Below are 54609 nucleotides of genomic sequence, written 5' to 3' on the forward strand. Positions count from 1 at the left end.
GGCTGAGCAGACGGCAGAGATTGTGCCCTGTCTGGGCTGCAATGCCTGTAATGCGCGGACGCACCGGCCGCAGATTATCTGTCTCATGAACAGTGCGGTTGGAAGGGAATTAGACCAGGCCCAAGCTAAAAAGGCAGATGCTCACGCCCTTAAGGTTGGCGTGATCGGGTCCGGTATAGCCGGGCTTGAGGCTGCTAAAGCAGCGGCGCTTAAAGGGCATAAAGTAGTGCTCCTGGAAGCAAACGGAGAAGTGGGGGGCTTGCTCGGAGTCCTTAGGCCCAGAGTGCCAGGCCAACAGGAACTCGCTAAAGGGGTAGAGTACCGCCAGGAGCTGTTGGCGCGGCTGGGCGTTGAGGTTAAACTCAATGCTGATGTGACTAAAGAGCTGAAAAACGCTGAATTTGACGTGCTTTATGTGGCAGAACCCGGGGGAATTAAGCCCCGTTATCAAGTGTACGAAGGGCAATATGCGCTCGATATTTTACGCGCACAGGATTTGTCTGCTTCATCCTATACCGTAGTGGGAAGCGGAATCCTGGCTGCGGAAACCGCACTTTATTTAGCCGGACGTGGGAAAGAAGTAACATTCATATATGATCACCCGAATATGATTCAGGACGCTCATCCGACGATCCGTTATTATACGAGAGAGCGTCTGGTCAAAGCGGGTGTGGAAATGCTTCACGAGGCGGAAATAACGGCAGAACTTCTCAGTGCTTATGAAAATCTCGTTTTTGCCCATGATTTCGACGAAGAGGTGCTCCGGGAGCGTTATGAAGGGAAAGCTGCTAAGGTAGTCTATCTCGGAGACAGTTATGAAGCGAGCGCTTTGGCTGAACGGGTCTGGAAGGCAGCACTTGCTTAACTGGGACGGCAACTATTTGGAGGAAGGGTTGAGATTGAGTTGACAGACTGGATTGCAGACGAGGTAGAAGCGCTCTTTCCTCAACTGGTTTCATGGAGGCGTGAACTGCACCTTTACCCTGAAAGCGGCTGGACAGAATATAGAACTTCTGCTTTTATTGCTTCAAAGCTTAAAGAATGGGGCTGGAAAGTTTACTTGGGTCGGGAAGTAGTTGAGCCTTCAGCCCGTTATGGGGTTCCTGAATCTGAGTACTTGCACGAATGTGAACAGCGAGCCATAGCAGAAGGGGTAAACCCGGAGGAAATGGAACTGATGCAAGGTGGGTTCACTGGAGTCGTGGCCGAATGGGTGACAGGAAGGCCCGGCCCGGTGACTGCTTTGCGCTTTGACATTGACAGCAATGACATTGAGGAAGCGGAAGATACGAGCCACTTTCCTGCCAAGGAAGGTTTTCGTTCCTGCCATCCGGGCTTAATGCATGCTTGCGGGCATGATGCCCACTCAGCCATCGGGCTTGGCTTAGCCCGCCTGCTCTCTCAGTATGAGGATAATCTGGCTTTAGCCGGCACTATCAGGCTCTTATTCCAGCCAGCCGAGGAAGGCAGCCGCGGCGCCTTGGCCATGGTGGAAAAAGGGTGGCTTGAGGATGTGGATTGTTTCTTAGGCGGGCATATTGGCTTTGGTGCTGAGAACTTGGGAGAGATAGTCCTAAATGCCACGCATTTTTACGCCACGACTAAATGGGATGCTCTCTTGCGTGGGCAAGCGGCTCATGCCGGGCGCGAGCCGGAAAAAGGCAAGAATGCGCTCTTGGCGGCAGCTACTGCTGTGTTGAACCTGCATGCCATCACCCGTCACAGCGAGGGGATTTCCCGCCTCAATGTCGGTAGGCTGACGGCGGGCTCGGGACGCAATATCATTCCCGCAGAGGCCTGGCTCCAACTGGAAACGCGCGGGGAAACGGAAGAGGTAAACAGTTACCTTTCCCAGGAGGCGGAGAGAATTCTACGGGCCGCCACTCAAATGTATGATTTGGACCTGGAAATTAAGAAGATGGGGGAAGCGGTCAGTGCTGTGGGCTCCACGGTCTGGAACGGCCTGCTCAGGCAGGCTCTCACACACGGCAGCCGCATTGAATTAATTCGCGATTCCCTGGCTTTAGGCGCTTCTGAAGACGTAACCTTAATGATAAACAAAGTTCAGGAGCATGATGGCTTAGCAAGCTATTTCCTGTTTGGGACTTCTGTAAAATATGGACATCACCACCAGGGATTTGATTTTGATGAAAAGGTTTTGGCGATTGCCCTCGAAGGGCTGGCCCGGGTCGTTGGGGAGTTAAACCGCAGTGACAAGCGCAAGGAGGGCTAGATATCTAATATCGTTGCCCACCTTAATCTTAATTACTTGTGCAATGACTACGGTCTTGATACAATTAAAACAGGTGCATAAGAGATATAATTTTACGGTGCTCGCTTGGTGTCCGCAAACACTGGATGTTAAAGGAAAATTTTCGGGATAGAAAAGGCTTGGGGTAGTGAAAAAGATTTGGGGTGGTAATAGAAATGGGTAATACTGTTGCGGTCAAGCTCAACCTGACTCTGCAGAAGTATGCTCCGGCTGGGGAGGGGAGTGCCTTTGCGCTGGAACTGGACTTTCCCTGCGCCGTGGCGGATGTACTAAGTCGTTTGGGTATCCCGGAGCAGGAACCCGTGCTCGTTACCCTGAACGGTCGCCAGGTCTTAGCTGATGCTTCTGTGCAAGCTGGAGACAGTATCAAAATTTTTCCGCTCTTAGCAGGGGGGTAAAAGTTTTATTCACAAAAATGTGGCATGAGAACTTTTGGCAATTATTTGCTGGGGTTGGCATGATATAATGATCATAGTATTTGACAGATTAGTAGAGCTAATGTTAAAATACTAAAATGTGGTGGCTCTCTGCCGCAACCGCTCGCAACAGGCTTCAAACTGACTGAATTAAATTTTTTTGATTGAGTCGGCCTGGGGAGGCGAGTCTAGGATTTGGGAGGTGTTAGAATGTACGCAGTGATTGAAACGGGTGGCAAACAATACCGGGTGCAAGAGGGCGATGTGCTCAAGGTCGAAAAGCTCGAGGCCAATGTGGGGGATACGGTAACAATTGACCGTGTTCTTTTGGTAGCGCAAGACGGAGCAGTGAAGGTCGGAAGCCCTTTGGTAGACGGTGCTAAGGCCATGCTCAAAGTGGTAGAGCACGGTAAAGGGGAGAAGATTATTGTCTTCAAGTACAAACCGAAAAAGAACTACCGCCGTAAGCAAGGGCATCGCCAACCCTATACAAAAGTCCGTGTTGAAGCGCTCCAAGCGTAAACAGGATCAAGGTATCAGCCTGACTTTGTGGCTTGATGATCAAGACAGGGTGCATCAGTTTGAGCTTAGCGGGCATGCCGGATATGGCGTTTATGGCGAGGACATTGTCTGCGCCGCTGTCTCCGCTTTAAGTATAGCTGCCGTTAACGGGTTGGAGCATTTTTTGTCTCATCCTCCGCAGGTGGAGGAAAAGGACGGGTATTTAACCTGTCCCCTGCCTGAACTGAGTGAACTGGAACTGGATCAGGCCCAGTGGATTTTACAGACCATGAGTATGGCTGCCCAAGAAATTCAGCGAACTTACGGTGAACAACATTTAACGATAGAGCGGAGGAGGTGGACTCCATGCTAAAAATGAATCTGCAGCTTTTCGCCCATAAAAAAGGGGTGGGAAGTTCCCGCAACGGCCGTGACAGCCAGGCTCAACGATTAGGGGTTAAACGGGGAGACGGTCAGTTCGTCACTGCCGGCAACATCATCGTACGCCAGCGCGGCACCAAGTTTCATGCAGGCAAAAACTGCGGGCTTGGCAAAGATGACACCTTATTTGCCACGATTGACGGCTATGTTAAGTTTGAACGCAAAGACCGAAACCGCAAACAAGTGAGCATCTATGCTGAGCGCCCAGTAGCGCAAGCTCAATAAGACATCACCCCTGGGTTGATCCCAGGGGTTTTTACATAATTGGACTGTGAAAGGGAAATGGATATGCCTGAAGTGGATAAACTATTAATCGCAGAGCTATTAGAAGCTTACAGGCTGCAGCGCCACGATTTTCTCAATCACTGGCAGGTGGCTTCCGGCTATCTACAGATGAACCGTGGTGAAAAAGCTTTGCACTATATACGCTCTATTTTGCCGGGACTTGAAGCAGAACAAAAAGCAGGCCAGATTCCGGAAAAAGATGTTTCGGCCTGCGTCCTGCGGCTGATCGTACAGTTGCGTAAAGAAGGAATTCCTTTGCGGCTTGAACTGCCCCTCGGCTGGAAAGAACAGGAATTTTGGGACAAACACTGGCGGGAGGAATACCTTCAGGCATTCTTCGGGTACACTAGCGAATGTTTGGAGATAAGTCTGAGCCAACACTCACCGCTAAGCGCTGTCCTAATAATTGAAAGGGCTCCGAATGAAACAGAGAACATCAATGCGACCGGGTCCGGGCTTAATTTTAGGTTTGAGTTATGGGCTGAAGATGAGGGAACTAATCGAACTCACGCGTGGAATATATTCCACGCGAACATCGAACCACGATCTCGGGATAGGAGTAATAGTAATGTTTTATGATCAGGCTAAAGTCTATGTTAAAGGCGGTGACGGCGGTGACGGAGTGGTGGCTTTCCGCCGCGAGAAGTATGTGCCTGAGGGCGGACCGAGCGGCGGGGATGGCGGTCGGGGCGGGAGCATTATCCTGGTAGCTGATGAAGGCTTAAGAACCTTGGTGGATTTCCGCTACAAACGGCACTACAAGGCTGACCGCGGTAAGCATGGAGAAGGAAAGAACATGCATGGCAGAGGGGGGGAAGACCTCACTTTGCGCGTTCCTGCCGGGACTTTGATCAAAGATGCTGAGACGGGGGAAATTCTGGCCGATCTCACGGAAAACGGGCAGAAGGTGGTGGTTGCGCGTGGAGGGCGCGGCGGCCGAGGGAATGCCCGCTTCTTAAGCAACACCAACAAAGCCCCGACCTTGTCGGAAAACGGGGAGCCGGGAGAAGAACGCTGGCTGCTGTTTGAACTCAAGCTCTTGGCCGATGTAGGGTTGGTGGGCTTTCCGAATGTAGGGAAATCAACCTTGATCTCGCAGGTGTCGGCTGCCAAGCCCAAAATAGCCGATTATCACTTTACCACCCTGGTCCCGAATTTAGGAGTGGTGGATTTTGAAGACGGGGAAAGCTTCGTGATCGCAGACATTCCCGGGCTTATCGAAGGGGCGCATACAGGAGCCGGTCTTGGGCATGAATTTTTGCGTCATACCGAACGCACACGCCTGATCGTTCATGTCCTGGATATTTCCGGTTCTGAAAACCGCGATCCGCTTGAAGATTTCCGGATTATCCGGGAAGAATTGCGTCTGTACAGTACTTATCTCGCTGAACGCCCGATGCTCGTTGCTGCGAATAAGATGGACATACCTGGTGGCGAGGAAAACTTGGAGCGCCTGCGCTCACAGCTTAAAGATTCATACGAGATTTTCCCGGTCTCGGCAGCTACCGGGGAAGGGCTGCAACAGTTAATGTTCCGCGCTAAAGAGATTCTGCCTAATCTTCCTGTGCCGAAGATAGTAGAAAGTGACAGCCGGCACCGGGTGACCAAGGCAGAACCGCAGGAACGTTTCAGCCTTGGCAGGGAAGAAGGAGTTTACGTTCTCAGCGGCAAAGAGCTGGAGAAACACGTTGTTATGACCCATTTTGAAAGTGAAGAAGGCCTGTACCGCTTCCAGAACATCCTCAAGGCGATGGGAGTGGACGATGCTTTACGGGCAGAGGGAATCAGGGAAGGGGATTTAGTCCGGATCGGGGAGTTGGAGTTTCAGTGGCAGGATTGACATAACGGACGAAATCGAGGTGATCTTAGGGTGAAGCGCAAGGCCGCGTGGGGAGTGGCAGGAATGCTCGCCCTTGCCGCGCTCGTGTGGGGAATGTGGTATTTTTATGGCAAGCTTGAAGGCCCTGTACAAGTCAGAGTTGTAGTTGTTAAACCTGCTTCCCTGCAGGAGTCGGTACATACCACCGGGACAGTGAAACCGGAAAAGACGCAAGAGTTAAGGACTTTAAGTCCTGCCAGGGTCGTTAAAGTTGCGGTCAAAACAGGGGACGGTGTGCAGGCAGGGGCGACTGCAATCGAACTTGACCCTACTTTGGCTAATGCCCAGATAGCTCAGGCCCAAGCTGCTGTTGATGCAGCGAAAGCTAACCGCAATCTCGCTCAGGCTAATTTGGATGCGCTCAAGACCGGCAGCGGAGGCACGGGGGATTTTCAGGTTGCTGCTGTGCCCCAGCCCAGCGTAGCATCCGTTAAACAGGCTGAAACGGCTGTGGTCCAGGCGGATGCTGCCCTCAAACAGACTCAGGAAAGCTTAAAAGCAGCCCAGGCTCAGCGCTCTCAGCTTAGCTTAAAAACCGCTTTTGCCGGGACAGTGCTTGAAGTTAACGCCCAGGAGGGGAATTTGGCCCCCGTGCAAGCACCCCTGGCGGTAATAGCCGACCTTAGTCAACTAAATATTGAACTTAACCTTAATGAGGTGGATGCGGCTCGGGTTCAAAGCGGACAAAAGGCCCAAATCAGCGGCAGGCTGATCAACAAAAACCCTCTTCAAGGCACGGTCGCAGACATAGCGCCTCAGGCTGTGATTGCCCCTGGGCTTCAGACAAACCTTGCCCCCGCGGTCAAGGTTAAAGTTGTGCCTGATCAGGCACTTTCTGCACTTAAGCCGGGCTTTAGCGTCGATGTGGATATCTTGGTGGCAGCCAAAGAGGGGGTCTTGGTTATCCCTCAGGAGGCTCTGTTTCAAGAACAGAACAAGAGTTTTGTCTACCGGCTGGAGGCAGGGAAAGTCCGGAAGACAGAAGTAAGTCTGGGAATTGCGGATGATACGAACCAGGAAATTGTGAGCGGGCTTAAAGAGGGAGATGTAATTGTACTAAACCCGACTGACCATTTTTATGAAGGAATGCCGGCTCAGGCTCAAACGGGAAGTGAGGGTGGATGAACCTTGTTGAAGGATTAAGGGGGGCAGTGCGCAGTCTTAGGATAAATAAGATGAGGGCCGCCCTCACCATGCTTGGAATCGTGATTGGGATCGCTGCGGTTATCGCCGTGGTCAACATCGGCCTAGGCGGGAAAGCAGCGATTATGCAGGAAATGGAGAAAACCGGGGTCAATCTGTTTGTGCTCTATGTTAAGGGTGTGGGAGCGGGAGGACCAACGCAGAGCGATCGGTTCAACGCCAGGGATGTTGAGAGCCTGCGCCGTTCTTTACCTCAGCTAAAATATCTGGTACCGGCTAGTATAGAATACGCCCAATTGGACGTCAGCCAGAAAAGGCGTTCAGCGGTAGTTGTCGGCACCACACCGGAATTTGCGGATTTGCGGCGGCGGGAAGTTGCCAAAGGCAGGTTTGTTTCCGAGGAGGATGCTACAAGTGCAAGGCGGGTTGTAGTGATAGATCAAAATCTGGCGTCTGATTTGTTTGGGGCCGGTAATCCGCTGGGACAGCAGGTTATTATCCGTAATGTCCCTTGCCGTGTGATCGGGGTGCTTACGAAAGACAAATCTGTGTTTTCCCAGTTTGACGTTGGGCCCCAGAACAGTTTTGCCTACGTGCCCCGGGGTACGTGGACGGACATTTTTCAGACAGAGCGGATCGACCAGCTTGAGGGGGCCACCTATCACGAGGCAGATCTAGAAGGCACTATTGCTGGAGCCAAGCGGATCCTTAATGTGCGCCATGGGGCCACGGACAAGTATGATGCTTTTAATGTGCAGCAGCTGGTACAGGCTGCCAATAAGATTACCCGTATTTTAACCGCTATTATCGGGGTGGTGGCTGGGATCTCTCTTTTAGTAGGAGGGATCGGAATTATGAATATTATGCTGGTCTCGGTTAAAGAACGCACGCGTGAAATCGGGCTGCGCAAGGCTGTGGGAGCGCGGGAAAACGATATTTTAGTACAGTTCCTGCTGGAAGCGGTAGTCCTCTCCTTTATCGGAGGTTTAATTGGGATGGCCTTAGGCGTGGGGAGCGCGTTCTTGGCTTCCCGTATGCTGCAGTGGCCGCCTCTTTTATCCGGCTGGGCCATTGCGCTGGCTGTGACTTTTTCCATTGGGGTAGGACTGTTCTTCGGTTTTTATCCGGCGCGTCAGGCAGCAAAGCTGGAACCGATCGCGGCTTTAAGATATGAATAGCAGCAAGCTTCTGGGCACGAACATACTAAATATGCGTACTTCGAACACACGAACATTAAAGATTCATGTTAGAAATATCGGGGAAAGGAAGATGATATTTGCTTAGTGGCAAACATAAAAGCTATCTTCGTTCGATTGGCAATGAGCTGGAACCTATTCTCATCGTGGGCAAAAACGGCATCACTGACACGGTGCTTGGACAAGCGAGGGAAGCTTTGGAAGCACGGGAACTGATTAAGGGCCGGGTCTTACCCAACTGTGTAAGTGAGTGTGAGGATATTGCCGCGGAGCTGGCAGCGCAGCTAAAGGCTGAGGTTGTACAAGTGATCGGACGCAATTTCATTTTATATAAGCATCGTGATGGGGATAAACGGAAAGCGCAGATCATTCTGCCTGAGTGACATTGACCGGGGTCTTTGGTATACTTGAGCTATTATCATGGCTCAGTTGCAAGGTCTTCGTGTTCAACATGCTTTGTCGATGCCGCAGTATCCGGTATGGAGGTCTGGCATGAACGCAGAAAAAATGACAGCTGGTAAGGTAGATATTATCCGCGGACGTAGCTTAGGGATTATGGGCGGTGCCTTAATATACAACCGATACACTATACAAAGGGGCTTGCTGACAAACTTGCTTTAATGGCGCGAGTTGGAAACGAAAAATTAGTTTATTTTAACGAAAAACAAGAGGTATTTGAGACGAAATACATAAAAGTCGAAGGTCATAATAATAGGTTGCCCGACGGCAACCCTTGACAGAACTTTTTAGCTTTGTGGTTTAAAGGTTTTACAAATGGTGTCATCAGAAGTCTGAGCACTACTGACTTGGTTGTTAACCTCGATACCATCGGCCATGCAATGGTTTTCGCTACCCCAGTAATGGCAGGTATCAACTGTGCATTTCAAATTTGACATTTCCATAAAGATCACCTCAGGCATAATATTTCCAGAAGCACAAGGGTTTATGTAAATGGCAATCGTTCTTTGGGGTTCGTAAAAGATTTTTATAAGTATGCTTTTTTGTTTTTACATGAAGGTTCACAGGTTTCCAAGGAGCATTTTTTGCAGATATCGAGGGCTTTAAGCCCTTTTTCGATTATTTCTTTGGCCTTTTGAAGATCTGTTATTTTATCGTTAATTTTTTTCAATTGGTTTTCGAGCATAGAATAACTGGCATGAATTCTTTGGCTTTTAGTTTCTCGCGGTTGGGAACCTAAAATTAAAGTTTGAATTTCTTCCAACGGTAATCCAAGGTCTTTAAAACGTTTAATAAATAGTATCCGGTTTAAATCATTTTCAGAATAGAACCGAAAGCCACCTGCACTTAATTCAGTTGGGGTTATCAAACCAAGTTCTTCATAGTAGCGAATTGTGCGTACTGTTACCCCGGCCCTTTTTGCCAATTCCCCAATTTTTAATAAGTGCTTTTTTTCCTGGCTCATACCAATCATTCCCATTCGTGCTAATCTTGAATTTATTATAAAATATATTTTAGTATAGCACATCCTTCTCGAATTGATTAGAGTGACGAATAAATGAAATATATTTTGGGTTCGTTTATATTGACGTTAACGTAAGGATAAGGATATAATGAATTTAACGTTGCAATCAGAACGATTTGCACGTGTTGAGAGTACGTTTAAGAGATACGTAAGCCTTAGGTCAAATTTGTTTACTATTTGTTTGAAGTGAGAGGGAGGATTGCCTTGATTCTCGGGATTAGTGCAAGTGCAAGAAAAGATGGAATTACCAGTGCTGCAGTAAATGCAGTTCTTCAGGCGAGTGGGATGGAGTACGAATACGTTTCATTAACAGGTAAAAGAATCAACGGTTGTATCGGATGCACAGGTTGTGCGACAGATAATTTTTGCAAAGTTAAGGATGACTGGAACGAAATCGGGGAAAAGATGATAAAAGCTGAGGCTATTGTATTTGGAGCTCCCAATTACTATGGTACAATCAATGCCCTTGGTCACGCCTGTCTGGAACGGACCTTTTGTTTCCGGCACAGAGATGTATTTAGTTTAAAGGATAAGTTAGGTCTAGTTGTGAGCGTGGAATATAGCAGGGAGACTCAAAACTCCGTTCAGACATTTATTGCCAAGATGATGAAATCAAATAGGATGGAGATAGTTGGTTCGGTTGCCGCACGTGGCTATTCCCAGTGTTACACTTGTGGATATGGGGAAAGCTGTAGTATTGGCAATGTTGTTAAGGACCATGGATTTCTCGACGAGATTAAGAGTGAACATTGTCCTCCCCGTTTTGATGAACAAAAGGACGCAATCGATCAAGCTTATAGGGCAGGCAAACTATTAGGCTCCACACTTAAGAATAAAAAAGAGTAGGCTTGAACCTACTCTTTCCATGTATAAGGCAGTTTCCTAATTTCACCGGGGTTTTGAATATCAACTAAGGCATTCAGGGTAGCTTTAAGTTTTTCCAGATTAGACTTTAGGACAAAACCCTGTTCAAGCAACTCCCGTATACGCGTGATTGGAAAAACGCAGTTAATGTCCCGGTCTGCTTCTGAATGGTCGTAGTGTGTATGGCTAATACGATAATCTTCCAGAGGAGAATCCGCAGGAAGCACTCTGTAGCTTGGATCTCCTTCTTTGGCATTGACATCGAAAGGGTCTTGCTCAGCCAAATGTACCCCCGCCGTAGTTACTAAGGCCAACTGGCACTCGGCTAATGGTTTGTTTAAAGGTTTCCAGGGTATCTCAAGTTTTGAATTATCAACAATCATGGGTTTAACCATTTCTTCAATGGTTCTTTGCTTTAACAAATGATCACTCCAGTACTAAACGTTTTATGCTTGCCCTAGTTGTTCTCCTAATTCAGAACACTTATCCAATGAGTTATCAACCTCGTTAGCAATACATATAACAGCTTCCGCTGCTTTCTGCAGTTTAAAATAAGGCAATATGCTATCAAGATAGACTGCTACATCCTTTGGATCACGGGCACCATTAATTATCACGGCATATTTTTTTCCCGCGAACCGGTCTTTTCCCTCATAGATCCAGCACGATTCGAGAAAGGTTTTTACGGGCCCGGCCAGGCTGCCGAAAGGCTGACCGGATGCCAATACAATTGTGTCAGCAGCCAGCAGATCTTCGGGTTTTGCTTCATTGGCTTTCAATGTGGTACTCTGTCCTCCGGCTTTCTTAATCCCTTCCTCCTGAATTCTATGGAACGAGTATCCTTCCTCTTACATAAATCATACTATGGCATACGCTAAATATAAGGATGGAGGTGGTGCCTTGGATCTTAATAACGAAATCCAAGATGGTCTTAATAAAGCGTCGCATTTTGTGGTTGAAGGCGTGGAACAGATCTTGTCGGGAAATCTCGATGAAACTCACGGCGTATCTGCAAGCCCAGGGGCCACTGCACTTGCAGCTCTTGCTCTGCTTGCAGTCGGAAGAGGATTTGAGAACGCTCAACAGCGAGGAATACAATGGTTGAGGCAGAATCGTCAAGGTGGGTGGGGAAAGTTTCCCGGCGACAAACCGGATGAAGAGATAACGAAGATCGCCGGAATGGTTCTTAATGGGAGTCAAGGAGGGTGGAAAGCTAAGATTCAGCTTTTATCTCAGGCACGGCAATTTTCTTGTATGATTTTATCATTAGGAGAAAGGGCGGTTCCCGGCCTGGAGGGACCAACCCCCGAAGAGATCTTGCTTCCGACTGTTCTCGAAGACAGGGTTTTAGCTAAGTTGCCATTCTATGGCCGACCGGTTGTTGTTGCGGCATCACTTCTTGCCTCAGATTCTCAAGAGGGAATCAGGAAAGGGGTTCAATACCTTCTGGAAACACAGATGCCTGACGGTTCCTGGTCAGAGGATATTATTGCAACCAGTTTGGCTATTCTTGCGATCATGCGTAAGGGTGGCTATCCTGAACGAATGGAAAAAGCAGGGCGGTGGCTGGTTCAGAAGCAGTATCCAAGTGGCGGGTGGCCTGCATTTGACCAACTTAAAATATGGGCCATGGGTTGGGCTGTATGTATCTTCGGAGAAACAACTCAGAGGTTAACAGATATCCCCTGGCTAAATCAAGCGGTAAATTGGTTAAAGCGGGGGCAGAACACAGATGGTAGTTATGGAAGCACCCCTCCGTTTACGCATCCGGATCTAGACGATACGGCGGTTGCTTTGATCGGTTTGCATCAAATCGGGGAGGAGAATCATTTAGGAGTTAACCTCCTAAAGCAGTTACAAAATACCGACGGAAGCTGGGGAACATTTTCCAGTTTTCAAGGTACACCTCCCCAGATTTCTTCGGAGTTCCCGGTATATATTCCGAGTGTTGACGTAAGTATTCATGTTCTAGAGGCATTATGGCGACGTTCACGTTCACAAGATGAACGAATTTGGCGTGGGTTAAATTGGATTTTATCTCAGCAGGATGCTCAAGGTGCATTCCCAGCATCTTGGTTTGAAGGGCCAGTTTATAGTACAGCACAGGCACTAGAATTATTCAATAAGTGGAAGTTAAGTTGGGAACGATGGAATACCGCACGCCACATTCTAGGGGCAAGAAAAAAAGGTCTGGAATTTCTTATAAAAGTACAGAATGATGACGGGGGATGGGGTTCAGTTGTCGAGACCAGTTTGTCCCTTTCCGGGTTATTGCGATATGCGAGAGTTGTTCCAAGAGATGTCTTGGATAGAGGAATAAGAAATCTCCTTAGAGCCCAGAATAGCAATGGTTCATTCGATCCTTCTTACCGAGGAATCTACGCAAAGGGATGGAATTATGAAGAACCGCTAACAACAGCACTGACAGCCATTCGTGCATTACAAAGATATCGACAATTTTACAAGGCATCATTTCTTAGGTATTACGAGGGACACACCTCTTTCTAGTGGAATATATTGCCACCAAGGAGGTGTTAATTGATGTTATTTCGACCTGGTCATATCGGTGCCATGCCTGAAGTGGGAGGAGCTGATCCAGCAGGGGAGGGATTTTTGAATTCGTCTCGCCCAATACCGATGGGAATGCAAAAATTCTTAGCTAAAAAAGGAATCACTTCTTCAGATCAACTCTTCGATTTAATGAAATTTGCTCCTAGAATCCGCTTTAGAAGGTCTCGTTAATAAAAAAGGGAGGTGACCCAAAATTACTATTGAGTCACCTCCTGTGTTTTTTCAACTAACGTTTGGACATTTTTTCCCGAACTAGAGTTAGGCTTTACCATTATAAAACCTTTTTATACCTCGTTCCCTACTACTACTTATAGCGCCAGATCTTTTCCCTCAAAAACTTTAGTCGCTAAGGCCAACAGAATAGCAGCTCCGGAAGTTAATCCAATAATTGCCCCAAAAGGATTTTTCGTACCTTCTAAAACTTCTTGTGGTTTAAACAAATGAAAAAGGGATAAATACCGGGCCCAGGAGAGTTTATCTGTAAGACCTCCTATGACGTCCAGTGCGTAGAAAGCAAAGGTCAAACCATAAGCATAAGCCAAAGCTCGTTCTTCTTCGGCAAACCAAGCAGAAAACAAGAGACTGTAACCGCCAATCACTGAGAGAAAGGCAAATCCAAGTACACCTAATCGCAGGTATTGCCGGTGATTGAGCTCGATTCCAAACAGGAAGGCACCAGAAGAAAGACCTGCGAGCGTAGCTGCTATTAATATACTATTGGAGCTTACAAGCACTGCCGCTTGGGTGATTAGAATATCTGCTCTGGATACCGGAGTAGACAGGGGAAATGCTAAAGATCCATCATCCACCAACTCTGCTAATAAAGCATTCGCCATTTTGATGCCATAAATGGCCATTAGCGAAGTCCAAATCCGCGCAAAAAATTGAGCAGATATGAATGCTTCAAATGTATCTACCCGGGCTTGCGAGGAAACCCCAAAGACCGTTTTGACTGCAGAGGGGAAAGCTTCCGCGATCTCCGTCACCGCCGGGTTTTCAGCGATGACCGGATAAACCCCGGTTAAGAGCCATTCATAGAGAATTATTCCAGAAGAGAGTTTGAGTAACTTTTTACGATGTTGTTTAAACATTGCCCTAAAAAACGCGCGGTTCAGAAGCTTTCTGTAGCTTCGCAAACTTTTTGCAAAAAATTCTCACGAGTTTTGCAAAAACCGAATGCATAAAGCTTTGCATAATTACTTATAAAAAGTGCTACTAGAACGCGGAGAGAAGTTGAGCTTCTCCCCGCGTTTTTTAGTTATTTTTGTTGCCTATTCATCCTCTTGGGAGGCTTAAATTTTGTAGGATCCTTACCTGTTAGATAGCCCTCAAGGTAGTCCAACCTTTGGCTATCAATCCGCTTATTTTCTTCTTCGGCGCGCAGCTCGGCGAGATCCTTCGTGAATAAAGCTTTCATGGCTATACCCCTTTCAGCTTAATCAAAGCTAAAGCCAAAACCATCAACCATGATTGCGCCTAGGCTATCATTAGACGATATGGTTATTCTGACATCTAAAGCCCAGTCTACAGCAGTTTTGGCCGCATTAATGAATTGGTGATAATTCTTGGTTAAGTAAGAGTCTGTCACATCTTCCCAAGTCGGCGCAACGTCTAAACCGTTATTGCAAGCCTCAACCAAGATGTCCGCTGGCATTGTACCATCTGAGGCTATGGACTCAATCGCACTGAACACAATCCTTGCGGCTGCAGCCGTTGTGACGATCGGATTCATAAGCTTGAATTGAAGGATGTTGCCAGCTCTGATCTGGCGAGTAGAAGACCAGTTTCCTTGGCTTCCGGTGGTAGCGTCAACCGGTGCTATTCTCCAATAATAGGTTTGCCCTTCGACCAGATCTACCTGGCATGTATAGCGCACCATGCCGCCTTCGTAACTGCTATCGACTCCGGCAATAGTTAGAGGAGCGTAATTCCCGGAGGAGGTTTTTGCTTCCCACCCTGCCGCATCGACACCACTGTCATAAGTTGTGAGATTTTGCGTGAATGCAATATCGGTGGCGAGCTGTAGCTTAAACTTCTGGCCGTCGTTTTCCGGGTCATCCCCAATAATCGCCTCAAAGACCGGCCTCAAGGCGGCCCTGAACGTGTCGGGCGGGGACTGTGGATTGACTGGCCCAGGGGCAGCGTTAACCTTATTAAAGGTGTATGTCCTGACCGTCTGGGAGCCATTGTTATCCGTTGCCGTGATGGTAGCCGTATGAGATCCAAGAGCGAGAGCATTCCACGTTCCAATGTCAATGATTAACTCCAGATCAGTGTTCTGTACAGCTCCGTTTATGGTTCTTAAAGTTGTTGCATCAATTTTTTCGACGACATTGACCGTATTTCCTGCATCCGGGTCACTCACTTGATAGACTATACTGAACGGTGCCGACTTATCCCCGAGGTTAGAATCCGCGCCAGAAATCAGAGGAGCAGAATTCAGATTTGCAAAGCAGGCGCGGAAACCGATGCTGGCGCCGACAACGCCAGTCGTGCTGATGAAAAAGGCCAGGCCCGAGGCGGAGACGCTATAGTAGCCGCCACGGATGAACATAGGGGCGGTAGAGTACGGAAAGTCGGAGCTGGTCGCAACGCTATTCCAGTTAAGCCATCCAGAAGCCGGAGTGTTATCTCCATTGGTTGATGTTTCATTCAACATCATTCCGTCAGAAAGACCTGCAGCAGCCGCATAGTTCGCCGCCTGCGTGTCCCCTGAACCCATTGGCAACACATCCTTATACTTTGCGTCAGCGTTTTTTAAGGCTAAACAATAGGTGTCTAGGTTGGCATTCGCGTTATCAACATAAGAGGCGACATATTGGTATCCGCAACCGACCATATCAAAGACACCTGTTGTATTGCCGGTTGTCGAAGTTTCCCCAGTTGTATCCAGTGATCCAGCAGTATTAACGGTACCGGCTGTAGTGTAACCTGTGTGGTATCCGGTATCTCCGTTAATTTTCACTCTTCCTTGGCCGACTGCATAAGCCAGGATTGACACGGCACCATATTCAAGATTCTTCATCATGTGGGAGTCCACACTGGCCGCCGATGTCGCAAGGCTATTCTTGAGGTTCAAGCAATTAGTGAAGATGTCGTTTACTGTGATTGATCGCCAAGACACCTGGCCGGACTTGGATCCAGGGATGTTTCCATTTGTAGCATCCTGGTAAGCTTGGTACTTCATCGCCCAAAAGCCAGGAAGTTCTGTGGCGCCAAGTGTAAATCCTTTTTGCTTCTTATAACTGCCACCAATATCATCAGTGAGGCCATTGGAAAACTTGACGTGCATAGTCGGGTCAGTAAGAATGATATAGGTGAATCTCGGGATCCAAACCCACAGGTTTCCTTTGGTATCTTTGGCATTGGCCCATTGTTTTGGCGAAACTCCGTTCACGGTGTTTACAGGATCATAGTTATATGTCCACCCGGTTGATCCTTGTATGGAAGAGGGGGCATCCGCAAAGGTTTGTCCCGAGCTTAGGTTCTGTGGTAACCAACCAGGCGGTAAGATCGGAGCATTAGCAACTCCGGATGTCAGTCCCATGAATTTTCCTCCTTTGGGAATATTTTTGAGTGAAAAAAGGGAATAATTTTAAGAATAATTCTCGTACAAAATGCAAAAAGGTTTGTTGTAAAGGGCATCGGTCGCGAACTACTGGATGCCCTTTATCTATTTTGTTTTTACCTCATATGAGGAAGGAATAAGGCTCCTTTGGTCTGGTGGCACTGTATGCCGTCCTTGAACAGCATATTCTCGCATATTTAACCAGAGCAGGCGCGGAAACCGATGCTGGCGTCGACATTGCCAGTCGTGTTGTTGAAATAGGCCAGGCCCGAGGCGGAGTTGCTATAGTTGCCGCCACGGATGAACATAGGGTTGGTAGAGTACGGAAAGTTGGAGTTGGTCGCACAACAGCCTTATCCCTGAATAATTAGAACGTATAGTTCTTAAGAATATAGTGGATGAGGTTGTAACTGTCAGCCTTCTTGGCGTATCCCATCCAGCTATTTAAGACCATCCTGATTTGCTCGGGTTTCATTCGCCTTTGTCTAAGCTTTACCTTGAACTTCCGCAGCTTGCGCTTGATGCGCCGTTTGCTTTCCGTCCGGATCTTCATGTGGGTACTTTTGATTTTGTACCCGCAGAAGTTGACTCCGTTCTTAACCGGAAAGATCTGAGTTTTACCATTCAGTTCAAGCTTGAGCTTATCAGATACGAATTCCCGCACATTCCGGAGTACTTCTTGCGCCGTTTCTTTATCTGGTACAACCATTATAAAGTCATCCATGTACCGAACGTACATTCTTATTTTTAAGCTGTGTTTGATGTACATATCCAGTTCGTGTAGGTAAACATTGGCGAAGAATTGAGAGGTATAACTCCCGACCGGAATTCCCGGATCGTCGACCGAATCAAGGATAATCTTTGTTAGCCAAAGCACCTTCTCATCAGTAATCTTCTGGGCCAGGATATTGAATAAAGTGGCATGATCTACATTGAAAAAGAACTTCTTTACGTCTGCCTTAACGATATATGGGCTTTCTGATTGCTTCTCCGCGAATCTCAAGAAGGTCTGAACTCGTTCGGTTGCTTTGTGCATGCCCTTATTGTCCAGGCAAGCATAACTGTCAAAGATGAACCTAGGGCTGTAAATTGGTTTGATAAAGTTTATGACATACCATTGATGCACGACTCGATCCCTGTAGGGTGCTGCTCTTATCAGCCTCTTTTTAGGCTCATAAACATAGAACTCATCATATCCAGACGGCTTATAGGTTCCTGACTTTAGCTCCCTGGCTAACGCCAGGAGGTTGCCTTCCAGATCCATTTCAAAGCGTATTACTTCCAATCGGAACCGTTTGCCCCGTCTGGCTTTTTTATGAGCCTCCAGCAAGGCCGAGAAGGTCAGAGCCTTATCAAACAGGTGATTATAGGTCTTTGCCAACCGTTGTCTTGATCCACCCGCCCAGGAGCCTTCCCAGCTCATCTAGGCGACGCGACCATTCCATGTAGTTGTTGTTCGAGATATATCTCAGCTTGTGGGACATCCTCACGAACACCTTCTGAATGCTAATTTCAGCATCAATGGCATTAAGTAATTCCAGGCGTGCATTGTGGTTGTTGTAGACTTTATTTGCCCGAAGAATAAGTTTGATAGCCGTGAGCATACTATCTTTAATTTGAGCAACCATGGTGAATTTCTCGGACTTCGGATACTTTGCCAAGAGGTTATATGAGTATTCAACCGTGTCAACATATTTCTGGTAGATAATCAGTTGACCTTGATTTGCTGATGCCAATTCTTTTATGCTCCTTACGGTAAGTAAACTTGTTTATTGACGTTGTCATACGCCCCATGTAAGAGGGTAATGTCGTCGAGATTGATGAACGTTTCAACAAAGATGTTCGCGTTAACCCCGGTCAATGTTGCCCCTTTGAGCGTTTCCAGCTCTATGGCAAGATCGACAATATTTAGTTTCATGCTAAGGTTGCCATGGGCCGAAAGGTCATTGATGTGGTTTTGGACTTCATTCTGAGTGTTATTTAGCCCGGTTGTATTTGCATCAGCTTGTTCCTTAATGGCCACGTCGTTATTCAGCAAGTCCTGGTAAACCGGGTTAAACGTCGAGGGATGGTTCAAGTCAGTTTCTTCCATCGCTCTTATAGTATTCTTGAAAACGCTCTGGCCGACTAAATCAGGCATTCTTGATCAACTCCTTAAAACGGTTCATCCCAATCGAAGTTCATGATGATATCAGCTTCCTTGGTTTTCCCAGAGAATGTTTGTCTGGCAACCATCACGCCTCCTTCATCGAATAAACCGGCCTCCGTGAACACGGTTCCGTTTTGTTCAGTCTTGACGATACTGATTGAATAGCGAACAGTCATCGAGTCAGCCATGGAAATGCTAACGGCTTTTCTCAAAACTTCTGTTTCAAGGGCTGCATCATCAACCGTTGGCGGTACCGGAGTTGATGGGTCATCCAGGGCATGTCCTCCGGTTCCAAGTGCTATATGGGTGATGTGTTTTAAGGGAACAAGTCCGGCTCTGGCTTGGGCCAGGTCAATTCTTCCCTGTGTCGTTGCTACCTGGTACATATTAGCCACTCTCCTTATAGAGTTTGAGTGATAGTAAGCTTACTTCTTGCGGAATCTATTCTCCAAGTCCCATCCATCATGCGGCTGCCATCCATCCGGATTAAGTATGGCGGGATAGGGTTGGAAGCGCGGATGATTTCCGTGGCTTGAAGCAAATAAACTGGAGAAACAGTCTTCTGTGCCGACATCTTTAAGTTAAAGGCGTAAAGCTTAGACTCCGGTGGCCGTGTTGCGTCGATGGCTAATCGCAGTGTTGCAAGATCCTGTGAAAGAAACTTCCGGCCAGTGATTGGGATCCGGATAATGAACTGCGACCATAAACCGACTAGCTCTGGATCCGGATTCGTCTGGTACTTCTCCTTGAATAGGGGATAGAACTCTGCATCAAGGTAGTTCATGGCCCAAAGCGCGTTCACAATTCCTCTGCGGGTACCGGATTTCAAGTAATAGTCCCGGTAATTGATGAGCCTTTTCCGGTAAGCTTCATCATCTTCCCCCGGACTCCGTGACAACTTGCGGTCATATCCATGTTGATCCAGCCCGAGTTCAATGGCCGTTGGGACTAACGCCTGTCTGCGGAGCAGGAACACTTTCGCTTTGGCATCATCAAACATTTTGCCGATAACCTTGAGCCAGATCCAGGAGTCACTGTCTTCCTGGCGTATCGTTTGCTTAAGAAAAGGAGGGGCAATCTTCCAGAGTTTATCCGCAAAACCCATGATATTACACCTCCTGAACAGTGACGGTTATTACTCCCGGAGCAGCCAACTGATTGAAGTTGACTTTAACATCGGCTGCAGGCTCAATCACATCCATACTCAAGACATCTGGGATAAACCAACGGGCTGCCATGATGAGTGAACGGTCAACCCCATAATCCGGGTCGAATTGCGGGGCATTTCCGTCCGTCTGAGGAATGATTTCAAACATCCCGCTAATCAGACTTTCGGCGGATAACTTCATCAGGTCAGCGTTCCCGCGTTTTGGATCCTTATAAATCGTTACGGTTACCGGTACAGTAACAATCTCGCAGGGGAGGACAGCGATATCAGCGATGGCAGAACCGTCATTCTCATATTTAGCAACAACCTGGTCGATAACCGTTTGACTTGGGATCCCTTCAGTGCCGATGATCACCGCATCGATGGTTCCTTGTCCTCTTGGTTGTTGTGTATTTATTCTGGCCCTGGCAACTCCCACAATTTCTTCTGCCATGCTTTTATACATATAGTCGTTCCCGCCGTAAGCAATCGCCACCGTCTTATTCTGAGCGCGCATTCTCAGGCTTTCATCTGTTTCCACGTCCGTGCCTTCTAGCACTAATCCACTGGCATCGTTTTGGACGTAATCGACACCCGGAATGAACACTCCGAATTTGCTAATCTGCCCGACTCCAACATTATACTGGCTGCCGCCAAGTTCAGCTTCAACCTGTACAACGGTTTCTATGACTCCCGGATCCAGGATGGTTTTGGTCTTAACTAAAAATCTCAAAACCTGTCCTTTGTCGTCTTCTTCCGTCGTCACTATGGAGCCTTCGGGAATTGTGGCCTTAAGCGTCGCGTCTGCTCTTCCAATCCGGACATTCCAGATCGCCTTTTGAGCTTGCTTGCGGTACACTCCGGAGCGATCGGCAGCCACTAGGTCAAGCCATCCTCCCGTGGCTGTGCTCAAGAAGAGCTGCATAATAACTTTGGCAAGAAGCTTGTATAAGGCATCAATTGCCTTTGCGGAGATTTCAACCAAAGTGTAGAAAATGCGCCCTGGTCGGAAATTAGTAATGCGGAATTTGCTTGTCTGTAAATCAGCAATGGCATCATCCCGCACTTGTTCAAACGTTTTTAGGTCAAGTAATTCTTCAGGCTTCAATGACACGCACTCCCTCCGGCCCGACAATTACCACAAGGGAAGCAGAAAGGGCATTTTGACCGTCAAGCGTAATATTAAGCGATACTGCCAGTTCTAAATCTCCGCCTTGTTTTAGCACCGGTGTAACCGATACTGTATCCGGAATGACGTTTGGATGTCTTAAAATCACTGCAGCAACTTCCCGAGCTACAGCCGTTCGTTCGGCAGCTGTGTTTTCTGTTTTGACAAACTGCTGCAACCGGCCACCATATTCCGGATGCCAGGATATGATCCCCTGGAATGTCATCAGCTCATCGGCGAGATCCTGAATAATAACATCAACATCCGTCACCGTGGCTGCATCTCCCTCTTGGGAGAGAATAAAGTTACCATTTTCATCGATCGCAATATCTTCGAGTATAGGCAATTTAATACCCCCTAGGCCATGTCTTCAATAAACGCCAGGGAAGGGTCATTGTAATAAAACCCAACACGCACCAGGTCGCCAATCTTCAACCCCGTGAGCCGATCCGGAATCGGCACTGCAGGGATAGGGGGGATGGATTCTAACAGGTTGCCTAGTTTATCAAGTACCTGAATGTCTGCGACATTGACATGAACCCCTATCACTTTGGCTTTCACGGGGAACCGAGAGCTGCCCGGCAGGTCCGGATATTCGTCATTGACAACCTGGATGACGGCTTGTGCAAAAACTTCAACATTTTGTCCCACTGTTTTCAACTCCTAGGCCGGAATACTGAAATATACTTCTGTCCGGATACCGCCCGGACTGACGGTGTAATGATGAACCGTATCCACTAGAGCCTCACTCACCGGTACATCCGGATGATTGATCCCGATATAGGAGGAATGAGTAATTGACGGCATCCCGATGGTGACCAGGCTTCCTTTGGTTCCGTCAAATTCAAGGCTGATAATGTTCGAGCCGTAAGCGAGAAGCGGCATTGTCTTTTGGTCAAGCAATTCATGCCAGTGGAATACTTCTTCCTCATCGAAATAAGGGTCGTAATCTGTTCCCCAGAGCCGGTTGATTTGCTTCACCAATTCAAAACCGTTCGGAGCTGCACTGACAGCATCCTTGCGCGGGAAATCTCTTGGTGTCAAAAACGCTGACCGATTCCCACATCGCTTCAAAGCAAACAGGATCATCTCTTGCGGCGTGACATTGAAAAATGTTTGGTAAACAGGGAGCTTCATGAAATCAACTGCTTTATCCCGCGCCCGATATGGACTGTTAACAATATCCACCTGGCCTTGGAATACTTTCTGCAGTGTTCCTGATGGATCCATGAAATGAAATTCAGTCGGAGCAGCGTCAGTGATGTCTAATTGAACGCCCGAACGGAAGGAGAATTCCAAAATATCCACCGGGTCAAGCCTTGACTTCCAACAATCGAAACTAGCCAGGCCATCCTGTACCAGGCTATTGCCAATCCTAATCTGCGTTCTCAATCTCGTTCACTCCTAGCTGGTTTCTTTAAGCTGCCTGAAGGCATCCAGGTTTGGCGGGATATCGTCATCCGCAGCAATGTCCGAATCTGTCCAAGAGGTTGAATCCGGAGTGTTGGCTGCCGCCACATAACTTCCACCACTTGAGGATCCAGGAGCAGGGATCACTAATTGCTGCCCGACGTAAATCCTGTCAACATCCGCGATGTTATTTGCTGCAGCAAGAGCCTGAACGGTCGTCCCGTACTTCACCGCCAAAGCGGATAAGGTGTCCCCGGATTGGATGGTATAGGTTGTATTGGTTTGAGTTTTCGGACGCTCCTGGACAGTGACCTTGATTGGGACATACTCCTCGAACTCCAGGGATAAATAAATGATGTCGTCAAGATTGGTCTTCCGGCTCCGGAGAGAGGCGAAGGTCACCTGATCCACGCCGTGGGCCTGCGCCTCTTCAGATATAAGCCGGTAAATTTGCGGGATGTCTGTGGTGGGTGATGGCCGGTAGATCTTCCGGATGGCTGCTAGTTTGTCCAGGGCCGTCTGATTGTCGTCATCCATGAGCTTGAGGTTCATCCTCACAAGAGTTGGGTTATATGCAACACGCTGGTTTGCTTTTTTATTCTGGCCTTGGATTTCAACTTGGTCTGATTGGGTGTCGTCCTCAACCTCAATACTCTCAAAGATGCCCGGCAAAACAGTACTCCCGACCATTATCTGTTCTTCGTCCACTCGAATGTCTGCCAATTCATCACCCCCGGTCTTATGGTCTGCGACGGGCCAGGAACTGCCTCAACTCTCTCATGAGATCTTCAGCCTCCTCGCGGTCATCGCCGTAATAGTTAAGTGCAACCAATGGGCCGTTCCGGTCTTTTCCTGACCGGCTATCCTTTTTGGAATTTTGTTCACTGAAAATCTCACGGAAACTGAAAGTTGAACGTTCCATCATCCCGATGCTTGGAGCAGGGAAGCCTCCCCCTCCACCTCCAAAAGAGAGGGCAGGGGAGAGATCCGGAGCGAGCTGCATGCCGTTGAAAATTCGGTTCATGGTTCCTTGCAAAAGTCCCGACCTTGACGACATGCCTCCTGCCAGGGTTTCAATCATGGCTCTTCCGGAACGGGTTAGCCTTGACAACGGGCCTTCTTTTGCATCAGAGAAGGGGAGAAGCTTACGGAGTTTTGTTAATCCCTCTTTGACCATGTCATAAGGCTTGGTGATGACGCTCTTGATTCCTTCAGTAAAGGCATCTAGTAAGGCTGCGCCCGAGGTCTTGAAGTCTGTAACTTTACCCAATAGGTAATCTTTAATCGCCGTCAGGGATTCGGATATGAATTGCTTGCCTTGCTGGAAGCCGCCCATGATCCACTGCCACCCCCGGACAAACGCTGCCGAAACTTGATCCCAGTTTCTCCACAAGAGCACGATTGCCGCAATGAGAGCAATTATCCCAATGACTATCCAGGTGATTGGGTTAGCCATCAAGGCTGCCGTGAATCCCCAAACGGAAGCGATCAGGCCGGGGAGTGCTCGTGCTGCTGCAGCCAATCCTTGTCTGGCGAGCTGGATGAGGCCGAGTGTGAAGTTTCTTAAGCCGGTTGCCGTGGCGATCGCCGCCTGGCGGGCCATGGTTGCAATGCGGAGGCCTATGGACTTGACTGCGTCTGCTGCGTAGAGGCTGCGGATGCGGAAGGTGAGGAATAAATCATTAAGGCCATTCCAAGTTCCACGTATGCCCCTTGCAAATTTACCCAACGTTCCGAACGTATAGCCGAGACTTCCGATAGCTATAGCTGATATGCCAGCTAAACTAAATAAGACTCCAAGACCAGCAACCGTTATTCCTATACCTGCGGCAACTTTTGGATTCGCTTCTGCCCATGCGTTCATTTTGGTTACGATATTGTTCGCCTTGTCAATGAACGGGTCAAAGATCGGCAAGAGGCTCCCGCCAATAGTTTCCTTCAGGTTCTGAATCCTTTGGGTGAAAATCTGCCATTTGGAGCCAGGGTCGATATTCATCGCCCTGGCCATATCCTCTGTGACCTTTGTTCCTCCACGCATAGAATCCTGCAGCCCCGTCACATTAGACTTAAGTTGGTCAATCTTTGGATAGAGAAGGTCAATCAGGGCGACGGCTTCCTCACTGCCGAATGCTTTGGTGATCTGCTGCTTTTCCATAGCATCCAAGGTGCTTCCGTATTTAGTTCTTAACTTCTGCAGGATTTCCGTCATGCCTAAGAGCTGGTTGTTTTGGTCAAGGAAGCTGATTCCTAACTCCTTACCGGCGTTCGCAGCCTGTGTGACAAACGTTCGGTATTTAGTTCCTGCTTCTGATCCGGACATAGTTGCCTGCAGCATGCCCAGTACAGCCAACTGTTCTTCGAGAGGTCGTTTAGCTGAAGTTGCCGAGGCACCAAGGCTGCTAATAGCTTCGGCCATCTGCGGCCCGGTTGTCTTAAACATCTGCACGGCTGAAGCGATCCCGCCGGAAAACATCTTACCGAAGGATTCATCAGACATTTTGTTGTACATATCTTTGTAGATTCCATAACCCGTTGCAAAGAGGCTGGTCATGTCCTGAACGGTTGCCTTGGTTGCCTTGGCTGTTAATGCTGAAAGTCTGGTATACTCAGCAACCCCTGTATCAGACAAAGACGAAATACCTGATTTAACGTCATAAGCTGCAGTGATGAATTGTGCCTTAGTCGTCCCGCTCCATTGATTAGAGAAATCCGTGGCCGCCTTTGTGAGTGCACCTAAATCTTTGATGCCCAAACTCGCCATTTCGCCCAGGGCCGCTTGGGTACCAAAGGTTGATTTAACCGGCATTGCCACTCCGGCAGCCATTCCAGCTCCAGCCGCAAGTATCTGTGCTCCAGAGGTGACCATTGTTCTCGAACGTTCCTGCAGCGATCTTAAGCTTCTTTCAGTTTCATTTACGGCGACCTGTGCTCCGCGCATCGGGCCGCTCATCAGGTCAGATAACCTCATGATGACACTTAGGCGAAAAAGAGTTTCCAAACCCATTTTCACGCCTCCGTTTCTGGTATATAATGGGATGCAAGGAGGTTGATAATAATATGATTTATTTAGCTTTGTGGATTTTGTCCCTAATGTTCATTATCTTCATCTTAAGCGTTGGCTTTGGTACTGTACTTTTCATCATAAAAACAATTCTCTCTATACCGTGTGTCTTTTACATCGAGAACAACAAATATCATCTTCGGCAAAGAGGCTATGATGTTGACTCAAAGGATCTTCCCAAGATGCGTCAAATACTCCGTTTTTACTTTAGAGCTTTAACCCTTCGCCGCCCCCTGCTCCCGTGAGCGGGGTTTTTTTTATCCCCCGCCCAGTGCCTTGGCGATGGCCTGCGCCATCTGATCAATTTGCCGCCTTTCCAACCACAACGCTTTGGACATCAGATCCGCAAACTCATCCATGGAGAACTCTCCATCGCGCCCTAAATAATAGCGGATCAGCAACTGCCCCGAACCGATGAAGCTGGCATCCAGGTCTTCAATCTTTTCCTGGATGGCGGCTATAGTTTTTTTAAGTCAACGAACGCATTGCCTCCGGCCAAGCCGTTTAACTTGTCGGCAATTTGAGTGTGAAGCATCGGATATTCCCGGAAGACTGCTTCCAGATCCGTGCGGCACTCCTCCAGCACAAGTCCCAACAGATAGTTTTTAATAGCCACCGACGGACGAGTTCCTATTTCTTTGAGCAGCCGGTCAATATCAATGGTCTTCGGCTTCTCGAAATAGAACTCTTTTTTTATTTCCTGGCCGTCTTCGCTCTCGATGGTGATAGGCACCCGATAGAGCTGCTTGTCTGGGTATTTGGATTTCATTTCATCGACACTGAGCATTGCTTATCCTCCTCTTATACCGGCTCCACGCCATCTTCAACGATTTTCTCTGCAATGAAAGAGAGTTCCTTAGTCAAGGACTTATCTCCCTGTTTCATACTCTGCGACCTTTCGGTGAAGGTTACCCCTTTAACCACATCAACACGGGTTTTCTCGCCGTCATTGGCATAGCTTGCGGTAATCGGGAAGGGGGGGATCTTATAGAATGACTTGCCGATCATCTTGCAGTAATCAAGAAGGTTCTGATATTCATCCCGGAGGAGGGTTATCTTACCTTCGGCCTTATAATTCCCTTCGCCACGGCCTACAGGCATTGCCCCTTTGCCGTATACCATTTCCTTCTCCTTGGAATCCTTGTACTCGACGCTGTCAATCCCGATAACTACCCCCGTCGGCAGGCTGATGGTGACCGACTCCCAATCATAAACTTTTCCGTTGATCATCTAATTACCCCCTCTTCAGCCTGATCGTCGTGGTGAGCACGCGCATGGTTTCAACCTCGGTCACGCTGAGATCCCAGTCAAGCTCTGCAGATCCAGTGGAGGCAAGCACCAGGTCAAAGCCTTTGATATTCCGCTTGCGCACCATCTCTTCCAGCGGACGTTCCATATTCGCCTTGAGATTATCAATCTCATCTGAATACATCTCACTCTTCATGTAGAACATTCCGGCCTGGTAAGCAGCCACCGCTGCCCGGTCAACCACACGTCTGCTTTTAACCGCTTGAAAGTCCGATCCCGGAGGAGCCATGATATTGGCTTCTTCTACATAGATGCCGGGATATTGGTTGTAAACGCGGGGAACTGTGAATCCCGCATCATTGAGCATCTTCGAGTGAGCCATATTAAATCCTGTCGGGCGAACTTCCAATGCCTGAGTAATGCGGAACCGCTGCACCTTTCCAGCGGACTCTTGAGGCTCAGACTTACCGATGATCCCAGCCACGATAGCAGCCATATTTGCTTCCCGGATCCGTCCGGCCATGTCGGCCATTTCCAGCCGTCCGGCCACCACACAAACCCGAGTATGGGCAAAGAGTCCTTTTTCTGTGATAAGTGCCTGAACGTACTCATCAATGGTTTCGGTTGAATTCTGGTTGCGCGTTTCGCAAACAAAGAATCCAGGAAGCATGTCGGTTGCAAGACTATCAGCCTCTGTACCACATACCGCCCAAAGAGCTGCCGCCGATGGGCCGACCACATGAATAAATTCATAACTGAAAGGGTTTGCCTTAACCACATCCATAGCATTCAGGAAGTCCTGGTTGCTCATTTGCGGCGGTGTTGTCTTGAAGGCGTACTTATCGCCCTTGACAAAGCTCGTCGCAGGATCCACTGCGGCGGTAAAAGTTACCGTCACTCCGGTACCGGTATTGACAACACCATCCACCGGTACCGTCTTAGCAACCGACCAACTATCCCCGCCATCGAGTGACTGACGGTATTGGGCCTCGTTCAAGGCTCCGCCGGTCAAGATTTCAAGTACCACTTCATATTCGCCATTAGGTGTTCCGCTTGAAACGAACGTTGCCTGTCCTGCACCCGTCAAAGTGATGTCCGATACGGTTCCGGCTACACTAGCAGCCGCGATTAAGGCGATAATATCCCCGCCACCGGTCTGCAAGGTGTCAAGGCAAGCATCGGCCAACGGGCCGCTTCCGAGTTCATCCACATCACTTTCGCGGGTAATCGTCTTAAACTTTCCTGCCTGCATCCCTGTGCAATACCCAAGCTTGATGTGTGCCGATCCGGCCAGGGGGATGTATCCGGTACCGCCATCCTGGTATATGACATTATTCTCAGACCATATCACTATTTCTTACCTCCCTTCGGATTTCCGGATACCGGCGTTTTTAACCAGGCATCTCTGGCTTTGATAAATTCTTCCCTGGTTGTACTGAGTCCGTCTGCCCACCCGTAATGATGTTTCATGCCGGTGAAAACAGAAGGGCTGCATAGTTCTTGGGCCAGCTTTTCAATAGGCTCCAAGGCAACCGGCTCAGTCGAGGCTTCCTTTTCCTTTGCCACACTTACACCTCCTTATATCCCCGTCTTAAGAGGCGGTTGTTTGGGTAATTCATGGTCTTTGTAGACACCGCTTATAAACTTGATAATCAATACCGCCAACGCCCGTTCTTTCTGATCAGGCGGCCATTCAATAGTGGCCGGTTCAATAGGCACCCAGTTACCTTTTCCGTCATCCATACCGCCGGGCAAGTTCGCCAGCAACATCTGCAGAACATCATTCACCAGGTCTTCAGTCTTATGAAAAATGTTCACTTCAACCGGCAGGATCCGTTCATAAACCTGGCTGCGTACAAAATGCCGATCAGTCGCATCAGCCCATTTGCTGACCTTACGCTTTTTTTCATTAAGCTCTTCCTTGTTAGCCAGTAAGATAGCGCAAGGATTGGACTTGATGCGTTCAAATGCATCATCATCCCGGTATATTTGGGTAACACCACACTGGGTTTTGAGAATTTCAGTGATTAAATCCTTGGCTGCTTGAATCATTGGCTAATCTTCTCCTCTATAAACTCAGTCAACAGCTCCTGGATGTCCTGCGAGTCTGCCGGGCCAACGCCCAGGTATGGCCGTGCCGGTATTTCCACTTTTTTGCCGCGTCCTGTTTTGCCGCCGAGTTGTTGAATCCCGGCCTGAAGCAGGTTGCTCCCGACCGCAACACCTTCCGGTCTTGCTCTGTAGGCGATGGAGCGCATTAACCGTCCGGTATCCTTTAATATTGCTGCACTGCCTATGATGCGCTGCGCCCGCTTGCTTACTTTGCCTCGTTTAGTTTTGAACCCGCTTGAGCCGTCTTTGTGTTTTGTTCGTCGCCTGGCGCGTGCGATGAGCGTCGCCATGGCTAACGGCTTCCAAGGTCTTCCGTCCGGGGATTTTTCACGCTCAAAACGTTCGATGGCCGACTGCTGCAGCATGGCTCCGATTCGGGTATTCAATCCTTTAAGCTCAAGATCATTCAGCTCAAGGTTGTGGAGCGTTCTGACCAGCCGTTGCCAATCCCCGTCAAGTCTTACGCCCGGCATTAGTCGTACTCACTCCGGAAGCGGTCGCCGAACGCTTTGTTCGGTGCCTTATAAAGAATGGTGCTTTCTCCGGCACCCAGGACAACCTTGCCTTCGGCAATCCGTTCGAGCAAGCGGATGGCATTTTTGTACCTGCGTACAATGTTGTCCTCCTCGTCACTCGTCCATTTGCGCGAAAAGAGGTTATACACGGCGATGTCAACAGCGAGCTTCTTGATCACAGGAGGGATGTTGACAAAGGGAACGGTGTACCTGGTGGAGGCGTACCCATCAATTTCCGAAGAAGCATTGTTTATAGCTGAATCAATATTGGTCATGTTGTAAGTCGGTTCACCGGTATCCGTGGTCACATAGGTGTCATCGTTGGACAATTCGATGAGCTTTTCTTTGGGAATTTGCCCCAGGAGATCATCTAAAGAACAGTACATTTTTCACCTCCAAACAGTTTTCCTTAATCCCCCTGTTACAATCGTGTTAATTCCCCGTTACTACCCCGTTATTTTTTATTAACGTATGAAAGTCGTGGGTAAGGTTGTCTAAGCCAACAGCCTTTTTAAGAGGCATTTACGGGCCTCTGAACGGTATTTCATAACAGAGAGGCAACCCCAGATGAAGGGTTGCCCGTTACCGGGCGTTACCTCTCTGTTAATAATCCGTTATAACCCGCTATTCATGGGCGTTAGCACCTATTTTCCGGTGTTGTCATCCGGGTTGTTGCTGCCGTTTTCATTTCCGGTTCCGTTTCCGTTGTCCGGATTGGTCTTATCCTTCTTTGAATCGACCAACTTGACGGTTCCCATCTTAACCAGCGGGGCCATCTCTTTGGCTGTGCCCTCAATGAATGACCCTGCCTGGAATTTATCACCGTTGTGCTTAACGTTGCCAATAACTACATACTTAGGCATCTGCATCATCCTTCCTAGTTAGTATTCCGGATGAGGAATCCGGCGGTAGGGCCAAGCACCATTGGATCATAGATGTCCCAGACCTCAATGATATCCAGCTTGTTGCCTTCTTTGTACATCCCACTCCTCGGGTGTCCCTTCTTGCGGAAGGTGTAGCCAAAGCTCGGGATTTCCTCGCCGCGTTCTTGCGCTGTAGGAACATAGGCGAGCACTGCGGCGTTGGGCCAGATATCATGGAGAACATCCTTGGAGTCTGCGTATACAGATTCCCCGATCACGATGTTGTCCACGTTGAAAATCTCTTTGACCAAGTCAACCGTTAAGACCCCTTTGACCGCATATTGAATACGCGCGATCAACTTCGGATGTTCCTTGAGCTTATCCCAGGAGCTTGCACCCAGCACCAAGGTGTTGGGGCGGCGGCCAATCTTTTGGCGAACGGTCGTCTTGCCGTCCTCAATATCTTCGATTGGGTTGGAGTTTGCATAATCGCTCCACATCGAAGTTCCGGATAGATCGAGCACATGACCGGCTGCATAGTTGGCAGGATTTAAGACAGCGTCAGCCTGGTCTTTTTCCTTGCGGGTGAGAATGTTGTTGGTGACAACCCGCGTCCGGCGAGCTTCCAGTTCTGTTTGATTCGGAGCCTCTTCGCGTTCATTGACATCAATAGGAATCTCCAGGGATTCTTCGTGAAGTGCGAGCTTGATGGTGTCCCCTTCATTGGGTTGGATCCTTGCACTCTTGGCCTGATTGGCGCGCCTGGTGTTGTAGAGCTTGAAGTCATCCGGGCCAAACCTCCGGATCAGGCCGCCCATCTTTTCAGTTTCGACGATCGGCAGAACCAAGTCCCCGACAAGTCCGACAGGTTTGTAGCCCTGAGCAATCGTGGTCAATACCGGGTCAACAACCCGCACGTTTTTATATGGCATATTTGCACCTCCAGTAATTCAGTTAATTAAGCCTTAAGAGTTGGGGCAACCAGGATGACTTCCACTTTGTCACCGGCTGCAGCGGCAGCCTCCACGGCAATGGCGTTCACAAAATGGCCTGATGCGTCAACCGCCGCAATCGCTTTGCCGTCCGCATCGCTGGTGAGGCGTGTTTCAGCTGCAAAGGCAGTCCCCGCCTCAATGATGGCCGTTCCCATCGTAATCAGGGACATTTGCTTTTCATCGACCTCAGCTCCCTCATGGGTTACGCCTCTGGCCGCTTGGCCGAGTACAGCTTGAGCACCTGAGAAGCTGACAAAGCGGTTCGGATTGATGACTCCTGAAGGCTCAACACCGATGGTTAGAATCGGGAAAAACGTTGCCATAATTGTCCTCCTTACTTACTGACTTTGATCAAAGCTTCCTCATAGGAAACCTTGTTCTTTTCGGCAAAGTCCAGAGCCTTTTGGTGCAACTCCAGACGTTCCGGATCCACACTTGCGCCAAAGTCCTTGTCTTTTGCACCTGAGCCTTTTTCCTCGTGGCCGCCAGCGACTTCACTGAATTTGACGGCATTGGGCATTTTGCTGATGAATCCCTTGAAGAAATCAAGAGGGGAGATCTTGACGTTTGTGGTCTTATCTCCGTCTTTGTCAGCAAATTCAACCGTGACTTCATTGCTCAACCCAGCCATGAATTCCACGAGTCCCGGACGGACGGCAGGGGGGAGCTTGATCTTGTTGACCTCAATGAATTGGGCGTGCTCGGTCGTTTTGAGCTGACGTTTCGTGGCCTCCAGCTCTTGTTCGAGCTGAGAGTTTTTGGCGCTGAATTCGGTTTCCAGCTCTTTGCGAGCATCAGCCTTCATTTGTTCCATCAGAGCCTTTTTTTCCTCTTCGGTCATGGGCATGTCTTTTACCTCCTGTTTATTGGTGGAGAGGGCAAAGTCGCACTGGATGTCAACCCCGCCTTCATCCTCGCTGAATTGAATAGGCTTTAAGCCTTCCACTGCGGGAGCTGCTGCTCCCAAGAATCCCACATGGCGAAGTGTCCAGCCTTCCGGTGTTTTGCGCAGCCGTACGGACACTTGTTTATATCGCCCCTGGTTGACCATGTCTGCAAAGGTCTGCTCAACCTGTTTGAATTTTGCCAGGAGCTTGCCGCCTTCGGCCTTAATGGACTCTACCCAGCCGAACGCAGGATCCTCCATTTTGGGGTGTCCTATAACCAGCGGTGCTTCATACTTAGCCGGGTTATAGTTTTTGGCAATCTGTTCAAGGTCTTGTTCAGAGAAGTCGCCTTGAGGCTCGTACTTTCCCGCCTTGAAAATCTCATACCATTTGCTCACATTCTCATCTCCTTTCTGTATAATTTCTGTTACAACAGACTGGGAGGTAACTCGCGCAAGGCTTTGCCGGGATTTCTGGCAAAGCCAGAATCAGGAATCGGCACGTTGTTTGTCGCCATGGGCTTGATATTTTCACGGGCTGCCTTGTACTTGTTGATAGCAACCACTCCGCACCGGCAGTTGAATCCATTGGGCGGCCACCATTCATTCCAGATTGGGTCATTCTTCGCGGCAACGAAACCGTTCATTGCCCGGTGAGCCGGTCGTGTCTTGCTATCCAGTACGGCAGAATATTTGAAGTAGGGGAATAGGTCGGATAGTTCAGGATCCTGGAATTTCTCCCAGTTTCCAGCTCCATAAGCCGTTTGAATGTTAGTCCTGAACGTCGTTTCCAGGTGCCAGGGATCTGCAGGCTCAAGCCCCATTCGGGTGAATAACTGGTTTGTATTTCGTTTGAACTCTTCCAGGGTGGTTCCTTTTTCAAGAGCCTCCTGGACATATTTCTTGATGGACTCAACCATGTTTTGCCCTTCGGCTGCAGCAATCGTGAAATACTTGTTTTTAAGTTCAGAGCCAAGTTCCCGGTATTTATCGATGTCCACCGGCATCAGGCGGCTGAAATAATCGACGGCTTCTTTCAGATCCAGCGGCTCAGGCTTGATTGTGTAATAACTCGATGAGTCCGCGAACTCGCGCTGTGTTTCCTCGTAATCCTGCCAGGCATCATACTCGCCGATCATGTATCCCGTTATGGCGACGTTGGTTAAGTAGTTGCCCAGGGCTTCAATGGCATCGTTGCTTACTTTCAGGTTGTCTGTATCATCGAAGGAATTCCACCCGAGCATAGCCCGCGAGATTTCACGAGTCAGTCTGCCATAATAAGATTGGCCTCGATCCAAACAGGCGAGGTAATACTGCTGGAGGATGTCACCGCGCTCAAATATCTTCTTGTCTTCCTCATTGGCAAAGTCAACTTGCCTGCCTTTTTGCATGATGTTTGAGAATTGTTGTTGAGAAAACTGAGGGGAAGGCGGCATCTTATTGGCCGGTTGAACCAATTCTTCATCCTTACCCGGTTGAGGGATGTTATAGCGGTTATAGAAATATTTGGTGCTGACCGGGAGGCCCATTTCAACAAGCTTGGTATCGCGTTCGGCCAGATCCTTTTGCGTGCCGTCGTCTTTGTAGAAAATCATGAAAGCCGGATAGTTTTCCTGTGGCCCGAAGTTGAATTCAACCAAAGGGGGTATCAACTGGTTGTTGATGGCCGCCATGATCATCTTGGCATCGGCCTCAGTTAAGTCATCCTTAACCCCTTCATGAACTTGCGCTGCCGAATAACTTCCTGTGTCGCCCATCTCAGTGGTTAACGTCTGTCCGAGAATCGCTTTGCTGATTTCCGCATTGCAGAAGGCCAGGAACAGACGATGCACCTCAGCCTTGTCGCCGTTTGTTTCCTTGAAATCAAGCTCACTGTTGGCTGGGATGGCAACGGCTGCATCTTGTACCAGGGAATCAAGCGCGTCCAGGAGTTCCTGCTTATCACCAGCACTGGCTCCGGGCTGGTACTTGCCGATCGCCGTCGGCATGCCGTACTTCTCAGTGAATATGGCCCAGAATTTGTATCCGTGCTTTTTGAACATCCACGGCCAATAGCACCTGGAATAAATGCGCTCACCATAAGGGTTGCTGTCGTCTTCTTCGTGCTGCACCAGGATGAACTTTGCCGGTGGAATCGCTTCATCATTAAGGCTTGAATAGTTCAGCAAGCGAAGGCTGCCGTCAAGGCCAAAGGTAAACCGCCGACGTTGTCTTGCCTTTAACTCCTTTATCCACCAGGCTCCCTGGCGTTCTTCCCACATGATCTCCATGACTCTGAATCCAACATAGGGAGCATCAAGCATTTGTCTTAAATCCTGGTCGAAGTTAAGCTTCTGCAGGTTCTCTTTGACAAAGTTGGCTATTTCAAGGTCTTTAGGGTTTTCGGTAGCAGGGATGATGTCCCAGTCTTTGCTTAACACTCCGGATTTGCGCGAGAACCGGCAGGCAGATATGTGAGCGTCAGTCTTCATCTCTTCATAGACTTCAGAGTCTTTGCCGGTTTTTCTCAGGATTGGATCCGGGTTAGGGAGCGTCTTAAAGTAGTGGATCCAGTCCGTCTGCATGGTGACCATTTCGGAGGTAACCGGCTTTTTAATTGGTTTTCCGTCTGGGCCTAAAATCATGAGTCATACCCCCCGAAAGAATTCATTCTGCGTCGTCTAACTGTTTCCACCTGGAGTTTTTGCACCGGATTAGTTCCGGCATGGAGAGAGAGCGCATGTCCCCAGAAGCGGTCAGCGTGGCCGTCGGTGCGTTCAGCGTCATATCGAATGTGCCCGGCTGTTGTTACAATTTTGCGGATAGAGTGGAGGTCTTCTCTTATGTGACGATCAGGTGGGATCCGCACGAGCTTATCTTGAAACTTGCGGAGCTGCGTGATTGCCAGCTCTTCTTTAACTGCTTCAGTAAAGTTAACTGGTTCAACTAAATTTCCATAACGTTCCCTGGCTTCTTCCGCTAGCTGTAGTCCTAAACCGGTAGAGTCGAGGCACGCTCTGCGTATCCTTGGAAGACTTAAGAGCCAGTACAATTCTTGTCGTTGAATGCGGAACGGTGTCTTTTCCAGAACTTTGACCATGCGTGTCCAGAAGACATCTCCGATCCTTTCCGTCAGCCAGAAGATAGTAAGGTCACGTTTGCGGCCAATATCCCCACCAAGGAATAGTTCACCTTCAGGCTCAAAGTCTTCCGGGAGAATAATCGTAGCCTTTTCGTCTTCGCAGTCCGTCAGCATGTCATAGGTAAGAAGGGAACCGGCCTCGTCAAGGAATTCGCAGCAGTATTCTTGGAGCCAGTCATCTTCTGATTCACAACCGGCGCGGAGTTCTTCGATGTTAACGTCAAGTCCTTGCTCTTTGGCTTCGTAGATATCGACCTTGTGCTTGCTCCATGTCCCGGTGTTGTCTGTCCAAAGTTGGTAGTATTTGCCCGTCTTGCCGTTCGGAGTAGAGATTACGCGAATCTTGTAGCCTCTGGTAATGGAAGGGTAGAGGGCTGTCCAGATTTTGCGGCTGTCCCGGTGGAAAGCAAACTCATCAAGTACGACATTGCCCGAGAATCCGCGAGCTGTATCAGGATTGGCCGGAAGTCCGTAAACCTTGGAGCCATTAGGAAAGCGCACTTCCAAGAGTTTAATGCTCTCATCGGTGATCTTGAAGTCACTCTCCAGGATTTCACAGGCGATGCCCACGGCCCTGGCGTGCATTGCTACCTTTTCCATTAACTCTTTTGATTGCCGTTCTCCACGAGAGAGAAGCACCCAGGTTGTTTTGTGCTCCACGCAATCAAGGACGACTTCCAGGGCAACCCCAAAGCTGTATCCAGTCTGTCTTCCTTTCAGCGCAATCTTGAAACGGCTCGTATCTTCAACCCAGCGTTTCTGGTATTCGGTTAATTGAACGGGAGCCTCTTTATACGAGTCCATAAATCTGCTCCTTAATGAGCTGCAGTGTTTCTTGATCTAAGTTCTTATTCTTGGCCGTTTCTTCTATTTGCTTGACGGCTGCATCTGCTTTTTGCTTAAACTCAAGCTTTAGACGTTCACGCGCCACCGAACTTTTTTCGATCATTGAGAGGGCTTTAATCGCTTCGATGACCTTCTTGTCCAACTCTCCACCGGCATCTTGTGCAGCCATTAACGCTTCAGTGATAAGTTGACTTGCCAACGTGCTTGCTGCCTCATTAAGTTCTGTGGCAGGTCTATCTGGGTTGGTGTCTACAATAGCTCTAGCCTGATCCCGCACTATCTTAAGTCGTTCCAAGCGGGTTAAGAAGTCTTTGCCGTAACGGCCAACAGAAGACTTGGATATTGACCGTCCCATCTGTTTAAGCCAATCCGCAATCTCCTGGTAACCCCGTCCATCAACTAGGAGTCGGTTCACCTCATCCACAAGTTCAGGCGGCAGATCCGTTGTAACTTTGTGGTGTTTGCGTCTGGTCATTACAGACTCACCCCGACATCCTGGTCAATGTTTCCTTCCAGGAGGTCTTTGCCTTTGGCTGTAAGTTTGGAGATGCGCATCTGCATGTTGAGTTCATGGTTATCAATCTCGTTGTTTTCCACATAACCTTTCTCGGCAAGGTATTCCAGATAACCGGCAAGTACCCCAGAGTTTACAGCATAATTGATGTCATTGAGAGTAAGGCTGATAATCCGATCGCTTACTCCTTCGGGATAGTTAATCTCAAGAATCTTTAATATGCGCCCACGAATTTCGCGAGCTTCACTGCGTTGCATTGCCAACTTATCCACCTCCTAGACGCTTGCCGATATTCTTGTTGATCTCCGTTATTTCCTTGCCAATACCATCTACCTTGTGATCCAGGCTGGCCACCGCCCGGATGAAGTCATCACTCATCACGTAAGTGTGGGGGAGAGTGGCTTTGAAGTCTGCCAATTCTTCTTGGACTTTTTCAATCTCCCGTTTGTTCTCGTCAATTTCTCCGCGCACCGATGAGCGGATATCTTTTAAGAAGTAGCCGATGATACCGAGAGCTGCAGAAACTATGGCAATCAACACAGTCATAACCGGTTGATATAAATCAGATGGAACGTTGTTCATTCGACGTTACCCCCACCGCTTCAGAAACAGGTTCATCAACCTTTGCTTGAGATTCCAGCGTTGACACCTCTGTTTTGTCTTTTGCCTGAGCTGCGGTGTTTTGATTAGGTTCCGTCAACGATATCTGTGCGGCCTTATTTGCAGAACTTATGAGAGTATTTGTTTTGAGCTTCAGGACTTTTTGCTCGATTGTATTCTCGACAAAGGTTTGTGCGTCGCCAAGTCCCTGGCTTAAAATATCCATGAGTTCAGGCCCAGCTAATAAGGTCACTTCATCAACTGCCTCTTTGCCGACCGCCAATAACTCTTCGCGGTCGACCTTGCCGTCCTGAACCGCCTTTCTCAAGTCGGCGGCCACTGTTTGTTCAAACTTAGCCACTGAGCGTTCGGCCAGATCATCCAGGCGTGCAATGGCATCCTTCAGAACACTGGACTGCTCTTGATTTTTCAGTCCGTTTGTTTCGGCTGCTAAATGGGCTGTTCCCTTGCGAAGGTAGGCGATGAGATAGGCGAATACCAACCCCAAGAGTGCCAGGATCAGATCTGCTCCACCTTGCATCAAGGTTTGCTTGAAAGCTTCATTCATACTTCTTCCTCCTTAAACATGTTCAAGGTCTTACAAAAACCGCCGCGCCTACATATAGACCACTCCTTTTTAGGTAAAATAAAAAATCCCAGTGTTGTCCTTCACTGGGATTTTACCCTTTTTATCCTCCGACTCTCAAAGAAAGTACTTGAGAAATTTACTTGTCTAAAAAGTCCACGAAACTCAATTGATCCGGGCCTCTTTCGGCCAGTATCTGCCTGATCCACGCCTCTGTGAGTCCATACTTTCGTGCCAACAGTCGATGGTTTGTCCCATTGAATTCCGCTTTGATACGCTCGTCGCGCATCTTGCGCAAAACAGTATCCATCTTGGGCAGATAAAGCGTGGATCCTTGGAACTTATCGGCAATCTTCAAAGTGCTTTCTAATCCGATCATCCGACTGATTTCTTGATATGGCTCCGGGAGGTCTTCGGGAGTGAGGTCTTTTGTCCATTCGACATCAGGCACCTGCAATCACCACCTTCATTATACCCCGTTGGAAACGTTTTGCGCCACCCGTTCAACTTGATTCTTTAACCCCTCAATGATACGCCATGCTTTGGCCGGGGTGAGCCATTCAGATCTTTCAACTCCGCCGTATTTCTTAATGTATCCTTGGAGGCGTTTCGGGTTGTTGTCCCAGCCCAGTTCCTTGGCGAGTTGGTTTATCTTCCAGAGTTGTTCCTTACTTACCCGGTTCTCAGATTTGGCCTTCGGTTTATTCTTTGATTTCATAGCATCAATAACCTTCATGGCCTGCTGCTTCGTCAGGGCACTAATGCTTTTCGATCCGGTCACATTAGCCACAAACTCATGGAGTAAATCGCTGTCCAGGCCATTCTCTTTAGCCATCGCCCAGATCTTTGCGATTTGAGCCTTATTGACCTTTTCCATCACTCCACCTCACTTTTAGGTTATTTCACCGTCAGGGCAACCCTTGTATTTCCGTATTCCCGGCTGAGTATTGCCCGGTGATTGCTTCCCACCAGCTTTACACTGTATCTTCCGTCCTGGCATCGTTTAGGTCGGTTAAGTTTCAAGCTGCGTCCAATCCAACTTTTTTGAGCTGCCGGAGAAGCATTTCCCACTCGTTCTTTATATCTCTCTTTGTAATGGTCGGTTAAGATGACCATTTTTATCTCCCCCCAGGTTACTCAGGGGATAAGCCCCCAAGCTTTTGACAGCATGAATGCAGCAATGATGTAACCCAGGCTGAAGCCGCAGAAAACTAGCATGAATGATTCTCCAAAGCTTGTTTTTCTCACTTCAACCGCTCCCGATCCACTTCATACCAGAAGGTGTCTTCCACTTTTTTTGTAGCACCAATACTGGCAATTGCATCGTCAGGATAGCCTCTGAGCACGTCTTTATCGACGGACTCTTTAACGATGATACAGTCATTCATCTTCTTGGCCCTCAGTGAGGCAATGACCGCCTTGACGTTCTTGAAGACAATCTTTGTGCTTTGCCGGAATCCGACATTGCCAAAGCTCAAAGGCATTGTTTTGCCCTTGATTTCAGATCGGTTCTCCTCGACAAATATTTTAATCTCCAGAGCCAGTTTCTCAATCCGCTGCCGTAAAGGCTGCGCCTTCATTTCTGCATCCAGCTTGAGATCCTGGATCTTCTGATTGAGGTCGCCTTCAATGGTTTCGATGGCAATCTCACATTCACCGATTTCCTTGAGGTTTAAGTTTACATCATCCCAACTTTTTAAGACGGGTTCATTCTGAATTCTTACTCTTGCCATAGTTTAGCCCTCCCAAGCCGTATCTCCAACTTCAAGTTCTTGTGATTTTTCGGGATCATTCGCAGTACTCTGGCAGCTCTCGCAGCGTTGCCTCAATGATTCGGTAATGAGTAAAATCGCTTCGGCCCTGCTCATCGCATCCTGCTTGTATCCATTGAGTGCCGACAAAACAGCATCGCCTACACTGATCAACTTATCCAACCCCCTTGATCTCATTAGGCTTTTTGGCAACCAGCATCCCGCTTTTCTCATCCCAGACGCAAGCGATCCGGGAGGGGACAGGGAAACCGTGTTCTTTGATTTGCTTCACGACGGCGACAGCATTGAAGTGAACCGCTTTGGTTGTCTTGCCTTTTTCTCCTTGGGTGATAAAGCCGTCAGTATCATTGATAATGGCAACATAGGCTTTATTGATGCCAACCTTGACTTTGTCACCTGGTTCAATACCTGCAGCGGAAGCAGCAGTGTGTGAAATCCTTATCTGAGTCTTGGTGACTCTGATATACATCTCAATGCCCGAACCCTTCTTGCGGGATTCGTTTCCGTACCAGGAAAATGCGTCTTTTTGCCAATGGGTTTCTACTGCTCCCGACGGAGCTGCAGATCTCAGGTCGCGTGGCACCGGACTGCGGTGGCTTGGTGTTCCTCTCATAATTTTTACCCCCTTTCGTAAGGCTCCTCTTTCAGGCATCGGGTGCCAACCCGTGCGAGGGGGAGGGGCGCATCAGCCCCGATTTCTTTTCTCTATTTCGTTCAGTTCTTGTTCGAGCTGCTGTATTCTTTGCAGGTAATACTCCAGCGTTGCATTCATGTTTTGTTTCAACCCCTCGATATCCTTGCGGATTTCAGACGCTCCGGATAATCGAACAAATTGAGCCTCAGACATTCCCGTCATATCCCTAATAAATTGCCGTCTGCATCGCTCATGGATGATGGTATCACCAATTATTGTCCATTCGTCTTCCCAGACAATCTCTTTGCAAGCAGGGCATTGTTCAATGACGATGCTTCCGGATGCCATTTGGCCACCATCCCTCAGAGATCAATTATCGGTTTAACAACCTTTTCATATAAATCCACGACATTGTACTTTGCTTCTCCGTTACGGATCTTCTCTTCAAAGAACTTCTTAAGCTCCATCGCGATTTTCAATAACTTTAAGACTCCTATTTCCTCGGGAGAGATTTTCTTCTTCGTTCCCGCAGGCGGCTTCATGCAGGAAATGGCGCGGTATAAATATTGGATGTCCGTATAAGCTCCGAAAGTTCCCTCAAATTCAGCGATAACTTCTTCGGCGAACTTCCTCCGGTTCAGTTTCGGCTTCACAGGAGGGAGGATCCCGTCCTCTCTGAGTTCCTCCCGAATCTGTTTTCTGACTTTCTTCTGTGTGTTGGTAAGCTTTTTGTATCCTTTTTTCTTTTGCATCTCCAGCCACCTACCTGCGGCCAGCTTTAATGTACTTGATAACTTCCAGAGCAGTGTCATCACCATCATTGCCACTGATCAGATCGTGAAGAGGTATCTGCTTGCCGTCAATCTTGTAGTCATCTGGCTGGTACCCAACACCATAAACCTTACTGGCTGCGAGTACTGTGTTCCATGTTAGATCCTTAAGCATGATGGATGGTGCTTTCAGGTGAGCCTGCAGGCGAGGAACAATTCCAGCCTCTGGGTACCCAATGAATACGATCAAGGCATCTATCACGGAAGTTTGAGCAATGGTTTCAGATGCGACAGGAGCCGGTGTGTAAGCTATCCCGAAGAAATCGCATATTCCATGCACATGGGCGTCCGCAATAGCTTCAATAATGTTTGAATTCTTCAGTTTTTCCGCATCCTCTTTGGTGTCAATAAACCCGTTTTCTGTGAGAATGGCAGGCATAACAGTTTCGCGGAGGACTTGAAAATTACTGAATTTAACCCCTCTGCTGGCCCAGTTCCCCGCATCAACCAGATAGGGAAGAACCTTCCTGGCGCATTCTTCAGCTTTTCCTCCGCTTGCCAAGGCATGAACCTCGACTCCGGTACCACCACCGGCATTCACATGCACTGATACAAAGAGATCGGCTTTTGCAGCATTGGCAATTTGGCAGCGGGTTCGTAAAGATTCACTTAGTGTTCCGTGTGCCCCGTTTACAAACGGCCCTTCACGGGTTAGGACTACCTCAAAAGATCTTTGTTCCAACTTCCTTCTGATTCGCAAGACAATATCCAGTGTGATATTTTGCTCCAACAGCCCATTTCCTTGGGCACCGGTGTCGGCTCCGCTGTCATTGTGGCCTGCATCAAGACAAACTTTAGGCATTTTATTCCCCCTTTCGTATGGCTCCTCATTCAGGCACCGGCTGCCAAGCCGGGCAAGGGGAGGAGGCTATAAGCCTCCATTATCACTATTTAACCGCTGGGACTCCTTCGACTGCACCGGCAATCCGTTTGAGTAATTGATAGAACGGCTCCCAATCTCCATCATTGCTGTATCCTGGTGATTTAGCATAGATCCGAGGATATCTCAGGTTGTGCCGCTGGTACTCAATATACCTTCGCGCCTCTTCTCTACTGAAGAAGTAAGCCACATCGCGCCAATCTGTTTCGTTGTAGTTGCCTCTTTTTGGCCTTTTGGCTCCTTCAAAATCCTGAACGATAAACAAAGGACTTCTGGTTCCCAGGGTGTCTGTGTGTAAGAACTGCTTTAAGAGGCGTTGAGTTTCCGGAGGAACATCCACGAAAATCAATTTGTTGTCCACGACCGCACCCCTTAAACGTTGAAACTCAGAACAATTTGACCAAGCTCTTCGACTAGTTCCTCATCAATGACTTCACCATGAGTCACTTCCAGGAGTCTACCCAGAGCTTTGACGAGCTGCCGGATCCCGCGCTTTGTTCCGATGGTTACCAGGAGTTCTGATGCTTTTGGAGTAAGGTTGATGCCTGTCAGAAACGCAGCTGCCTCATTTTTGGTCAATCCGTTAAGCTTCTGAAAATAACCAATGCGGTCACGGATCCGTGCCATCTCCGGACGGTCTTCAGCAAAGGCCAAGATGCGTTCGGCAAGGTTCTGGTTTCCGCAAAGCACGATGCCGATGTTTCCAGTTTTATCATAAATAGCGCGGATGGTTTCAAAGATTTTCGGCCCTCTTAGGAGATCCGCTTCGTCATACACCAGGAGCACCGGCCTAACCTTCAGTTCCTTAACGATTTTTCTCATAAGAGATGCCGACGTGCCTCTGACTTCAATATCAAGAGCTTCGGCGGTTTCAACCAATATGCTCTTGACCGTGCTGGTTTCATCGCAAGTAATGACTTCCATAGGAATGTTGGCAAGGTTATGGTAGGTTTCCAAGGCGTATGTTTTGCCGGTACCGGGCTTGCCGATGACCAATCCGAACTCTCCGTTCTCAAAGCTCTTGCGGCAGATCCCCCAGACGCGGGCCATATCTTCCGTCTGAATCATTTTTGGCGGCTTGGACGGGTTTATTTTCCCAACAGGTTGAGGTACTTGGGGAAACTCAAGAGTCACTGCGCTTTGGTCTGCGGCCACCGCAACCTCTGCCAGCGCATCACTCTCTTGCCACCTTCCGATTTTTATGAGATAATTTCTAATGAGCGTTTCAAACTCGTCGTTAGCCTTATATTTGTCGTTGATGTACAGGCTAACCGTACTGTGAGATTTGCCTATGGCCTTGGCAACCTCACTCACAAGGGTGCCCTCCTCCCGGATCAGCCGGTGCAGGAGGGTTCTTTCTTTTGACCATTCCGGAGTTGGTTTCACGATGTCCTGATTACCCATGATTTCATTAGCGTTCTTTGCCATACTTGTATTCCTCCTTAAAATTTGTTTTAGGGCTAGCAGCTTCCAGCCTCACGCATAAACTGATCAAACCGGCTGGCTTTTGTTTTCTGCTTTTTAGGCTTGACGGCATCGGGTTTAGCAGACTTCTTCACTGCTTCTTCCATGCCGGTAACCAGTCGAATTCCTCTTTCCGTATCGGATTCACCCGTGACCATAACCGGGCCGCCTTCCTGGCGATCTGCGATAAAGGATTCGAGGGTTGCATCATTGTATCCGCGTAAGCGTTCCTTGACTTCCTTGCGGCGGGTTGCCCTCTTCTTAAGAAACTTCTGAATATCGTCTTTTGTAGCATCCCACTCCATGAGTTCCTTGTTGGTTGCCGTACAGATATACCTGCCTGTCTTCGGGTTAAAGATGAGGAGTTCTCCGATCCGGTTCGGATCATAACGGATGACCAGTGTTTGCCCGACGTACTTCTCAAGCTCAGGATGACTATACCAACGACGGCGGCTCTTGTTGCCAAAGCGTTGGATGCCCATTGTCATGACTTTCGCTTTCTCAACATCCATCAGGCAGATGTCCAGTGTTCTCTCATCCGGAATACCTTCTCTGACTTTCGGAGTCGTTTCATACTTTTGTAAGGGAGTCATGCCCAGACTGCCGTGAACCGTGTTGTGGTAGATGTTGACGAACATTTCAAAAAGCATTGTGGCTTCTTCCAGATCCAAGAGTTCATCACGTTCGGCCATGGCTTGCTCATCAAGCCCTTCAGGCCGGTGTTTGTTATCGCTTCCGCAGTATCCTGGAATGTACCTGGAAAACTGGTCTGTAAGAGTTCCATACCAGCGTTCCTGATGGCCTTTGGCCCAAGGGGAGTACTTTGTGCAAAATTTAGTTTCGATATTAAGAATTTCACTTGTGCTGCGCACTTCTTTGGAATATTCCCACTCCTTGGACTTTAAGCCCTTGCGCACCTTGGCTTTATAGTCTTCACCGTTATCGATGTAGAGCATTTTTGGCAGTCCGCAGATTGGAACGGTTATACCGGTATTTTCTTGAATGGTTTCCCCATCCCAACTCAAGGAGGTTAACGATGCCGCCATCGCTTTACTGATACCGCCACCCCAGCTACCGAGCTTCTTCGGCAATATCCCGTGCCTCAAGGCGAGTCCAATGGTTCTTCCGTTAGCCTGTATGCTCATTGCAAAGCCGGATATGGTTCGAGCGGTAACATCCATCCAGGTTGTGACCCATGGCCGAACTGCGTGGCCACGGTAGTTGATAAAGAAGTCCAGGCGATGGTGATCGCCTTCCCAGATCTGATTGACAAACTCAGGTTCTTTGCGACCGGCTTTCTCTGCAAACCGCTTGATATATTCCTCCTCACCTTCACGGGCTAGGCAAACCAAGTCCGGTTCGTTATCCTTCAGGTCATCAATCACGCGGTAGATTGTCGCTCTGCTGGGTACCTCGATGCCGCTCTTCTTACAGAATTTTGCAACTCGCTTGTACACATGGGTGACTTTTGGTTTGTTTGGCTGCAGAAACTCCGCTCGCGCCAGACGTTCAACTTCTTCCGTGACAACTCTTCTCACGGTACCCACTCCTAGTCTTGGCAACCGCCGCATCAGGCCCACGAGTCCGGAGTCTTCATATTGGCTGACTCTGCGGTAAAGCGTTTCGATTGAGATTCCGTGTCTTATGGCAATCGCTTCGGCCTTTTCCGTTTTCCCCGCAGCATCACCAAGTTCAAGGTATTCCATGACCGGCTTTACTTTCGTTTCTGCTTCAGAAAGCATCTGGTCGAAACGTTCATTGCCGACGAGTGCCTTTACCTCAGCTAGGTTAATCGGTTCCTTGACCGGCTGCTCTATGACGCTCTCGAACAGTTGTTCGTTCTCGGTGCTCATTTCTTCTTCAACCTCGGTTTCTTCCTTGACCTCAAGGCTCTCGTTCTGGGTGTACCAGCGTCTTCTCGCCAGAGCGGATAATGATGATAAGGCGACCATAAAACCTTTGCCGCCTACACCGCCTCCGCTGCTTATCTTTTCCTTCTTGGCTACCCATTCACCGCATGTTGCCTTTTTGTAAGCTGCCTGCCTTGATATTCCTTCCAGTTTGGCAGCCTGGCTGGTCGTCAGCCAGATTTCACTTCTCTCTGCCATAAGTTGCACAGTCTGTTTCACCACCTATGTTCTTGGAGTCAAGTAATTGTTTACTTTCTCTTGTAAGGTTTGTCCGGCGGGATAACGATGATTCTCACTTGCTGCCTCCCCCAGATCACGGCTTCTTGTTTAGTTTCCATGAATAGATCGATAATGTTTCCTTTAATGAGGCCGCCAGTATCCTCAGCGACACCCCAACCATATCCTTCAACCCATATTTCCGACTTAAGAGGAATCACCTTCGGATCCACCGCGATCGTGCCAGCCTTCGGCCAGGTTTCAGTAAAAGTTTGGTGTCCCGTGTGCGTGTAGGCAGTGGCCTCAATGGTCATCTCGTAACCTTTTCTGCTTTCTTCGCCCCGGCTGATTGTTAACTGAGGCTTCAATGCAATTACTCTCGATGGGTAATTTAGTTGGTTCCGGAACCGGTTCAACTTGTATTGCTGCAAATTGAGTTTTGGGAGCCGGTTCAGGATTCTTCGCCAGGGCTGTTTCATGAGTAGCCTGCACCGGCCAGGCAAGGCCGATTGCCAACGCTGTCACTGCTGCCAGCTTCTTCAACGCATCAACTCCTTTGAAGGTATTAAGCAGAAGAATGTCGAATTTTTATACTCTAATATTTAAGCAGACCGCCTGATCCCCAAGGCTATTTCAATCTCTCTTCGGTAGTCATTGGCAGCGCGCTTTCCGTATAAAATCTCGCTGAACCGGTTTGTTGGAATGTTATTCTGTTCGCAAAATTCCTTTTGGGTTAAGCCTAGATCCAACAGGCGTTTCTTGACTTCCACCCCAAAAGGTGTCAGTCGATCTGGTTTCACTCAGGCACCTCCTTAATTTGTATTTCGACAACCTTTACCTCTGGTAAGCTTTGGCAAATAACGTTAGAATGTTCTTGGGAATTTCTTCCCACATCTAAGATTATACCCAAATATTTAGGTGAGGTCAACGGAAATACCCAAATATTTAGGTAGTAGCAACCAAATATTTAGTGGTTACAAGGCCGATTCGCACAAATATTTATGTAGCAGCAGAATATATTTTAATTAGTCGCCCAAATTTTTGAGTGAAAGGAGGTGTGAGTGTTTTGGATGCGGATCATGGTGATGTTCAGGGCCGTATAAAATATCTAAGAGAAAAATACAATCTATCCCAAGCAAAATTTGCTAATATAATCGAGGTTTCACCTGGAAATATTGCAGCATGGGAAAAGCCAGGAGGGGTTCTCCCAGGGGCAAAAGCATTAATAAATATTGCTGAAAATTTCAATGTCAGTATCGACTGGATACTCTTGGGTGATGAAACTCCAATAAGAAAAGGCCCAGATGAGGAGTTTTTGCAAATACTTAAGGACTTTAGTGAAGAGGAAAAGGCTGAATTAAAGACTTTTATCGGGTATCTACTACATCGCAGGATTAAAGAAGATAAGACCGTATACTTCCCATTAAAGCCAGGTAATCTAAAACTGGCTGAAGGTATGCTCGCTGAGGATGAGTCACCATATTCTAATGAAATTCAAATACCTCTACTTGGTGATTCAGCAGCCGGTAAACCTATTTTGATTAACGAGATTCTTGAAGGATATTTACCAATAAATAAAAAGGTTTCTGGCCAGAGGGCTTTCGCAGTTAGAGCTAAAGGGAATAGCATGATTAATGCAGGGATAAATGATGGTGATCTAGTTGTTATCAAGCCTCAGCCAGTCGTTGATCGCGGAGAAATTGCACTATTTAGAATCAATGATGAAACCACCATCAAATACTTCTCGCCCGAGGGAAAGGATATAGCATTGGTACCGGCCAACGAAAAGTACAAACCAATCTACATCAATCCCAAAGATAATTTTGTTATCATTGGCAAGGTCGTCCAGATAATGAAAAAGGAAGAGGCCGAAAAGAAACTTCGCCACTTCCACGAGGAATAGACCTTTTTATTTAGTCCTTTAATGGGAATTTATTCCCACTTATACGCGATCAAAACCGGTTGAAAACACCGGTTTTTCTTTATATATTTTATGCATATTTATGCATTTCTATTGTATAAAACACCAATTTTTAGGTGTTGCGCCGCCGCGTTCCTAAAATGTGTGAAACAATTCCGACAACTCCTGAGATCCTTGCGCCATAAGGGTTTGAGTCTCAGTTTACCAGTTTACCAGTTTACCACCTCTTGGTTTACCACCTCTTGGTTTACCACCTCCCCGTTACTAACCGGCACAAAAAACGGCGTTACCGGCCCGAGTTTTCGCCCGCCGGTAACGCCTCGTTACAACCTTCTAACGCCCGAATTAACAGGCTTTTTTGACCTTCGTTACTAAATTATTAACGCCCGCGCGCGCCGGTTAACTCAAACTCGCGATCTTTTCAAACTCGCCCGAAATTATTGTTTTTAACGTTATTTCTTCTCACACCATTTGACAAAAAGAATTATTCTAAATTCCTTCAATCCCTTGTCCTGTCAGTGTTTCCCGACTTTTCCCGTTTAGTACCGTGTTATCCCGTTTTGTCATTTTATTTGAGAAACAACACTTTCTCTCCTTTATTAACGGTAATATTGCATAAAAGCCTCTTCAAGTTCGAGCGAACGTTGGAGGAACTCCTTGACATGGACTTCAGCGAGAGCCTTCCACAGGAAATCTAATTTCCCCGCTGCCTGCAAAATAAACCGTAGCCCGTGCTCCTCGCTTATTATAAAATCGCTGTGACGCAATAACTCAGCATCCTCTTCGTTCTCCACCTCAATCTCAAAAGTGCGGAATTCCATCTGTTTGAGTTGACCAATTTCTTCAACAGTCAGCAATTCTCCTTCACGGATCATTCCCACTCGCTCACATGTTCGTTCAATCTCGGAAAACTGATGAGAAGACATAAAAATAGTTTTTCCCTTCTTCTTCTCCTCGAGAATTAAGTCAATAAATACCTTTTGCATCAAAGGGTCCAAACCGGATGTCGGCTCATCCATGATAAGAACCTCCGCATCTAACATGAGAGCGGAGATAATCCCCAACTTCTGTTTCATCCCCTTGGACATTTTGCGAATGGGCTGTTTTACATCTAAATCGAGGCGCTGGGCCAATCGTTCCCAGTTCATCTTCACTTCAGAGCGTTCTCCGTGCATTCTCATAAGAAGTTCCAGAAATTCCTGACCGGACAGGATCTCTAAGAAATGGAGTTCCCCCGGAAGATAACTGACGATTCGTTTTACATCTGTTCTCCTCCGCCAGGAATCTAACCCTTTAATCCTTGCCTCACCGCTATCCGGTCGTAAAAACCCCATTAGAACTCGAATCGTCGTAGTTTTTCCTGCCCCGTTTGGCCCTAAAAAGCCGAAAGTTTCTCCGGGTTCTATATGAAGACTAAGATTCCTGATCCCTTTCCCTTCTGGATAAGCCTTAGTGAGTTGTTCAAGGTTGATCATGAATCTCCCCGCTTTCTTTGGAAAAAAGGTTTTCTGGCGAAGAAATAATGAGAAACCTTAAATGGAAGCGGGATCACCTCAATTCCTTCAAACCCTGCCTCTTCGAGCAGTTCAGAAATCTCGGGTTCGGAAGGAAGCCCCTCAAATCCCTGATGACAAGCTAAGAAGAAGCTCATCAAATTCTGGGGGATATGCGTGCTAAAAAACGGAATGGAAGAGGTCATACCTCTTAAAGCCGTTAAAATTCCAATTTGTCCCCCCGGATGCAAAAGTTTTTTTATTTGCTGCAAAAGCTCTAAGCGCTTTTCTCCTACGAAATAATAAATAGTGTTGTTTAAGAGACAGCAATCAAAGGAACTCACTTCCTCAAAATCAAAAATATCAGCACAAAGGATCTGTAACCGGCCTTGGAACCTTTCTACACCTTGTTGAGCTCGCTTGGCGGTATTGGGGTTAATTTCCAAGCCCATTGCGGTTAATTCAGGGAAAGAACTCAATAGGTTTTTCAAATAAACTCCTTCCCCACACCCAACATCTAGAATTTTCCCCCAATTTTCCTTCTCACACTTCGCCCGGAGCACCGGCCACACAAAGAACTCTGAGGATTGCGAAGCTCTTGAAATAAGATCATCTTTCATTTCATTTTCCATATCTAACCGTTCGCTCCGGTGCGTAATCAATTCCGGCAATTGAGTAAAACAGGACCCCCAATATTGGGCAAATTCCTTATACATAGCTTCTAAACCGTAATCCTGATACCGCCGAATGGCTTTTCCAAACTTTGACAGGTGATAGGTTCCGTTATCACAGACAATCAGGTCTTGGATCGTTGCCTGGAATAACCAATGATTTAACAATATCGGGTCCCAATCAGGGTTTTCTGCCATGAGTGTGCTGAAGCTCTTTTCTTCTTGAAGTTGCTCCCAGAGTTGAAGCTCAAAGCCAGAATAAACAAGCCAGAGAAACCCTAAATTCTCCATTAAGGATACGGTTTTTCCTAGTAACCCTAACATTCCAGGCTCCATCCAAAAATTCACCTTTCCCGTTTTTAATGAGCAGCCCACAAGCGAGCAACCCAATTCTTAATGCTAAAGTGTTCTATAATAAGTTTCTTGCTAAAAGGCTTTGCCTGCCTCAGGAGGCTTAAGCCGGGATCCAGTTCGTGTAAAATCCCTTCTGAAGTGAGTAAAGACTTCCCCAGGAGAACAAATCCTGAGGGAATATGAATACCGTGCTGATACATAATGTTGAAGAAATCGCGAATCGGTTCTCCAATCAATGGTTGCCCCACTTTTAGCTTAAGATGCTTTTGACGTAGTGCAGAGATATCTTCTTGCAAGCTTAAACGGTCCACACTTTCCGGAACTATCCCCATTTGTGCAATTGCCTTCATGATCTGCCCATCATTTCCCCGCACAAAGGTGGTAATCAGGGATGCTAGCTGATATCTCATGTCGTAAGACAGTTCTCCCATAATTCCGAAATCGAGCAAGGCAATCCTATCTTCGGGTAAGACAAGAATATTCCCCGCGTGCGGATCGCCATGAAAATATCCCTCAACCAGAATTTGTTGAAGAAGGGCTTTGCTCAGCCGATCAGCTACTTTTTGAGGATTATAATTACTATCTTGTCGACGGGTGAGCTGGCTTAATCTTATTCCGGAAATGTACTGAAGGGTAAGAACCCGGGAATTAGAAAACTCCCAATACACTTTAGGAATCCGGATATAGGAAAACTTCTTCATTCCTTTGGCGATCTTCTCCGTATTACGACCTTCAATCAAGAAGTCCAGCTCTTCCTGAATCTTTTTTGAAAATTCCTCAAACATTATCCGTACAGGATACCTTTTTCCCCATTCCGAGCGTTGTTCGATTTGTCCAACCAGATTCTGAAAGATCTCCAAATCAGTTTTGACCCTTGGTTGAAGGAAGGGTCGTTGGACCTTAACGGCAACAGGATCTCCGTTCTTGAGCACGGCGTAATGGACTTGGGCAATGGAAGCCGCCGCGATCGGCTCGGTCCGGAAATCCCGGAATAGGGTTTCCAGCCTGGCCCCTAAAGCTTCTTCCACAATCTGGCGGACCTCTTGGAACAGAATAGGTTGAACCTGATCTTGGAGTAGAGATAATTCTCTCTGAACCGGGGGAGGAACAATATCCGGTCGGGTGCTTGCCAGTTGTCCCAGCTTAATAAAAGTCGGACCTAGTTCCACCAAGGCCTCCCTGAGGTGCCTGCCAATCAAACAAAGATTGGTATCCTGTTGGAGTACCGGATAACCCTGGGAAATAAACATTCCCATCCCATGCCGGATCAATATTGAGATTACCTCACTGTAACGGGTAAAATGCCTGATCGACGTTTCCAGCACAACGTTTGTTCCTCAATTTCCATGACACTTACTATATTTTTATGTCGAGATTCTTTTCTTGTTACTTAACTCTAACAAAGAGGCTGCCTATGGCAGCACGCGTGAGTAAAATGCGATAGCCGCTTCCCGTGCAGGTTTCAGGGTTTGAGCTCACCCAAAAGCATCTCCGAAATCAGAAATGTAGTGCCATGCAATTCCATATTCCTCCTGAAAAGCATCAAACCCTTGTGGTACAATGGTTTCAGGAAATTGAGCCGTGTAAAAAAGCTGGAATTATTATTTTATAATTCGCAGTTTTTTCAAGTATAGCAGAAGCAAAGTGAATATAATAGTTGGCAGATGCAAAGAAGATGCAACCTGTTCCGGTTTCAAAGGGGGGCATCCCTCTCAATCTTGTGAGTGATGTATTAAAAACTGAGCGGGAACTGGTCGTAATCGGTTTTGATGTGCTTCAGATACCAAAATACAAAATCACGTTCCGCATTAAATAAAACTAGAATATTTACAGGATTGCCTGTCCGTTGCATCAAACTTGCAAAACAGGTATAGTAGTATTTGATAATCAGACTTCGGGCAGATTATTTGTCGCACGTGGCCGGGGGATATAATAAATGGAAAAGTCATGTAAAAAAGTGTATCGCTTAGGGATTATGGGAGGAACTTTCGACCCGATCCATTATGGGCATTTAGTGGCGGCTGAGATGGCGCGCACGGAATTTGCCCTGGAAAAAGTCCTTTTTGTTCCTACAGGCAATCCTCCGCATAAGAGCGGCCGCCGGGTCAGTCCTGCAGCCCTCCGCTATGAAATGGTGAAACGTTCCCTGGCGGACAACCCCTTTTTTGATATTTCCGCTGTGGAAATCGAACGGAGCGGCCCGTCTTTTACAGTGGATACTCTCCGCCAGCTGCGGCGGGAGTGGCCTGAGCATGAACTTTACTTTATCACGGGTACTGATGCCTTGCGTGAGATTTTTACCTGGCATGAGTCAGAGGAAATTTTGAACTTAACTCATTTTATCGGAGCCTCACGCCCAGGTTTTGACGCCGGAGATTTCTTAAGAAAGTCAGAGAGTGAGAACCCACAAGTAATACACAGGATTCACCTCTTAGAAGTTCCTGCTCTGGCTATTTCTTCTACCGCTATCCGGGCACGGGTGGCTGGTGGGAAATCAATACGTTATTTGTTGCCGGAAAATGTACGTCAATTTATACAAGAAAATTCTCTTTATCTCACTCAACGCTGATTAGCTAAGCTTGGCTGTGATTTGTTCAGCTAAATATCAGATAAAGGCCAGCTGCGCTGAAACCTATTCTGTATACTCCAACAAGAATTGCTCATACTAGAAACGAATCCACTTTAGGCAAGAGGTGACAGAAATGACACGCACACTTTATGTAGGAAACCTTCCCTGGAATACGAGTACGGAAGATATTAGTGATTTTTTCCGTGAGTATGGGGAGGTTTACAGCAGCCGCATAATTACTGACAGAGAAACGGGGAGGTCGAGGGGATTCGGGTTTGTCGAGGTCGGTGATGAGGACGCTGAAAGGATGGCCGGTGAACTAAACGGCAAAGATTTTGGAGGACGTCCTCTGACAGTTAACGAGGCGAAACCCAAACAGGGGCCCCAATAAGGCTTCAAGTGATAGACTCTGAAGCTGAGAGAGTTCAATGCTTAGAGGCCCTCCCTCCGCACATGAGGGATTAAGGGTCTCTTCGTTTTGTGTGCTTTAAAGCCTCTTCCATGACACAAGAAGATAAAAAACGGTTACACTAGAGAAAGGAGAGTTGGGAGTGGGAAGAGAGCTGGGACTAAATATTGAGGATGCCCTTGACTTAGCTGCCCGCAGCCTTTCAGCTGCAAGATACTGTCATACTTTAGGGGTGGCAGCCCTAGCTGAGGATGTAGCACAGAGGCATGGCCTGGACCCGGCCAAAGCCCGCTTTGCCGCTCTAGTCCATGATCTGGCCAAAGAGATTCCAATTGAGTACCAGCTCCGTTTGGCCAGGCGCTGGCAAATTCTGAACTATCCGGAGGATGAACAGGCTCCGGCTGTTTTACACGGCCCGCTGGCAGCCTATTGGTTAAAACATTATTACGGTCTGAAAGATGAAGAAGTCCTGGCGGCTGTAGCCCACCACACCTTGGGATATCCAGGCATGTCCCCTTTAGAGATGCTTATATATAGCGCGGACTTGCTAGAGCCCAACAGAAAATTTCCTCATGTGGACAGTTTACGGCAAGCCTTGTATGATAATATTGAACAGGGAACATTGGCTTGTGTTGAACATACGCTAAACTACCTTAACGAGGGAAAACGCCTAATTCACCCGTTAACCCGCCTAGCGCACGAAGATTTACAAAGGAGGCTAAAATTTGGAGCTTAGCAACAACCAACTTAAACAGGTATTAGATTTAGTCGAGGAAAAAAAGGGACGTGACCTTGTCTTACTGAACCTAAAAGGGATTTCCATGGTTACAGATTATTTTCTCATAGTTACCGGGAACTCGGTGACTCAAGTGAAAGCAATTACAGATTATTTGCATGAAAAACTTCCTCACTTGGGAGTTCCGCTTTTACGGGTGGAGGGAATGCCTGAAGCCAAGTGGGTGCTGGTGGACTGCGGGGATCTGGTCGTGCATGTGATGACTCCGGAAACAAGAGATTTCTATAGCTTGGAGCGCCTGTGGGGCGATGCTGAACAAGTTTCTTTCTCTTGACAATAAATAATGATTTTTTAAAATGGGGAGGCAATGGGGGAAAGGTTATGCAGGAAAAGTATTCATTTGCGGAGATTGAAGCCAAATGGCAGAGACACTGGCTTGAGGAGAAAGCGTTCAAAACGGAAGACGGGACGGATAAACCTAAATTTTACGCGCTGGCTATGTTCCCGTATCCGTCCGGGAACTTGCACATGGGGCACGTTCGCAATTATTCCATCGTTGATGTCATAGCCCGGTATAAGCGCATGCAAGGATATAATGTTCTGCATCCGATTGGCTGGGATGCTTTCGGCTTGCCAGCGGAAAATGCCGCGATTAAGAATCAGACCCCTCCGGCCGAATGGACCTGGAAGAACATCGCCAACATGAGGCGCCAGTTGCGGGAGATGGGGATTTCCTATGACTGGGACCGGGAAGTGGCCACCTGCCATCCTGGTTATTATAAATGGACTCAATGGATATTTTTAGAGTTCTACAAGCACGGCTTGGTGTATAAGAAAAAAGCAGCAGTCAACTGGTGCCCATCCTGTGCCACTGTGCTGGCCAATGAGCAGGTGGTGGACGGAGCCTGTG

General features: G+C 47.9%; 74 protein-coding genes and 1 other annotated feature (2 of these 75 only partly in view). Of the genes, 21 read left to right on the forward strand and 53 right to left on the reverse strand.

Annotated elements, in window-relative coordinates; all coding sequences use genetic code 11:
• The 12 genes from ACYQ2N_RS13785 to ACYQ2N_RS13840 all read left to right on the forward strand — a co-directional run.
• Nucleotides 1-865: the 3' portion of an oxidoreductase gene (locus ACYQ2N_RS13785; protein WP_459999824.1), read on the forward strand. 998 nt of this gene lie to the left of the window's left edge; only the last 865 of its 1863 coding nucleotides appear in the window; its start codon lies beyond the left edge, outside the window; it ends in the stop codon at nucleotides 863-865.
• A 39-nt stretch (nucleotides 866-904) separates the two neighbouring features.
• Nucleotides 905-2233 (forward strand): amidohydrolase, encoded by a 1329-nt coding sequence (locus ACYQ2N_RS13790; protein WP_459999825.1) that lies wholly within the window; start codon nucleotides 905-907, stop codon nucleotides 2231-2233.
• 194 nt (nucleotides 2234-2427) lie between these two features.
• Nucleotides 2428-2670 (forward strand): MoaD/ThiS family protein, encoded by a 243-nt coding sequence (locus ACYQ2N_RS13795; RefSeq protein ID WP_459999826.1) that lies wholly within the window; start codon nucleotides 2428-2430, stop codon nucleotides 2668-2670.
• 126 nt (nucleotides 2671-2796) lie between these two features.
• Nucleotides 2797-2888: a sequence feature (ribosomal protein L21 leader region), on the forward strand.
• Nucleotides 2889-2898: 10 nt separating this feature from the next.
• Nucleotides 2899-3210 carry a 50S ribosomal protein L21 gene (gene rplU, locus ACYQ2N_RS13800; protein ID WP_459999827.1) on the forward strand — a complete coding sequence of 104 codons (312 nt, stop codon included), beginning with the start codon at nucleotides 2899-2901 and terminating at the stop codon, nucleotides 3208-3210.
• Entirely contained in the window at nucleotides 3116-3562 is a 447-nt protein-coding gene (locus ACYQ2N_RS13805) for a ribosomal-processing cysteine protease Prp (RefSeq protein ID WP_459999828.1), read from the forward strand. The genes rplU and ACYQ2N_RS13805 overlap by 95 nt, the downstream gene beginning before the upstream one ends.
• The gene (gene rpmA, locus ACYQ2N_RS13810) at nucleotides 3556-3855 is read left to right on the forward strand and encodes a 50S ribosomal protein L27 (RefSeq protein WP_459999829.1); all 300 of its coding nucleotides are present in this window, start codon (nucleotides 3556-3558) and stop codon (nucleotides 3853-3855) included. The genes ACYQ2N_RS13805 and rpmA overlap by 7 nt, the downstream gene beginning before the upstream one ends.
• A gap of 39 nt (nucleotides 3856-3894) precedes the next feature.
• Nucleotides 3895-4494: a Spo0B domain-containing protein gene (locus ACYQ2N_RS13815; protein WP_459999830.1), complete on the forward strand. Its 600-nt coding sequence runs from the start codon at nucleotides 3895-3897 to the stop codon at nucleotides 4492-4494.
• Nucleotides 4484-5755 (forward strand): GTPase ObgE, encoded by a 1272-nt coding sequence (gene obgE, locus ACYQ2N_RS13820; protein ID WP_459999831.1) that lies wholly within the window; start codon nucleotides 4484-4486, stop codon nucleotides 5753-5755. The genes ACYQ2N_RS13815 and obgE overlap by 11 nt, the downstream gene beginning before the upstream one ends.
• 30 nt (nucleotides 5756-5785) lie before the next feature.
• Nucleotides 5786-6919, forward strand: a complete 1134-nt coding sequence (locus tag ACYQ2N_RS13825; RefSeq protein WP_459999832.1) for an efflux RND transporter periplasmic adaptor subunit — start codon at nucleotides 5786-5788, stop codon at nucleotides 6917-6919.
• On the forward strand, nucleotides 6916-8115 hold the full coding sequence (locus ACYQ2N_RS13830) for an ABC transporter permease (RefSeq protein WP_459999833.1): 1200 nt from the start codon (nucleotides 6916-6918) through the stop codon (nucleotides 8113-8115). Before ACYQ2N_RS13825 ends, ACYQ2N_RS13830 begins: the two co-directional genes overlap by 4 nt.
• Nucleotides 8116-8213: 98 nt before the next feature.
• Nucleotides 8214-8516 (forward strand): ribosome assembly RNA-binding protein YhbY, encoded by a 303-nt coding sequence (gene yhbY, locus ACYQ2N_RS13835; RefSeq protein WP_459999834.1) that lies wholly within the window; start codon nucleotides 8214-8216, stop codon nucleotides 8514-8516.
• Nucleotides 8517-8625: 109 nt separating this feature from the next.
• Nucleotides 8626-8754 carry a hypothetical protein gene (locus tag ACYQ2N_RS13840; protein ID WP_459999835.1) on the forward strand — a complete coding sequence of 43 codons (129 nt, stop codon included), beginning with the start codon at nucleotides 8626-8628 and terminating at the stop codon, nucleotides 8752-8754.
• 125 nt (nucleotides 8755-8879) lie between these two features.
• Here ACYQ2N_RS13840 and ACYQ2N_RS13845 read toward each other — a convergent pair whose 3' ends face one another.
• Both ACYQ2N_RS13845 and ACYQ2N_RS13850 read right to left on the reverse strand, forming a co-directional pair.
• On the reverse strand, nucleotides 8880-9053 hold the full coding sequence (locus tag ACYQ2N_RS13845) for a DUF1540 domain-containing protein (protein ID WP_459999836.1): 174 nt from the start codon (nucleotides 9051-9053) through the stop codon (nucleotides 8880-8882).
• 65 nt (nucleotides 9054-9118) lie between these two features.
• Nucleotides 9119-9556 (reverse strand): helix-turn-helix domain-containing protein, encoded by a 438-nt coding sequence (locus tag ACYQ2N_RS13850; protein ID WP_459999837.1) that lies wholly within the window; start codon nucleotides 9554-9556, stop codon nucleotides 9119-9121.
• 264 nt (nucleotides 9557-9820) lie between these two features.
• Here ACYQ2N_RS13850 and ACYQ2N_RS13855 point away from each other — a divergent pair, with 264 nt between their 5' ends.
• Entirely contained in the window at nucleotides 9821-10462 is a 642-nt protein-coding gene (locus ACYQ2N_RS13855; RefSeq protein WP_459999838.1) for a flavodoxin family protein, read from the forward strand.
• 8 nt (nucleotides 10463-10470) lie between these two features.
• On the opposite strand, the gene ACYQ2N_RS13860 is transcribed toward ACYQ2N_RS13855, so the two are convergent.
• Nucleotides 10471-10902 (reverse strand): glycine/sarcosine/betaine reductase selenoprotein B family protein, encoded by a 432-nt coding sequence (locus ACYQ2N_RS13860; protein WP_459999839.1) that lies wholly within the window; start codon nucleotides 10900-10902, stop codon nucleotides 10471-10473.
• Nucleotides 10903-10926: 24 nt separating this feature from the next.
• Nucleotides 10927-11259, reverse strand: a complete 333-nt coding sequence (locus ACYQ2N_RS13865; protein WP_459999840.1) for a flavodoxin family protein — start codon at nucleotides 11257-11259, stop codon at nucleotides 10927-10929.
• Nucleotides 11260-11344: 85 nt separating this feature from the next.
• Between ACYQ2N_RS13865 and ACYQ2N_RS13870 the strand changes: the two genes are divergently transcribed.
• Nucleotides 11345-12988, forward strand: coding sequence for a prenyltransferase/squalene oxidase repeat-containing protein (locus tag ACYQ2N_RS13870; protein WP_459999841.1), 1644 nt, complete (start codon nucleotides 11345-11347; stop codon nucleotides 12986-12988).
• A 33-nt stretch (nucleotides 12989-13021) separates the two neighbouring features.
• Complete coding sequence (locus ACYQ2N_RS13875; RefSeq protein WP_459999842.1) at nucleotides 13022-13222, forward strand: hypothetical protein; 201 nt, start codon at nucleotides 13022-13024, stop codon at nucleotides 13220-13222.
• A gap of 137 nt (nucleotides 13223-13359) precedes the next feature.
• Here the strand turns inward: ACYQ2N_RS13875 and ACYQ2N_RS13880 are convergent, their stop codons facing one another.
• From ACYQ2N_RS13880 to ACYQ2N_RS14105, 46 genes are all read right to left on the reverse strand, one after another.
• A complete protein-coding gene (locus tag ACYQ2N_RS13880; protein WP_460000545.1) occupies nucleotides 13360-14166 on the reverse strand; it encodes an ABC transporter permease subunit in 807 nt (268 codons plus the stop codon).
• A 143-nt stretch (nucleotides 14167-14309) separates the two neighbouring features.
• On the reverse strand, nucleotides 14310-14468 hold the full coding sequence (locus ACYQ2N_RS13885) for a hypothetical protein (RefSeq protein WP_459999843.1): 159 nt from the start codon (nucleotides 14466-14468) through the stop codon (nucleotides 14310-14312).
• 18 nt (nucleotides 14469-14486) lie between these two features.
• A complete protein-coding gene (locus ACYQ2N_RS13890) occupies nucleotides 14487-16598 on the reverse strand; it encodes a hypothetical protein (RefSeq protein ID WP_459999844.1) in 2112 nt (703 codons plus the stop codon).
• Between the two features lie 388 nt (nucleotides 16599-16986).
• On the reverse strand, nucleotides 16987-18000 hold the full coding sequence (locus ACYQ2N_RS13895; protein WP_459999845.1) for a reverse transcriptase domain-containing protein: 1014 nt from the start codon (nucleotides 17998-18000) through the stop codon (nucleotides 16987-16989).
• Nucleotides 17984-18355: a diversity-generating retroelement protein Avd gene (avd, locus tag ACYQ2N_RS13900; RefSeq protein ID WP_459999846.1), complete on the reverse strand. Its 372-nt coding sequence runs from the start codon at nucleotides 18353-18355 to the stop codon at nucleotides 17984-17986. Before avd ends, ACYQ2N_RS13895 begins: the two co-directional genes overlap by 17 nt.
• A gap of 14 nt (nucleotides 18356-18369) precedes the next feature.
• Entirely contained in the window at nucleotides 18370-18759 is a 390-nt protein-coding gene (locus ACYQ2N_RS13905) for a hypothetical protein (RefSeq protein ID WP_459999847.1), read from the reverse strand.
• A 14-nt stretch (nucleotides 18760-18773) separates the two neighbouring features.
• Nucleotides 18774-19154, reverse strand: coding sequence for a hypothetical protein (locus ACYQ2N_RS13910; RefSeq protein ID WP_459999848.1), 381 nt, complete (start codon nucleotides 19152-19154; stop codon nucleotides 18774-18776).
• Between the two features lie 14 nt (nucleotides 19155-19168).
• Nucleotides 19169-19873, reverse strand: a complete 705-nt coding sequence (locus tag ACYQ2N_RS13915; RefSeq protein ID WP_459999849.1) for a hypothetical protein — start codon at nucleotides 19871-19873, stop codon at nucleotides 19169-19171.
• A 4-nt stretch (nucleotides 19874-19877) separates the two neighbouring features.
• Entirely contained in the window at nucleotides 19878-21029 is a 1152-nt protein-coding gene (locus ACYQ2N_RS13920) for a baseplate J/gp47 family protein (RefSeq protein ID WP_459999850.1), read from the reverse strand.
• Complete coding sequence (locus ACYQ2N_RS13925) at nucleotides 21013-21429, reverse strand: GPW/gp25 family protein (protein ID WP_459999851.1); 417 nt, start codon at nucleotides 21427-21429, stop codon at nucleotides 21013-21015. The genes ACYQ2N_RS13920 and ACYQ2N_RS13925 overlap by 17 nt, the downstream gene beginning before the upstream one ends.
• An 11-nt stretch (nucleotides 21430-21440) precedes the next feature.
• Nucleotides 21441-21734 carry a hypothetical protein gene (locus ACYQ2N_RS13930; protein WP_459999852.1) on the reverse strand — a complete coding sequence of 98 codons (294 nt, stop codon included), beginning with the start codon at nucleotides 21732-21734 and terminating at the stop codon, nucleotides 21441-21443.
• A gap of 12 nt (nucleotides 21735-21746) precedes the next feature.
• A complete protein-coding gene (locus ACYQ2N_RS13935; protein ID WP_459999853.1) occupies nucleotides 21747-22475 on the reverse strand; it encodes a hypothetical protein in 729 nt (242 codons plus the stop codon).
• 12 nt (nucleotides 22476-22487) lie between these two features.
• A complete protein-coding gene (locus ACYQ2N_RS13940) occupies nucleotides 22488-23216 on the reverse strand; it encodes a LysM peptidoglycan-binding domain-containing protein (RefSeq protein WP_459999854.1) in 729 nt (242 codons plus the stop codon).
• Between the two features lie 16 nt (nucleotides 23217-23232).
• A complete protein-coding gene (locus tag ACYQ2N_RS13945; RefSeq protein ID WP_459999855.1) occupies nucleotides 23233-25497 on the reverse strand; it encodes a phage tail tape measure protein in 2265 nt (754 codons plus the stop codon).
• Nucleotides 25498-26011: 514 nt separating this feature from the next.
• The gene (locus ACYQ2N_RS13950; protein WP_459999856.1) at nucleotides 26012-26341 is read right to left on the reverse strand and encodes a DUF6848 family protein; all 330 of its coding nucleotides are present in this window, start codon (nucleotides 26339-26341) and stop codon (nucleotides 26012-26014) included.
• Between the two features lie 14 nt (nucleotides 26342-26355).
• The gene (locus tag ACYQ2N_RS13955; RefSeq protein WP_459999857.1) at nucleotides 26356-26784 is read right to left on the reverse strand and encodes a hypothetical protein; all 429 of its coding nucleotides are present in this window, start codon (nucleotides 26782-26784) and stop codon (nucleotides 26356-26358) included.
• Between the two features lie 4 nt (nucleotides 26785-26788).
• A complete protein-coding gene (locus ACYQ2N_RS13960) occupies nucleotides 26789-28153 on the reverse strand; it encodes a DUF2586 family protein (RefSeq protein ID WP_459999858.1) in 1365 nt (454 codons plus the stop codon).
• Nucleotides 28153-28368 (reverse strand): hypothetical protein, encoded by a 216-nt coding sequence (locus tag ACYQ2N_RS13965; protein ID WP_459999859.1) that lies wholly within the window; start codon nucleotides 28366-28368, stop codon nucleotides 28153-28155. The genes ACYQ2N_RS13960 and ACYQ2N_RS13965 overlap by 1 nt, the downstream gene beginning before the upstream one ends.
• A gap of 12 nt (nucleotides 28369-28380) precedes the next feature.
• On the reverse strand, nucleotides 28381-28854 hold the full coding sequence (locus ACYQ2N_RS13970; protein WP_459999860.1) for a hypothetical protein: 474 nt from the start codon (nucleotides 28852-28854) through the stop codon (nucleotides 28381-28383).
• Nucleotides 28851-29387, reverse strand: coding sequence for a phage virion morphogenesis protein (locus tag ACYQ2N_RS13975; protein WP_459999861.1), 537 nt, complete (start codon nucleotides 29385-29387; stop codon nucleotides 28851-28853). Before ACYQ2N_RS13975 ends, ACYQ2N_RS13970 begins: the two co-directional genes overlap by 4 nt.
• Nucleotides 29387-29815: a gp436 family protein gene (locus ACYQ2N_RS13980; RefSeq protein ID WP_459999862.1), complete on the reverse strand. Its 429-nt coding sequence runs from the start codon at nucleotides 29813-29815 to the stop codon at nucleotides 29387-29389. The genes ACYQ2N_RS13975 and ACYQ2N_RS13980 overlap by 1 nt, the downstream gene beginning before the upstream one ends.
• A 258-nt stretch (nucleotides 29816-30073) precedes the next feature.
• Nucleotides 30074-30292, reverse strand: coding sequence for a hypothetical protein (locus ACYQ2N_RS13985; protein WP_459999863.1), 219 nt, complete (start codon nucleotides 30290-30292; stop codon nucleotides 30074-30076).
• Between the two features lie 14 nt (nucleotides 30293-30306).
• The gene (locus tag ACYQ2N_RS13990; RefSeq protein WP_459999864.1) at nucleotides 30307-31224 is read right to left on the reverse strand and encodes a major capsid protein; all 918 of its coding nucleotides are present in this window, start codon (nucleotides 31222-31224) and stop codon (nucleotides 30307-30309) included.
• A 26-nt stretch (nucleotides 31225-31250) separates the two neighbouring features.
• On the reverse strand, nucleotides 31251-31610 hold the full coding sequence (locus ACYQ2N_RS13995; protein ID WP_459999865.1) for a capsid cement protein: 360 nt from the start codon (nucleotides 31608-31610) through the stop codon (nucleotides 31251-31253).
• An 11-nt stretch (nucleotides 31611-31621) separates the two neighbouring features.
• Nucleotides 31622-32572: a hypothetical protein gene (locus ACYQ2N_RS14000; RefSeq protein ID WP_459999866.1), complete on the reverse strand. Its 951-nt coding sequence runs from the start codon at nucleotides 32570-32572 to the stop codon at nucleotides 31622-31624.
• A gap of 29 nt (nucleotides 32573-32601) precedes the next feature.
• On the reverse strand, nucleotides 32602-34797 hold the full coding sequence (locus ACYQ2N_RS14005; RefSeq protein ID WP_459999867.1) for a phage portal protein family protein: 2196 nt from the start codon (nucleotides 34795-34797) through the stop codon (nucleotides 32602-32604).
• The gene (locus tag ACYQ2N_RS14010) at nucleotides 34794-36098 is read right to left on the reverse strand and encodes a terminase large subunit domain-containing protein (protein ID WP_459999868.1); all 1305 of its coding nucleotides are present in this window, start codon (nucleotides 36096-36098) and stop codon (nucleotides 34794-34796) included. Before ACYQ2N_RS14010 ends, ACYQ2N_RS14005 begins: the two co-directional genes overlap by 4 nt.
• Complete coding sequence (locus tag ACYQ2N_RS14015; RefSeq protein ID WP_459999869.1) at nucleotides 36085-36615, reverse strand: phage protein Gp27 family protein; 531 nt, start codon at nucleotides 36613-36615, stop codon at nucleotides 36085-36087. The genes ACYQ2N_RS14010 and ACYQ2N_RS14015 overlap by 14 nt, the downstream gene beginning before the upstream one ends.
• The gene (locus ACYQ2N_RS14020) at nucleotides 36615-36917 is read right to left on the reverse strand and encodes a hypothetical protein (protein ID WP_459999870.1); all 303 of its coding nucleotides are present in this window, start codon (nucleotides 36915-36917) and stop codon (nucleotides 36615-36617) included. The genes ACYQ2N_RS14015 and ACYQ2N_RS14020 overlap by 1 nt, the downstream gene beginning before the upstream one ends.
• Nucleotide 36918: 1 nt before the next feature.
• On the reverse strand, nucleotides 36919-37236 hold the full coding sequence (locus tag ACYQ2N_RS14025) for a hypothetical protein (protein WP_459999871.1): 318 nt from the start codon (nucleotides 37234-37236) through the stop codon (nucleotides 36919-36921).
• Nucleotides 37217-37822, reverse strand: coding sequence for a hypothetical protein (locus ACYQ2N_RS14030; protein WP_459999872.1), 606 nt, complete (start codon nucleotides 37820-37822; stop codon nucleotides 37217-37219). Before ACYQ2N_RS14030 ends, ACYQ2N_RS14025 begins: the two co-directional genes overlap by 20 nt.
• Nucleotides 37823-37979: 157 nt before the next feature.
• Nucleotides 37980-38291, reverse strand: a complete 312-nt coding sequence (locus ACYQ2N_RS14035; RefSeq protein ID WP_459999873.1) for a Mor transcription activator family protein — start codon at nucleotides 38289-38291, stop codon at nucleotides 37980-37982.
• Between the two features lie 18 nt (nucleotides 38292-38309).
• Nucleotides 38310-38717 (reverse strand): regulatory protein GemA, encoded by a 408-nt coding sequence (locus tag ACYQ2N_RS14040; RefSeq protein WP_459999874.1) that lies wholly within the window; start codon nucleotides 38715-38717, stop codon nucleotides 38310-38312.
• A 20-nt stretch (nucleotides 38718-38737) separates the two neighbouring features.
• Nucleotides 38738-38956 carry a hypothetical protein gene (locus ACYQ2N_RS14045; protein WP_459999875.1) on the reverse strand — a complete coding sequence of 73 codons (219 nt, stop codon included), beginning with the start codon at nucleotides 38954-38956 and terminating at the stop codon, nucleotides 38738-38740.
• Nucleotides 38957-39084: 128 nt separating this feature from the next.
• Entirely contained in the window at nucleotides 39085-39573 is a 489-nt protein-coding gene (locus tag ACYQ2N_RS14050) for a host-nuclease inhibitor Gam family protein (protein ID WP_459999876.1), read from the reverse strand.
• Nucleotides 39574-39576: 3 nt separating this feature from the next.
• Nucleotides 39577-39765 (reverse strand): hypothetical protein, encoded by a 189-nt coding sequence (locus ACYQ2N_RS14055; RefSeq protein ID WP_459999877.1) that lies wholly within the window; start codon nucleotides 39763-39765, stop codon nucleotides 39577-39579.
• A gap of 1 nt (nucleotide 39766) precedes the next feature.
• Nucleotides 39767-40225, reverse strand: coding sequence for a hypothetical protein (locus ACYQ2N_RS14060; RefSeq protein WP_459999878.1), 459 nt, complete (start codon nucleotides 40223-40225; stop codon nucleotides 39767-39769).
• A gap of 72 nt (nucleotides 40226-40297) precedes the next feature.
• Nucleotides 40298-40594 carry a hypothetical protein gene (locus ACYQ2N_RS14065; RefSeq protein WP_459999879.1) on the reverse strand — a complete coding sequence of 99 codons (297 nt, stop codon included), beginning with the start codon at nucleotides 40592-40594 and terminating at the stop codon, nucleotides 40298-40300.
• A 14-nt stretch (nucleotides 40595-40608) separates the two neighbouring features.
• Complete coding sequence (locus ACYQ2N_RS14070) at nucleotides 40609-40998, reverse strand: addiction module toxin RelE (protein ID WP_459999880.1); 390 nt, start codon at nucleotides 40996-40998, stop codon at nucleotides 40609-40611.
• A gap of 10 nt (nucleotides 40999-41008) precedes the next feature.
• On the reverse strand, nucleotides 41009-41878 hold the full coding sequence (locus ACYQ2N_RS14075) for an N-acetylmuramoyl-L-alanine amidase family protein (protein WP_459999881.1): 870 nt from the start codon (nucleotides 41876-41878) through the stop codon (nucleotides 41009-41011).
• 85 nt (nucleotides 41879-41963) lie between these two features.
• Nucleotides 41964-42317 carry a hypothetical protein gene (locus tag ACYQ2N_RS14080; RefSeq protein ID WP_459999882.1) on the reverse strand — a complete coding sequence of 118 codons (354 nt, stop codon included), beginning with the start codon at nucleotides 42315-42317 and terminating at the stop codon, nucleotides 41964-41966.
• 11 nt (nucleotides 42318-42328) lie between these two features.
• Entirely contained in the window at nucleotides 42329-43384 is a 1056-nt protein-coding gene (locus ACYQ2N_RS14085) for an AAA family ATPase (protein ID WP_459999883.1), read from the reverse strand.
• A gap of 32 nt (nucleotides 43385-43416) precedes the next feature.
• Nucleotides 43417-45528 carry a Mu transposase C-terminal domain-containing protein gene (locus ACYQ2N_RS14090; RefSeq protein ID WP_460000546.1) on the reverse strand — a complete coding sequence of 704 codons (2112 nt, stop codon included), beginning with the start codon at nucleotides 45526-45528 and terminating at the stop codon, nucleotides 43417-43419.
• Between the two features lie 50 nt (nucleotides 45529-45578).
• Nucleotides 45579-45860 carry a 3D domain-containing protein gene (locus ACYQ2N_RS14095; protein ID WP_459999884.1) on the reverse strand — a complete coding sequence of 94 codons (282 nt, stop codon included), beginning with the start codon at nucleotides 45858-45860 and terminating at the stop codon, nucleotides 45579-45581.
• On the reverse strand, nucleotides 45850-46089 hold the full coding sequence (locus ACYQ2N_RS14100) for a hypothetical protein (protein ID WP_459999885.1): 240 nt from the start codon (nucleotides 46087-46089) through the stop codon (nucleotides 45850-45852). The genes ACYQ2N_RS14095 and ACYQ2N_RS14100 overlap by 11 nt, the downstream gene beginning before the upstream one ends.
• Nucleotides 46090-46148: 59 nt before the next feature.
• Nucleotides 46149-46346, reverse strand: a complete 198-nt coding sequence (locus tag ACYQ2N_RS14105) for a Rha family transcriptional regulator (protein WP_459999886.1) — start codon at nucleotides 46344-46346, stop codon at nucleotides 46149-46151.
• Between the two features lie 266 nt (nucleotides 46347-46612).
• On the opposite strand from ACYQ2N_RS14105, the gene ACYQ2N_RS14110 reads away from it, so the two are divergent.
• Nucleotides 46613-47449 (forward strand): helix-turn-helix domain-containing protein, encoded by an 837-nt coding sequence (locus ACYQ2N_RS14110; protein WP_459999887.1) that lies wholly within the window; start codon nucleotides 46613-46615, stop codon nucleotides 47447-47449.
• Nucleotides 47450-48066: 617 nt separating this feature from the next.
• On the opposite strand, the gene ACYQ2N_RS14115 is transcribed toward ACYQ2N_RS14110, so the two are convergent.
• Genes ACYQ2N_RS14115 through ACYQ2N_RS14125 form a run of 3 tightly spaced genes read right to left on the reverse strand, consistent with a single transcriptional unit; the run spans nucleotide 48067 to nucleotide 51310 of the window.
• Nucleotides 48067-48942: an ABC transporter ATP-binding protein gene (locus ACYQ2N_RS14115; protein ID WP_459999888.1), complete on the reverse strand. Its 876-nt coding sequence runs from the start codon at nucleotides 48940-48942 to the stop codon at nucleotides 48067-48069.
• Nucleotides 48939-49967 (reverse strand): class I SAM-dependent methyltransferase, encoded by a 1029-nt coding sequence (locus ACYQ2N_RS14120; RefSeq protein WP_459999889.1) that lies wholly within the window; start codon nucleotides 49965-49967, stop codon nucleotides 48939-48941. The genes ACYQ2N_RS14115 and ACYQ2N_RS14120 overlap by 4 nt, the downstream gene beginning before the upstream one ends.
• A gap of 23 nt (nucleotides 49968-49990) precedes the next feature.
• Nucleotides 49991-51310 (reverse strand): ABC1 kinase family protein, encoded by a 1320-nt coding sequence (locus tag ACYQ2N_RS14125; protein ID WP_459999890.1) that lies wholly within the window; start codon nucleotides 51308-51310, stop codon nucleotides 49991-49993.
• A 611-nt stretch (nucleotides 51311-51921) separates the two neighbouring features.
• Here ACYQ2N_RS14125 and nadD point away from each other — a divergent pair.
• From nadD to leuS, 5 genes are all read left to right on the forward strand, one after another.
• The gene (gene nadD, locus ACYQ2N_RS14130) at nucleotides 51922-52554 is read left to right on the forward strand and encodes a nicotinate-nucleotide adenylyltransferase (RefSeq protein WP_459999891.1); all 633 of its coding nucleotides are present in this window, start codon (nucleotides 51922-51924) and stop codon (nucleotides 52552-52554) included.
• A 133-nt stretch (nucleotides 52555-52687) separates the two neighbouring features.
• Nucleotides 52688-52945: an RNA recognition motif domain-containing protein gene (locus tag ACYQ2N_RS14135; protein WP_459999892.1), complete on the forward strand. Its 258-nt coding sequence runs from the start codon at nucleotides 52688-52690 to the stop codon at nucleotides 52943-52945.
• A gap of 160 nt (nucleotides 52946-53105) precedes the next feature.
• Nucleotides 53106-53699 (forward strand): bis(5'-nucleosyl)-tetraphosphatase (symmetrical) YqeK, encoded by a 594-nt coding sequence (gene yqeK / locus ACYQ2N_RS14140; protein WP_459999893.1) that lies wholly within the window; start codon nucleotides 53106-53108, stop codon nucleotides 53697-53699.
• Nucleotides 53689-54033 (forward strand): ribosome silencing factor, encoded by a 345-nt coding sequence (gene rsfS / locus ACYQ2N_RS14145; RefSeq protein ID WP_459999894.1) that lies wholly within the window; start codon nucleotides 53689-53691, stop codon nucleotides 54031-54033. Before yqeK ends, rsfS begins: the two co-directional genes overlap by 11 nt.
• A gap of 47 nt (nucleotides 54034-54080) precedes the next feature.
• Nucleotides 54081-54609 carry the start of a leucine--tRNA ligase gene (gene leuS / locus ACYQ2N_RS14150; RefSeq protein ID WP_459999895.1) on the forward strand. Its footprint extends 1988 nt past the window's final position, so only the first 529 of its 2517 coding nucleotides appear in the window; its start codon is at nucleotides 54081-54083; its stop codon lies off the right edge, out of view.

This window comes from Paradesulfitobacterium aromaticivorans (genome assembly GCF_054657415.1).

Bases quoted from the DNA above. Each gene is read 5' to 3' on its own strand.
- ACYQ2N_RS13845 (WP_459999836.1), bottom strand. From the start codon at position 9,053: ATGCCTGAGGTGATCTTTATGGAAATGTCAAATTTGAAATGCACAGTT.
- ACYQ2N_RS13915 (WP_459999849.1), bottom strand. From the start codon at position 19,873: ATGGGTTTTGCGGATAAACTCTGGAAGATTGCCCCTCCTTTTCTTAAG.
- ACYQ2N_RS13870 (WP_459999841.1), top strand. From the start codon at position 11,345: ATGGCATACGCTAAATATAAGGATGGAGGTGGTGCCTTGGATCTTAAT.
- ACYQ2N_RS13910 (WP_459999848.1), bottom strand. From the start codon at position 19,154: ATGTACCAGGTAGCAACGACACAGGGAAGAATTGACCTGGCCCAAGCC.
- ACYQ2N_RS14060 (WP_459999878.1), bottom strand. From the start codon at position 40,225: ATGAGAGGAACACCAAGCCACCGCAGTCCGGTGCCACGCGACCTGAGA.
- ACYQ2N_RS14070 (WP_459999880.1), bottom strand. From the start codon at position 40,998: ATGCAAAAGAAAAAAGGATACAAAAAGCTTACCAACACACAGAAGAAA.
- rplU (WP_459999827.1), top strand. From the start codon at position 2,899: ATGTACGCAGTGATTGAAACGGGTGGCAAACAATACCGGGTGCAAGAG.
- ACYQ2N_RS14120 (WP_459999889.1), bottom strand. From the start codon at position 49,967: ATGGAGCCTGGAATGTTAGGGTTACTAGGAAAAACCGTATCCTTAATG.
- ACYQ2N_RS14090 (WP_460000546.1), bottom strand. From the start codon at position 45,528: ATGGCAGAGAGAAGTGAAATCTGGCTGACGACCAGCCAGGCTGCCAAA.
- ACYQ2N_RS14030 (WP_459999872.1), bottom strand. From the start codon at position 37,822: ATGAATGAAGCTTTCAAGCAAACCTTGATGCAAGGTGGAGCAGATCTG.
- ACYQ2N_RS14115 (WP_459999888.1), bottom strand. From the start codon at position 48,942: ATGATCAACCTTGAACAACTCACTAAGGCTTATCCAGAAGGGAAAGGG.
- ACYQ2N_RS13840 (WP_459999835.1), top strand. From the start codon at position 8,626: ATGAACGCAGAAAAAATGACAGCTGGTAAGGTAGATATTATCCGCGGA.
- nadD (WP_459999891.1), top strand. From the start codon at position 51,922: ATGGAAAAGTCATGTAAAAAAGTGTATCGCTTAGGGATTATGGGAGGA.
- ACYQ2N_RS14075 (WP_459999881.1), bottom strand. From the start codon at position 41,878: ATGCCTAAAGTTTGTCTTGATGCAGGCCACAATGACAGCGGAGCCGAC.
- ACYQ2N_RS14025 (WP_459999871.1), bottom strand. From the start codon at position 37,236: ATGAACAACGTTCCATCTGATTTATATCAACCGGTTATGACTGTGTTG.
- ACYQ2N_RS13970 (WP_459999860.1), bottom strand. From the start codon at position 28,854: ATGATTCAAGCAGCCAAGGATTTAATCACTGAAATTCTCAAAACCCAG.
- ACYQ2N_RS14040 (WP_459999874.1), bottom strand. From the start codon at position 38,717: ATGGAAAAGGTCAATAAGGCTCAAATCGCAAAGATCTGGGCGATGGCT.
- ACYQ2N_RS14065 (WP_459999879.1), bottom strand. From the start codon at position 40,594: ATGGCATCCGGAAGCATCGTCATTGAACAATGCCCTGCTTGCAAAGAG.
- ACYQ2N_RS14015 (WP_459999869.1), bottom strand. From the start codon at position 36,615: ATGACCAGACGCAAACACCACAAAGTTACAACGGATCTGCCGCCTGAA.
- ACYQ2N_RS13950 (WP_459999856.1), bottom strand. From the start codon at position 26,341: ATGCTCAGTGTCGATGAAATGAAATCCAAATACCCAGACAAGCAGCTC.
- ACYQ2N_RS14045 (WP_459999875.1), bottom strand. From the start codon at position 38,956: ATGGTCATCTTAACCGACCATTACAAAGAGAGATATAAAGAACGAGTG.
- ACYQ2N_RS14010 (WP_459999868.1), bottom strand. From the start codon at position 36,098: ATGGACTCGTATAAAGAGGCTCCCGTTCAATTAACCGAATACCAGAAA.
- obgE (WP_459999831.1), top strand. From the start codon at position 4,484: ATGTTTTATGATCAGGCTAAAGTCTATGTTAAAGGCGGTGACGGCGGT.
- ACYQ2N_RS13885 (WP_459999843.1), bottom strand. From the start codon at position 14,468: ATGAAAGCTTTATTCACGAAGGATCTCGCCGAGCTGCGCGCCGAAGAA.
- ACYQ2N_RS13980 (WP_459999862.1), bottom strand. From the start codon at position 29,815: ATGTACTGTTCTTTAGATGATCTCCTGGGGCAAATTCCCAAAGAAAAG.
- ACYQ2N_RS13955 (WP_459999857.1), bottom strand. From the start codon at position 26,784: ATGATCAACGGAAAAGTTTATGATTGGGAGTCGGTCACCATCAGCCTG.
- ACYQ2N_RS13875 (WP_459999842.1), top strand. From the start codon at position 13,022: ATGTTATTTCGACCTGGTCATATCGGTGCCATGCCTGAAGTGGGAGGA.
- ACYQ2N_RS14005 (WP_459999867.1), bottom strand. From the start codon at position 34,797: ATGATTTTAGGCCCAGACGGAAAACCAATTAAAAAGCCGGTTACCTCC.
- ACYQ2N_RS13975 (WP_459999861.1), bottom strand. From the start codon at position 29,387: ATGCCGGGCGTAAGACTTGACGGGGATTGGCAACGGCTGGTCAGAACG.
- ACYQ2N_RS13850 (WP_459999837.1), bottom strand. From the start codon at position 9,556: ATGAGCCAGGAAAAAAAGCACTTATTAAAAATTGGGGAATTGGCAAAA.
- rpmA (WP_459999829.1), top strand. From the start codon at position 3,556: ATGCTAAAAATGAATCTGCAGCTTTTCGCCCATAAAAAAGGGGTGGGA.
- ACYQ2N_RS13795 (WP_459999826.1), top strand. From the start codon at position 2,428: ATGGGTAATACTGTTGCGGTCAAGCTCAACCTGACTCTGCAGAAGTAT.
- ACYQ2N_RS13945 (WP_459999855.1), bottom strand. From the start codon at position 25,497: ATGGGTTTGGAAACTCTTTTTCGCCTAAGTGTCATCATGAGGTTATCT.
- ACYQ2N_RS13905 (WP_459999847.1), bottom strand. From the start codon at position 18,759: ATGCCTGATTTAGTCGGCCAGAGCGTTTTCAAGAATACTATAAGAGCG.
- ACYQ2N_RS13990 (WP_459999864.1), bottom strand. From the start codon at position 31,224: ATGCCATATAAAAACGTGCGGGTTGTTGACCCGGTATTGACCACGATT.
- ACYQ2N_RS14085 (WP_459999883.1), bottom strand. From the start codon at position 43,384: ATGGCAAAGAACGCTAATGAAATCATGGGTAATCAGGACATCGTGAAA.
- ACYQ2N_RS13995 (WP_459999865.1), bottom strand. From the start codon at position 31,610: ATGGCAACGTTTTTCCCGATTCTAACCATCGGTGTTGAGCCTTCAGGA.
- ACYQ2N_RS13830 (WP_459999833.1), top strand. From the start codon at position 6,916: ATGAACCTTGTTGAAGGATTAAGGGGGGCAGTGCGCAGTCTTAGGATA.
- ACYQ2N_RS14095 (WP_459999884.1), bottom strand. From the start codon at position 45,860: ATGACCATTGAGGCCACTGCCTACACGCACACGGGACACCAAACTTTT.
- ACYQ2N_RS13985 (WP_459999863.1), bottom strand. From the start codon at position 30,292: ATGCCTAAGTATGTAGTTATTGGCAACGTTAAGCACAACGGTGATAAA.
- ACYQ2N_RS14135 (WP_459999892.1), top strand. From the start codon at position 52,688: ATGACACGCACACTTTATGTAGGAAACCTTCCCTGGAATACGAGTACG.
- ACYQ2N_RS14050 (WP_459999876.1), bottom strand. From the start codon at position 39,573: ATGGCAAGAGTAAGAATTCAGAATGAACCCGTCTTAAAAAGTTGGGAT.
- ACYQ2N_RS13890 (WP_459999844.1), bottom strand. From the start codon at position 16,598: ATGGGACTGACATCCGGAGTTGCTAATGCTCCGATCTTACCGCCTGGT.